Genomic DNA, 40390 nt, shown 5'->3' with positions numbered 1-40390 from the left:
CCGGCCCCCGTCGGGTCGTGGCCCTGCGGACCACGTCCCGGCCGCAGCCGGTGGCGCCGGCGTGGGCGGGCCCGGGCGACGAGACCGGGTGGGACCCGGACCCCCCGCGCGGCGCCTCGGCGTCGGCGCTCGCGGAGTCCGTGTTCCCCCGCGAGGGCGACCTGCCCTTCGAGCCCGATGCCGAGGCGGCGGCCTTCCTCAACGCCCCGCGGCGTCCGCTCGGCTTCTACGTCGCGCCGTTCGGGACCCCGCCGTTCGGCAACCCGCCCTCCGGTGGTGCCCACTCGGTCTACGGTGGCCCGCCCGGCCCGGGTGCGGGCGACGAGCACGGCAGCGGTCGATCGGGCTGGGGCCCGGCCTACCCCGCGGGAGCCTGACGGCGGGTGCCGCCCCGCCGCGCGTGACAGGCTCGCCCCGTGGTGGGCGGCGCGGAGGACCAGTCGCTCGACGCCGTCGTGGACCGGCTCACGACCGCGCTGCTCGTCGACGGCCCGTACCGCCCCCCGACATCCGGTGAGGACGCGGCGGTCGACCGGTTCGTCGGCGCCGTGGTGGCCGCGTGCACGCACCGGACCGGGACGGAGCTGGCCGCGGCAGGCGCCGCCCTCGGGTTCGGCCTCTGCGCCGTGGGCGGGCGCACGCTGCTCGCCACCGACCCGCGCGACCCGCGCGCCTGGGGCGTCGTCGTGCTGCCCGCCGTCGTCGGGGACCCGGCACCGGAGGTCGTCGTCGAGATCCCGCACCCGCACTCCGACCTGCGGACCGAGCAGGTCGGTCTCGGCGTGCTGGACCGGCTCGACGGGGCTCTCCTGCTGCAGGCGGGGGCGCACCGGCACGCGGGGGCGCCCGCGTGGGCCCGGCGTCGGGCGGACTTCCCCGCCGACGTGTCGCACCGGCCGGACTCGGTGTTCGCCCGGCTCGCGGCGGGGATCGTCGCGGCGCGGGGGACACCCCAGGTGCAGGTGCACGGGTGTGCCGACCGGGAGGGCTTCGACGTCGTGGCGTCGTCCGGGGCGGCGGCGCCGTCGGCTCTGCTCGAGGACGTGGCGCGCGGGCTGCACGCCGCGGGGGAGCGGGTGCGCGGGGGCGGGGAGCCCGGCTGCGAGAAGCTCTCGGGCATCCGCAACGTCCAGGGCCGCCTGGCCGCGCGCCTCGGCACCCCCTTCGTGCACCTGGAGCTCTCCCGCTCGCTGCGCCGCGATCCCGCCCGCCGTGCCGCCGTCGCGCAGGTGGTCGCCGACGCCGTCGTCGCCTCCCGTGCCCGGGACGGGGACGTGGCCACGGGGACCTGACGGCGGATCCCTACCATCGGCGGACATGAGCAACCGGCTCCTCGTGCTCGGCTGGCACAACATCGACCCGACGCCGGGGTTCCCGGACCCGCCGGGGGTCGGTCGGCTCGGCTTCGCGAAGCAGTTGCGGACGCTCGAGCGCTTCGCGAACGTGCTGCCGCTGCAGCGGGCCCTGACGTTGATGGAGCTGGGCGAGCCGCTGCCGCCGCGCGCGGTCGCGCTGACCTTCGACGACGGGTACCGGGACAACCTCGACCTCGGCGTGCCGATGCTCGCCGAGCACGGGTTCCCCGCGACGTTCTTCCTCGTGCCGGGGTTCCTGTCCGGGACCGTCGGCGCCTGGTGGGAGGACCTCTCCGCGGCGTTCGAGCGGGCCCGGGCCCCGCGGCTGACCGTCGGTGGGCTGACGCACGACCTCACAACCCCGGCGGCCCGCCAGACCGCGCACGACGCGGTGCGCGTCTCGGTGAAGGCCCTCGACCACGCGGACCGGGTCGCCGAGGTCGCGCGGGTCTCGGAGGAGCTGAACCCGGCGCCGACCTCGGTGGGCGAGGGGCTCTTCATGGACTGGGCCGGCGCGAAGTCGCTGCTCGCGGGCGGGCACGAGATCGGGTCGCACACGGTGTCGCACGCGATCCTGGAGCGGGAGACCGAGGCGGCGCAGCTCACCGAGCTCGCGGAGTCCCGCACCGCGCTGGAGTCGGGGCTCGGGATCTCGGTCGACACGCTGGCGTTCCCGAACGGTGCGGCGTCGGACTACTCGGAGACGACGACGCGGCTGGTGTCCGAGCTGGGCTACCGGTGCGCGGTGACGACGCGGGCCGGGCTCGCGGGACGGTCGGACTCCCCGTACGAGATGCGGCGGGTGGTGCTCACGCCGACGACCGATCTGTCGAGCGTGGCGTCGAAGGGCTGGCGGAAGGCCCGCAAGGTCGTCGGGGGCCGGTTGTCGTCCCTGGCTCGCGGTTGATCTTTCCCCGCTGCCGGCCCGGGTTGTCAGCGATGCGGCATCGCTGACGCCCGACGTCAGCAACTCCACTTCCTCGATCCGCCGTCACGCGCGGCGCGGAAGATCCGGGAGCCACTGGGCTGTGGACAGACGACGACGGCAGACGTACCAACCTGCGGTACGCCTGCCGTCGTAGTCGTCTCGGTGCGGGGCCGGTCACGAGGATGCGGAGTTGCTGACGTCCAACGTCAGCCACGCCGCATCGCTGACAGAGCCCGGGCGGGTCACCTCACCGCTTGATGCGGAAGATGCCCCACGAGAGCTGACCGGACTTGCCACCGTTGACCCAGTTGCGCAGGCCGGTCTTCATGTTGGAGATGTACTCCTCGGAGATCTTGCCGGAGAAGGCCTTCTCCGCCTTCTCGAGCTCCGAGAGCACCCGACCGTAGTGGGTCGTGAGCTGGTCCGTGTGGTCCTCGAACGCGTAGTCGGTGAACCCGTGCTTCGCGAACTCGGACTTGTAGAACCCGGGCGAGCCCAGGGTGTCCAGGGACAGGCGCGCCAGGATCGGCGACAGCTGGGCGGTGTCGGCACCGTCGGCCGCCATCGGGTCGGTGAACACGACCTGGCCGCCCGGCACGAGCACGCGGGTGATCTCCTCGACCACCGTCGAGCGCTCACCGGAGTGCAGGAACGCGTCCTGCGACCACACGAGGTCGTAGGCGTTGTCCTGGATCGGCATGGCCTCGAAGGAGCCGTCGACGACGTCGACGAGGTCGTCGAGACCCTGCTCCCGGGTCTTCTCCCGGTTCCGCTCGTTCTCGACCTCGGAGAGGTTCAGGCAGGTCACCTTGCAGCCGTACTTCTTGGCGAGGTGACGCGCCGCGCCGCCGTAGCCGGCGCCCATGTCGAGGATCCGGGTGTCCGCGGTGATGCCCGCGGTCTCGGCCATCCGCTCGACGGTGCGCGCCGAGGCGGGCGCGATCGGCTCGTCGGGCGAGTTGTAGAGGCCGACGTGGATGTCCTCGCCGCCCCACACCTCGTGGTAGAAGGTGTCGGCGTCGGTCGAGTTGTAGTAGTCGCGGGCGGTGTGGACCGCGGTGGAGTAGGAGTCGGTGAGCTCCTCGTCGGTGCGGTAGGTCTTCTCAGCCACGTGGATCCAGTAGTCGGGGGTGTCGTTGCCGTAGGTTTCCTGGAAGTCGCCGTAGGTGTCGATCTTCTGGAACCCGACCTCACGCATGAGGCGCCGCACGTAGTCCTTGCGCAGCGGGAACATGTTGAGGTGGTACACGGACCCGTCGTCGTGGAACGTGTACCGGAACCGGGCCAGACCGTCGTCGAGGTACTCCGGCTCAGCGGTGACGGTGTCGCCGCTGTAGTAGTACTTGTGCTTCGACGAGAACTCGCCGTCGAGGATCTGGTCGTAGTTGCGCTGGTCCAGGATCAGCACGCCGTCGTGCGAGAGCATCGCGTAGAACTCGGCGAGGGCCTTGCGGCGGTCGCGCTCGGCGAACAGGTGCGTGAACGAGTTGCCGAGGCAGATGATCGCGTCGTACTCGCCGTGGACGTCCCGGTTGAGCCAGCGCCAGTCCGCCTGCACCACGCGGAGCACGTGTCCGTGCTCCCGGCCGTTCGCGAAGGCGCGGGCCAGCATCTCGGCACTGCCGTCGGCCGATACCGTCTCGAAGCCCGCCTTGAGCAGCTGGACCGAGTTGTAACCGGTGCCGGTGGCGACGTCGAGGACCTTCTCGACACCACGGCTGCGCAACTGGTCGATGAAGAACGAGCCCTCGCTGGCGGCGCGTCCCTCCCACCCGATGTAGTCGTCCCACTTGTCGACGAATCCCTTGATGTACTCGTCTTTGTAGTGGTTCGTGTCGCGCACCTCGTTGGGGTTCTCGCCGAACTCCTGGTGCACGTCGGCCTCGGTGTAATCCTCGAGGCCAGCCGCGGTGTCGGGGCTCCGGTCTGCGGCTGTCGTCATCTGGTGTTTCCCTCCGGACGTCGGGTGGTGACGCTTCCGGAGAGAAGACGTTAGGGGGCTGAGCCCGGACTGAACACCGCCGCCCGTGACGCAGCGTGTCTCGATCGGTTCAGACCTGCCGCCCGCAACCCCCCGCGATCCCCCGGTCGGCCCTGATAGGAGGGGTCGTCGGCCGGGCTACGGGAAGGTTGCCGAAACGTGAAGAGATACCGGTCACGTTACCGGGAGGGACGGTTCGGGCATACGGCGGGGTCCGGTGCCCGGTCAGGCGCTCGGTATGACGATCACCGTCCGATTCGTCGACGCCGGCCCGGGTAGCTGCTTGCCGTCGGGCCCCACGTCGTTCACGTAGCCCGGGAACTGGCTGCCGACGCCCTTCGTGGCGATCTGGTCGGGGGAGGCCCCCAGTTCGACGAGCAGCGCCTTCACGGCCTCCGCGCGCTGTGTGGACAGCGCGACTTGGCCGGCGAGGGTTCCGGCGCGCGCGCTCGTCCCGGTCAGCGCGATCCGCCGGGTCGGTCCCTGCTTCAGGAAGGCCGCGAACGGGGTGAGCACCCCGCGTGCCGCGGCGCGGTCCCGGAACTCGGCGGTGTCGGGCTGGAACCCGACCGACCCGTCGTCGGGGAGGGTCGTCGCCGTGCCGGGGGTGATCGTGGGCGGCGGCGGGACCGGCACCGCACTCACCGGCGGGACGTCGGTGGGCGCGTCGCCGGAGCGTGGTTCGTCGACGACCGCGACGCAGCCCGCCCCGGAGGCCTGCGCGATCCCCTTCCACAAGGCCACCAGCCCGCTGCGCTGCGCGGTGTCCAGGGGAGTCTGCGGCGCGGCGGTGTCGCCGAGCCCGGCGAGGACGACGGTGGCCCCGTTCAGCGCGGGGAGCGCCTGGTGGGAGCGCAGGAACTCCACGGTGTCCTGCGCGGGGGCGTCGAGCAGGCCCTTCTGACGGAAGTCCAGGGGCGCGACCGTCGACAGACCGGAGTCGACGAGGACGACGGTGCCCGGGCGGCCGCCCTGCACCGAGCGCCCGGCAAGGCTCATCGCCCCCAGCACGTCGGCCTCGGGTGACTGCGCCCGGACCTGCGAGATCGCCTTGCCGAGCCCGGACAGGAAGGCGTTCTGGTCATCCTGCGCGGCGATCCCGTTCCCGGCGTCGGTCCGGTAGGTGTCGCTGCCGGCCACCGTCGGGCGCCCGTCGAGGTTCACGACGGTGAACTTCGGCTGCGCCTTCTGGTCCGCCGCCCCGGCGACGACCGAGATCGCGGCCTGTTGCACCGAGCTCGGCAGGCCCGGCTCCGGGCTGGCGGCGCGCCCGGAGACCGCGATCGCCATCGGGCCCACCGGGACCGGGCAGCTCAGCGGTGCGCCGCCGCCCGCGGCGAAGCCCCCGGCCGCGTCGTCGCCGGAGGAGCACGCGCCGAGCGCGAGCAGGGCGGCCGCCGCGACGGCGAGGCGTGAGCTCGCCCGCCCGGTCCGGGTACCGGACGGGCGCGCCGCCGCGTCCCGGGGAGCGGCGGTTCGGGTCGTCACGGACGGTCTCCGTTCGGGGTGATCGGGGGACGGGAACCGGTGCCGTTCGGCGTGCCCGGGTGGGGCGGGGCGTCGTGCTCCGGCCGGACGGGCGGGGTGGTCTCGCGGCCCGGCTCGGCCGACCGTGCCGGGGTGAACAGCGGGTAGGGCGCGGAGCTCGCGAGCCCGTCGGTCACCGAGGGGTTCTGCTTGCGCGAGGCCATCAGGCTGCGGGCGTAGTTCTGCAGCTCGAGCATCTCGGCCGCGATCTGCTGGCGCGCCGCGACCCAGCGCTGCTCCTCGCGGTCACGCTCGTTCTCCTGCTGGCGCAGCGCCTCGCGGGAGCGCTCCAGCTCGGCGCGGCTGAGCCGTTCCGCGGCGCCTGCCCGGCCGAGCCTGCGCTCGGCCCGCCGCAGGGCGCCCGCCACCGGGTTGAACGAGACGAAGGTGGCGACCATCGCGGCCACGCCACTGGCGAGGAAGAGCGCACCGAACAGCACGGCGGGCAGCGCCGCCGAGAGCTCCACGCCGCCCGACGACCCGAAGCCCCCGCCGCCGCCCGAGCCGAAGCCGCCCGACGACCCCCCGAAGCCTCCGCCGCCACCGGACCCGAAGCCCCCGGACGACGACCCGAACGGATCCGACGACGTCGTCGACGGAGTGAGCAGCCGCGTGACGAAGGCCGCGACGCCCAGCACCAACCACACCGCGAGGGCGACGACGGTCAGGGTGACGCTCGAGCGGGGGTCCCCGCAGCGGCGCCGGGCGAGGCCCTGGCCCACGAGATGGGCGAGCCCGACGGCGGCGGCCGCGAACCCGACGGTGCCGATGACGATGAGGAACGGGGAGCCGCGGAACACCCGCGCGAGCACCACGTAGAACGCCGCGATGTCACCGCCGATGGCCAGGAGGATGATGCCGAGCGCGAGGTAGTCCTCCCGCGAGCGGCCGAGCAGCAGCGTCGGGTCCCGGTACGAGCGCGGCGACCGACCCGGGCTCATCGCGACTCACCGGTCCGCTCGCTGAGGGGCACGCCGGGCCCGGTCCGCCCCGGGAGCGGACGGTCGGCACCCGGCCCGCGCTCGAGGGGCCGGTCGGGCTGCGTGGTGCCGTACGAGCCGGGCGGGATCCGCACCGGGCCGGTGGTGGGCTCGGGTGACGGGTCGGCGGCGCGCGCCTCCCGGCCCCGTCGGCGGAGCAGCCCGCGCCGCCCGGTCCCGGCGTCCGACCCGGCCCCGGCGTCCGACCCGGACCCGGGCCGGGCCGGATCGGGAGCGGTCTCGGTGAGGCGGTCCCGCGCGTCGGCGTAGTCGCGGCGGGCGATCTCCAGGGCGCGGCGATCGCGCTCGTGCGTGGCCTCCGCGTCCGCGAGCTGCCGGCGGGCTCCGCCGATGAGCCGGTCGATGACGGCGTGGTGGTCGGCGTGCTCGGAGTCGGTGCGGGCGAGCCAGCCCGAGGCCCAGGAAGCGATCAGCGGGTCGAGCGCGCCGCCGGTGCCCTCGTCGACCCCGCCCGGCAGGAGGTCGTTGACCAGCGCGCGCACGCGCCCGCGAGCCAGGGCGACGTCGGGGCTGGCCTGGTTGGGATAGGGCATCGGGCCGACGCGGTCCTCGGCGTAGACCTGCGAGAACCGTCGCTCCTCGGGCGTGCCGGGTGCGCGCGGGCCCCCAGCGGTCGGGGTCTCGGTCGTCCCGCCCGCGCGGGAGCCCCGGGCGCCGGGCTCGGGCGGGGCGCCGCCGACGGCCCCGAACCCGGAGCCACCCGTACCGCCCGGGGTCGGCGGGACGGCCGGGTCCCGCCGGGAGCGGGAGCCGACCGTTCGGCGCCACCGGGCGCGCAGGGACATCAGGCCTCCTCGGCGGGGCCGGCGTGCCGGCCGGCGGGCCCGGACGGCACGTCGGGCGACGGTGCCGGCGATCCGGACGGCGGGGTCGGCGGTGCGCCGCCCGGAGCCACCCCCGGGTTCTCGGCGGCGAACACCCACCTCGGGACGCGCGGGTGCTGCGCGGCGAGCATCGGTCCGACGCGGTCCCCCGCATGGTGGCGGCGCACCAGGTGGCGCTCGTAGGCCGAGATGCGACGCATCGCCTGGGCGTGCAGTCGCCGCACCCGGGTGGCTCCGACGACCTCGCGGGCGCGCAGCGCGGCGCGGACCCGGGCCAGGTCCTCGTGCGCGGTCGCCACCGCGCGGCGCAGCCCGTCGACCTCCTCGACCATCGGCCTGCGCAGGGCGTCGTACTCGCGGGCCCGCCGCGCGCGCACCACGTCGTCGGCCGTCCGGGACTCGCCGCCGCGGCGCAGGCCGAGCTGGTCGTCCTCGAGCAGCATCGGCCACGGGTCCAGACGTTCCCCCGCCCGGACGGCGGCCTGGTCGGTCTGCTCGATCCGCACGACCAGGGCTGCCTCCGCCTCGATCAACGGAGCCAGTTCGACGTCGAGCCGTAGCCGCTCCCGGTGGCTGCGGGCGAGGAAGTCCTGGGCGAACTCCTCCAGCGCGGGCGTGCCCTGCGGGCGCCCCGGCTCGACGCCCGGGAGCCCCGCGCGGCCGTCGGCGCGGCCCCGGCGCCAGTCGGTGAGCCTGCGGCCCAGCGAGTACGGCGGCAGCCCGCCCCCGGTGCCTGCGACCGGCGGGATCGGGGTCGGCCCCGCCGCTCCCGGGTCCGATCCGCGGCGACGCGACCGACCGCGCGACGACCGTGCCCCGGACGACCGAGCCCCGGACGACCGAGCCCCGGACGACGGGCCGTGCGACGAGGAGTCGCCCGACCCTGCGCCCGCGAGCGGGGCCTCGGGAGACGGCGACGGGGCCGGGATGCCGGTCATGGGGGTGGTCGGCCCGAGTGCGGGCGTGGTCGCGCCGCCCGGTGGCGCGCTTCGGCGTGCGTCGGCGGGCCGGCTCATGGGACCTCCCGCTCGTGGTCCTCCGGGACGGGCACCGAGGTGCGTCGTCGTCGTGCGCCGGCCGCCCCTGCGCCCGCGCCGGGACCCCCTCCGGCGCCCCCGCGCGCGAGTCTAGGACCACCGCGGCCCCGTCGGCGCCGGTCGTGGCACCCCGGAAGAAGACCTTCTTCGACACGTGCGCACCCCGACGCGCCGGGCGACCGTGTCACCCGACGGCATGAAGTTGGCCGGCGAATGCAGGGACTCGATCAGAGCAGCGACACGCCTCCACCAGGTACGACGGCCGCAGCTAGTCCAGATGGTCGCGAAGCAAAGGGGTTAGTTACTGGGCTGAACGTTCGATGCTGACGGGCGGGCGCCCGGTGTCGTCGACCCCGGTTACGCCGCCGTGCTGCGCGCGAGCGTCACCCGCTGCCACGACGCCGGGGTGCGCGTCGTGCCGGGCTCCGGGCTGCAGTACCCGCCGGCGTGCGGATCGGCACGTCGACCGCCGGCGAGCTCGGCTACCCCGGCCCCGAGGCGTCCGGCGCCGCCTTCGACAGCTGGTGGGCCTTCGGCGACGCCCCCCAGCGCGGGACCGGGCTCGCGCCCGGGCAGACCCGCTCCCCGCTGCCGGGGTGGGTGCCCGGCGCGCGGACCTGGCAGGGCCGGGACGTCTCCGCCGCGCTGACAAGGGCGGGCAGCGCTCGACTCCTGGCCGAACCAGCGCGTGGCCGCGGCCGCGGCGGCACGCGCCGGGCTGCCGACGGTGGGGGAGAACCCGGGCCCGCCCGCCCCGGAGACCGGCGGGACCGCCCGACAGCGAGCGCGACCAACTGCGGTACGCGCCGGGCTATGCCCGCGCCTGCGGGCTCACGGCGTTCCTGGTCGCGTTCGAGGACGACCTCTACACCTCGCGCAGCGGCCTGCACCCCGGCGACTACACCGCGGCGATCGCCCGCTGATCCGGCGCTCCTGCCGGGACGAGGGGCACGTGGGGCAGGTCGGCGAGGTTCTCGGGATGCCTGGTGTGCTGCTGATCTTCCCGACGGCGGGGTGGCGCGGCGGGGTGGGCTGACCCGGCAGGACTACGCGAACGCGGTGACCGGGGCCTCCGGCTGACGGACACGGTGAGTGGGACCCGCTGTCCTCCGCTCACCGAGCGTGATCTGGCAGCGTGGGTGCGTCGGACGGGACGGCCCGTGACCGGAGGCGGCTTCCCGCGAGCGGCGGGGCCGGACGAAGAGGGGAGTCCGACGTGTTCGCACGGCGGGTCATGGTGGTGGGCACGGGCTACGTCGGGTTGACGACGGGGGCGTGTCTGGCCTCGTTGGGCCACGAGGTGGTGTGCGCGGACATCGACACCGCGAAGGTGGAGCGGTTGCGCCGCGGGGTGGTCGACATCGTGGAGCCGGGCCTGGCGGAGCTGGTCTCGGAGCAGACCTCGGCGGGCCGGTTGACGTTCGTGGTGGGCAACTCGGTGGCGTTGGAGTCGTTCGAGGACGGCCGCTCACCGGAGGTCGTGTTCCTGTGTGTGCCGACCCCGATGGGTGCGGGTGGGGTGGCTGATCTGCGTGCGGTGGAGTCGGTGATGGAGGAGGTCGGCTCCTCGTTGGCGTCGGGCACGGTGGTGGTGAACAAGTCGACGGTGCCGGTGGGGACCGCGGAGCGCACCGCGGAGATGCTGGAGCGCACCGACATCGGGGTGGTGTCGAACCCGGAGTTCCTCCGCGAGGGGTCGGCGGTGAAGGACTTCCTGGGCCCGGACCGGATCGTGGTGGGCTCGGACAACCAGGACGCCGCGGAGCGGGTGGCGGCGCTGTACGCCCGGCTGGGTGCGCCGACGGTGCTGACCGATGCGGCGTCGGCGGAGTTGATGAAGTACGCGGCGAACTGTTTCCTGGCGATGAAGCTGTCGTATGTGAACGCGATGGCCGAGTTGTGTGAGCGGGTCGGCGCGGACATCGCGGATGTGACCGAGGGGATCGGGTACGACCGGCGGATCGGGCAGGCGTTCCTGTCGCCGGGGCCGGGGTGGGGAGGGTCGTGTCTGCCCAAGGACACCCACGCGTTGTTGCAGGTCGCCGATGCGGCGGACTTCGAGTTCCGGTTGTTGCGGGCGACGATCGACACGAACACCCGGCAGCGGCAGCGGATCGTGGACAAGGTGCGCCTGGCGGTGACCGGGAAGCGGACGGGGTCGCTGTCGCGGGTGCGGCTGTGTCTGCTGGGGCTGACGTTCAAGGCCGGTACCGATGATCTGCGGGATTCGCCTGCGTTGGCGATCGCGGCGTTGCTGCGTCAGGCCGGGGCGGATCTGGTGGGGTTCGATCCGGCGTTCGTGGAGGGTCCGGAGGCGTTGAAGTTCCGGGACGGGGTGCCCGCGCCGAGCGAGGTCGAGGGGGTGCCGTTGGCGTCGGACGCGGCGTCGGCGGCCCAGGGCGCGGAGGCGGTGCTGGTGCTGACCGAGTGGCCGCAGTTCCGGTCGTTGGACTGGTCGGTGATGGCGTCGGCGATGAAGCGCCCGATCGTGGTGGACACCCGCAACATCGTCGACCCCGCGACGTTGCGCCGCGCCGGCCTGACCGCCGTCGGACTCGGCCGCCGGACCGACCACGCCGACTAGGACCCGCCGTTCGCTCTCGGCCCGGCCGCCAGTTCGCCCTCACCCGGCCGGAACGAACGACTCGTTCGTGCACCTAGAAGCCACGAACGAGTCGTTCGTTCCGCCGGGGACCGGCCCGATCAGCGGGTCGGGCTGAGCGCCGCTCCGAGGACCTCGCGGACCGATGTCGCGGGCCGGCCCAGCAGGTCGGCCAGCATCGGGCCGGACGGCGCGAAGTCGCCCCGCCTGCTCGCGGCGAACATCCCGACGAGCATGTCCGCGGCCTCGGCGGGCACGCCGTGACCGGTCAGGGTCGTCCGGTACTCGTCGTCGTCGACGACGATCCGGCGGATCGGCCGGCCGGTGACCTCGCCGGCGATCTCCGCCACGGTGGCCATGTCCACGGCCGCCGGGCCGGTGAGCGGGCCGGTGGGTCCGTCCGGAGGACCGTCGACGAGCAGGCGCGCGATGGCACCCGCGAGATCCTCGCGGGTGGTCCAGGCGACCGGCCCGTCGGCGGGCAGCCGCAGGTCGCCGCTGCTCGCGGCGTCGCCGAGCAGCATCGGGACCGTCGAGGCGTAGAAGCCGTTGCGCAGCGAGGTCCACGGCACGCCGGTCGACGCGAGGACCTCCTCGGCGGCCGCGTGGTCCGGCGCCGCGGCGAAGGGCGAGTCCGGCCGGGCGCCCTGGTGGGACGTGTAGACGATGCGCCCCGCACCGGCCGCGGCGGCGCCCTCGATCGCGGTGCGGTGCTGGGCGCGGGCCGCCTCGCCGAGGGCGTTCGCGCTGACGACGAGCACCTGCTCGGCCCCGGCGAACGCCTCGACGAGGGTGGCGGGCTCGGTGAAGTCCCCGCGGCGCACGCGGACGCCGCGCTCGGCGAGGTCCGCGGCGGCGTCCGGGTCGCGCACGCTCACCCCGATCCGGTCGGCGGGGACGAGGCCGAGCAGGTGCTCCACCACGCCCCGGCCCAGCACACCGTTGGCCCCGGTCACGACGATCATCGGTACCTCCTATCGCTGCTACTGGCCCGACGCTAACACCGGAAACGCCATCGCGCTAACACTGAACTGTTATCGTCGCTACCGTGAAAGACGTCGACGGACCGCGGGGGCGCATCGTCGACGCCGCCGCGCACCTGCTCGAGGACGGCGGCGAGGACGCGGTCTCGACGCGGGCGGTGAGCGCCGCGGCCGGGGTGCAGGCGCCGACGATCTACCGGCTCTTCGGGGACAAGCAGGGGCTGCTCGACGCCGTCGTCGCCCACGGCTTCGAGACCTACCTCGCCGAGAAGACGGTCCGCGAGGCCGGGGACGACCCGGTCGCCGACCTGCGCACCGGGTGGGACCTCCACGTCGGACTCGCCCTCGAGCGGCCCGCGCTCTACACGCTGATGTACGCGCGGCCGCGCCGGGACGGGCACTCCCCGGCGGCCCGGGCAGCGTTCGCGGTGCTCGCGGCCCTGGTCCGGCGGATCGCCGCGGCCGGCCGGTTGCGCGTGGGCGAGACGCGGGCGGTCGGGCTGGTGCACGCCGCGGGCAGCGGCGTCGCGCTCTCGCTCATCGCGGTACCGGCCGCCGAGCGCGATCCGGGCCTCTCCGAGGCGGCGCGCGAGGCGGTGATCGCGGCCATCACGACCGACGCTCCGCCCGCGCCGGAGCCCGGCCCCGTGACGGCGGCGGTGTCGCTGCGGGCCGCGCTCGACGACGTCGGGGTGCTGACCGAGGCCGAGCGGGCGCTGCTGGGGGAGTGGCTGGAGCGGATAGGTGCCTCCGGCTCGTGAGCACTTTCAGGGGCTATGACCCCCGAAAGTGCTCACGAGGGCTTCGCCCACCTACACCGGCTCCACCGCGTACACCTCGAGGTCGTCCGGGGCACCCTTGAGGCGGAGCCTGCGCCTGCGCCGCGCAGTCACCGTCGTCGCGTCGAGCCGGCGCAACAGATCCCCGCTGACCAGGATCTCGTCGGCCTTCCCCGCGTCGCCGAGGCGGGCGGCGGTGTTGACGGCGACGCCGAGGTAGTCGCCCCCGACCCGCCGCGGCCGCCCGGAGTGCAGGCCCGCGCGCATCCGCGGCTCCCAGCCTTCGACCTGCAGTTCCCCCAGCCGGCGGCGGGCCTCGACGACGGCGGCCAGTGCCGCGGCCGGGTCGGCGAAGGCCACCATCAGCCCGTCTCCGAGTCGCTTGACGACGGTGCCCGCGCGCCGGGTCATCGGGGTCTCCCAGGCGTCGGCGACCTGGCGCAGGACCCGCAGCACCGCGTCGTCCCCCGCCTCGAGGGCCCAGCGGGAGAACTCGACGAGGTCGGTGAACACGAGGACCACCTCGTGCTCGCCGCCGCCGCGCCCGAACCGCTCGAGCATCGACTGCCACACCTGCACGCCGCCCAGACCGACCTCGCGTGCGACCCCGGGGCGGTCGCCGGTCAGCCCGACGATGGCCCGCCCGACCGCCTCGGTGTGGCGGGCGCCGCCGAGCGAGAGCGGGTCGCCGAAGTGGGCGTCGCCGGGCAGGCCGCTCCGTACCCGCTTGACCGCGCGCTGGAGCGCGGGCGAACGGTCCACCTCGCGGGCCCGCTCCCCGGCGCGGGCCGCGCCCGTCCGGAGGCGCGCCGCGCGGGTGGACTCCTGCGTCGTCGCGGGAGGGGAGGCGTCGTTCTCGGGCGTCTCGTCCACGCGGCAGTTCTACCGGTGCCGATCAGGGCGCGCCGGAGGCACCCAGGAGACCGTCGAACACCTGCCGCTCGACGGCGTCCACGAGGTCCGGCACCGTCACGCGCCCCGGCCGGTACCACTCGATGAGCGAGTTCACCGTCCCGGAGAGCAGGCGGGCGGCGACGACCGGATCCACCTCCGGATGGGTGGCCCCCGCCTCGGTCGCCTCCCGGACCAGGGACGCGACGGCCTGGTCGAAATCGCGGCGACGCGCCATGGCCCACCGCTCGGTCTCGGTGTTTCCCCGTAGCCGCAGCAGCAGCGTCACGTACGGCAGTTCGGTGGCGAGCACCTCGACCTGCCGGCGCACGATGTGGCGCAGCCGCTCCACGGGCGGCCCCTGGAGCGCGCCGGGCTCCGCGAGGACGCCGAACAGACCGTCGAGGGCCCGGTCCAGCGCGCCGCGCAGCAGCGCCTCCTTGCCGGAGACGTGGTGGTAGAAGGACGACTTCGTGATCCCCGCCGCCCGGGAGAGGTCCTCCATGCTGGTGGCGTCGTACCCGCGCTCCAGGAACGCCGTCGCGGCCACCTCGACCAGCGACTCGAGGGTGTAGGGCTCCGCGTTCGTCGCGCGACGGCCGGGCCGCCGGGCGGCCATGTCCTCGCGCGAGGCGCTCATCGCCGAACTCCCGTCATGATCGTGAGGACGATAGTGGGGTCCGCATCCGGTCCCGCGCACGGCCGATCGGAGGAGTGTCGCCGATCACGCCTCCTGCTATCGTACCCACCGAACGATCGTTCGGCACGCGAACCGATTCCAGGAGGACGTCGATGACGACGCTGGAGGCGAACCCGGCCGGTGGGAGCCTCGCGCCGGCGGGCGATCCGCGCAATGCCACGCGGACCCTCGCCGCGCCGCTGCGCCGCGCCCTCGCCGTCGCTCCCGAGGCCACGGCGGTCGTCTGTCCCGAGGCGACCCTGACCTACCGCGAGCTCGGCGCCCGCGTCGGGCGCCTGATCGACGCGTGCGCATCGCTGGGGCTCCGCCGCGGCGACCGGGTCGCGGTGCTCAGCACGAACTGCCACCGCTACCTCGAGCTGCACCTCGCGCTGCCGATCGCGGGCCTGGTCATCGTCCCGCTCAACACCCGGCACTCCGACCACGAGCGCTGCTACGCGATCTCCGACTCCGGCGCGGGCGTGTTCCTCACCGACCGGGACGTCGCGGGTGTCGGGGAGCTCGGCGTCCGGGTGGTCGGGCTCGGCGACGAGTACGAGGCCCTGCTGGACGCCGCCGACGACGCGGCCCCCTGGCCCGACGGCCCGGACGCGCCGGGTGAGAACGACCTCGCCGGCATCTTCTACACCGGCGGCACGACCGGCGCGGCGAAGGGCGTGATGCTCACCCACGGCAACCTCGTCGCCAACGCCTTCCACTTCATGGCGTGCTGGCCGTTCACCGAGGACACCCGCTTCATGGTGGTCGCGCCGATGTTCCACGCCGCGGGGACCATCGGTGCCCTGGCCACCACCTGGGCGGCGGGCACCCAGGTCCTCGTGCCCACGTTCACCGGGGCGGGCGTGCTCGACGTGGTGGAGCGCGAGCGGATCACCGCCACGCTCGTGGTGCCGACGATGATGGACGCCCTCGCCGTCGAGCAGCGCGACCGTCCGCGCGACGTCTCGAGCCTGCGCTGGCTCTCCCACGGCAGCAGCCCGGCCGCCCGGGAGCTGCTCAAGCGCACCCACGAGACGTTCCCGCAGGCCTCGATGCTGCACATCTACGGGCTGACCGAGACCGCGCCGATCGTCACGCTGCACCCCGACGAGCAGTTGCGGCTCGACCACCCCCGCGCGATGTCGTGCGGACGCCCGGCCGTCGGGGTGGAGGTGGCCATCGTCGAGGTCGGTGGGGAGCCCGGGGAGCGCATGCCGCGCGAGCCCGGGGAGGTCGGGGAGGTCGCGATCCGCGGGGCCAACGTGACCGCGGGCTACTGGCACAAGCCGGACGAGACGGCCAAGGTCCTGCGCGGGGGCTGGTTCACCTCGGGCGACCTGGGCTACCTCGACGACGCCGGGTACCTGTTCCTCGTCGACCGGGCCAAGGACATGATCGTCTCCGGCGGGGAGAACGTGTACTCCGCCGAGGTGGAGAACGCCCTCTACTCGCACCCCGCGGTCGTGGAGGCGGCCGTGTTCGGGATTCCCGACGAGCGCTACGGCGAGGCGGTGCACGCCGTCGTCCAGACCCGGGCCGAGGTCACCGTCGACGACCTCGTCGCCCACTGCCGGCTCACGATCGCGGGCTACAAGGTCCCGCGCGCGGTGGAGCTGCGCGGCGAGCCGCTGCCGAAGTCGGGCGCCGGCAAGATCCTCAAGCGGGAGCTGCGCGACGAGCACTGGCACGACCGCGAGACGCGCATCTGACCCGGGCCACAGAGATCGACACGATCGTGTGGCGGGCGGGCGGGCCGGGCGGCGCGGGCCGTGCTCCGGCTCGTTCACTGGGCCCGTGGACCCCGCCCCGCGCCTCCGGCTCCCGGCGATCGTCGCGGTCCTGTGCGCGCTCGCCCTGCTCGCCGGGTGCTCGCCGGGCGGGGACGACGCCGCCGACCCGGCCGACCCCGCGAACGCGGCGCGCGCGGTCCGGGACGCCGCAACGGCCGCGGCGGGCGGGGCGACCGTCACGACGGCGTCGACGGGACCCGCCCGCGGCCGCAGCGCCACCACGACCGGGAGCGGCACCGTCGACTTCCGCGACGGCACGGCCGCGCTGTCGCTGCGCATCTCCCGGATCGGTGCCGATCTGCCCGCCCTGCTCGCGGGGCTGCGTGACGACGTGGCGCTGGTCGGCCCCGAGCCGATCGACGGGACGCCCGCGACCCACTACCGCGGCACCGTCGACCTGGCGGCGGTCGCCGGGGCCGCCCCCGCACTCGCCCCCCTCGTCGCGCGCCTGCGCACCGAGCTCTCGACCAGCCTGCTCCCGGTCGAGGTGTGGGTCGACCGGACGGGCCGGCTGCGTCGTGTCGTCGAGGTGCTCCGACCGGCCGATCTGCCCGGGGGCGGCGCGACGGCCACGATGACGCTCGCCGACCCCGGGCCCCGGGCCGCCGCGACCGCACCGGCCGCCGTCGGGGACCGGGACCTGCTCGCCGACCTCGAGCAGCGGGCCGGCTGAACGCCCTCACCCCCGCGCGAGCCGGGGCAGGAGGGCCGAGGCGACCGAGATCATGACCACGGCCGCGACGACGAGCACCACCGCGTCCAGCCCGAGCCGCGCCGGCGTGCCGATCAGGAGCCCGCGCAGCGCGTCGACCTCGTAGGACAGCGGGTTGACGCGGTTGATCCACTGCAACCAGGCGGGCATGACCTGCACCGGGTAGAGCGCGTTCGAGGCGAAGAACAGCGGCATGGTGATCGCCTGGCCGATACCCATCAGCCGGTCCCGGGAGAGCACCACCCCCGCCAGCGTGATCGACAGGCAGCAGAAGAACGCCGACCCGAGCACCACGACGACGGCCGCCGCCAGCAACCGCAGGGGGTTCGCGGTGAAGCCCACCCCGAGCAGCAGCGCGATCACCACGACGACCAGCGCCTGCACCAGCGCCCGGATGCCCGCCGCGAACGCCTTCGAGGTCACCAGCGCGGCCCGCGGTGTGGGCGTCACCAGGAGCTTCGCCAGCACCCCGGCGTCGCGTTCCCAGATGACCTGGATGCCGTAGAAGATCGCGATGAACAGCGCGGACTGCGCGAGGATCCCGGGGGCGAGGAAGTCCAGGTAGGGCGTCGAGCCGGTCGGGATCGCGTGGATGCGGCTGAACGTCGTCCCGAACACCACCAGCCACAGCGCGGGCTGGATGGTGCGGGTGACCAGCTCGGTGCGGTCGTGGCGCAGCTTCTGGAGCTCGACCAGGCACATGGCGCCGACGCGGCGGACCAGCAGCGCCACCTCGCCGACGGGCGAGAGGCGTTCAGCCGACGCGGCGGGCGGTGCGGCGGGCAGTACGGACATCGCGCAGACTCCCTTCTCCACCGGACTGGGTGAGGGTGTTGCCGGTGTGGTGGCGGAAGACGTCGTCGAGGGTCGCGTCCGCCCCCAGGGCGTCCATGAGCTCGGTCGGCGTGCCCTCGGCGCGCTTGTGGCCGCGGTGCAGCAGGGCGACCCGGTCGCAGTGCAGCTCGGCCTCCTCCATGGCGTGGGTGGTGACGAGCACCGTCATGCCGGTCTCGCGGCGCACTTCGTGGATGCGGTCCCAGACCCCGGAGCGGGCGACCGGGTCGAGCCCGACCGTGGGCTCGTCCAGCACGAGTACCTGCGGGGCGCTGACCAGGGCCTGGGCCAGTTCGAGGCGGCGGACCATGCCGCCGGAGTAGGTCGACACGGTGCGGTCGGCCGACTCTCTCAGGCCCATCGCGTCGAGCACGCCGTCGATCGCCTCCGGGCGTCCCCGTCGCGGCAGGTCGAACAGCCGCGCGAAGAGGGCGACGTTCTCCCGGCCGGTGAGCGAGGCGTCGGCGGAGAGCTGCTGGGGCACGTACCCGAGCAGGCGCCGCACCTGGCGGCGGTGGCGGGCGACGTCGAGGCCGGCGACGGTCACCGTCCCCGGCGGGGCGGGGAGCAGCGTCGTGATGACGCGGATCGTGGTGGTCTTGCCCGCGCCGTTGGGACCCAGCAGGCCGAAGACCTCGCCCCGCTCCAGCGCGAGGTCGAGCCCGTCCACGGCGACGTGCTCACCGAAGGCGTAGTGCAGTCCCTGGGTGCGGACCGGGTCGGTCACGGTCGTCCTCCGTCCTGGTCGTCGGGACCGGTCGACTCGACGGCGTCGAGGAGCCGGGTGAGTGCGGGCACGGCCGCGACGAGCGCGTCGTGGTCGGCGGGGTCGAGCTGGGCGAGCGCCGCGTCGACGACGTCGGCCCGCACGCCGCGCCAGCGGCGCAACCGCTCGTGCGCCGTGTCGGTGAGCTCGAGGCGCGCGGCCCGGCGGTCGGCCGGGTCCGGGGTGCGCCGCAGGTGACCGTCGGCGACCGCGGTGCGCACCAGCGTGCTCACCGAGTTCTCCGCGAGCCGCAGCCGCCGGGCCGCCCCGGCCACCCCGATCCCCGGCTCGTCCTGGACCGCGCGCAGCAGCTCCACCTGCGCGGCGGGCAGCGCGGGAACGCCCATCCGCTCGCGGGTGCGGCGCCGCACCGCCCGGCGCAGGGCGATGACCGCGGGCATGAGGCCCTCGGCGAGTCCGACGGTGACGGTCACGAGAAGAAGATTAGCTCTGACACAGAGATGTTGTCGACCGGGACGGTTCCCGACCCCGCCCCGGCCCTACCGTCGGCGGGCCCACGGTCTCTACGCTCGACGTCGACGGTGACGTCACGCGGCGAGGAGGCCCCGGAGTGCACCAGCACCACGAGGTGCGGATCGCCGCCTGCCCGGACTACGTCTGGGCCGTGCTCACCGACGTCTCGCGCTGGCCGGAGTGGGCGACGGACCTGCGGGAGGTCATCCCCTACGACGGCGGGCCCCTGGTCGTCGGCGGACGGGTGCGGGTGCGTTCCCGCAACCTGCCGGTGCGGGAGTGGTGCGTCCGCGAGGTCCGGGCCCACCGGGGCTTCACCTGGGCGCAGGTGGGAGTCGGCTCGGCGGCCACCCTCGCCGTGCGGATCGCCCCCGCCCCGCCTGGCGGCACCACCCTCGAGCTCACGGCACGCCGCTCCGGCTGGGTCGCCTCGGTCGTCGACCGGATGACCGGCGCCACCGCGACGGCACAGCTCGAGGAACTGGCCGAGGGGCTCCGCCGCCGCTGCGAGGCCGGGCAGTGCGCTCCGGTGACGCCGGACTCGCCCGCCCGGGGTGTCGTCTAGAACGACGACGGGGCGGGGTACCCGGTCCACGTGCAGATCGTCCCCGGCCCCCGTCAGGTGGTACGCGAAGCCCTGATGCTCACCGGCCTCCCCCGTGGCCTCGTCGCGCTCGGCCGGATCTGGGCGCTGCCCGGGACCCGGGTGACCCACCACCGGGTCGAGGGGGACCCGGCGGGCGACGCGCCGCCGCCGCTGACGGACCTCCTCGGGCACGACCAGCCCGCGGACGCCGGACACGGCCCCCTGCTGCACCGGAGGTTCGCCGTCCGGGTCGCGGAACCCCGCCTCGGACCGCGCGCCCTCCTCGCGGTGCTCGCCGCCGACATGAACCAGGCCATGGTGCCCGGAGTCGCCCGCTTCGACCCGGTCACCAGCACCGGCCGGGCCCTCGCCGTCGGCGACGAGCTCGTGGTCCGGATGCCGGGGCCGTGGGACGGTCCGGTCCGCGTCGTCGACCGCACCGACGGCGCCGAGCGCTCGTCGTTCCGGCTGGCCACCCTCGCCGGGCACCTCGAGGCCGGCCAGATCGAGTTCGCCGCCACCACGTGCCCGGACGGGCTGGTCTTCACCGTCACGACGTGGGCGCGGGCGGGCGACCTGCTCGCCGACCTCATGTACAACCGGCTCGGCGTCGCCCGCGAGATCCAGTTCCAGCTCTGGGTCCACTGCTGCGTGGCCGCGGCGGGTCTCGCCGGGGGCTCGGTCCCCGACGGAGTCGAGGTCACCACCCGGTCGCTCACCTGGTCCGACGCGCTCGTCCGGCAGACCCTCGGGACGTCGTCCGCGGACGTGTAACGCCGACGGGCCGGGGGACGACACCCCCTGCGAGCCCCGATGGGCCGCGGGACCCCCGACCTCGCGGCCCACCGGGGCCGTCATCGTTTCCGGGCCCGTGCCGCTGATCGGGATCAGGGGTGCGGCGCGTCGCGACGAGCCATCCCCGCCGCAGCGCCTAACCTCGATCGGGTGTCACCCCGTCCACTGCGCGTCCCCGTACCGAGCGCCCTCGTGGGCATCGTCATCGCGCTGTGTGCGGTCCTGCTCCTCAAATGGCTGGCGGTCGTCGCCCTGATCGCGTGGGGGGTGACGGTGCTCGCCCGCTGGCTCTGGCGGCGCCACCGCCGGCCCCTGACGCTCGACGACGAGACCGCCGCGGCGCCCGACCACGGACTCGACGTGCTGCTCCCCGCGCCGCGCCCGGACGCGGCCGGGAACCCGGCGGCCGGGCCCGACGGCGAGGACTGCTCCTGGTGCGGGCTCGGGGGCGGGCACCGTGACCTCCGGGGGCGGCCCGTCCGCCCGCGCCTCGCGCACGCGGTCAGGGCGGGGAGCGCACCGGCCCGCTGACGGCTCACGCCCGGGGCCGCGGCCCCAGCGCCGGCGCGACGCGGGACAGCACCATGCACAACGGGCACAGCACCCGTTGCCGCTGTGCACCGTGCCCCGCGCGCCACGCGAGCGCGCAGATCAACGGGATCGACCAGCCGCTCTTCGGCCCGTCGTGGTCCCGGTGGGCGTGCAGCGACCCGTCCCGGCAGGCCGTCAGGACGCTGCCCGTCGTCCGCCGGACGATCCCGGCGGTCGCCACGTCCCCGTACAGCTCCGCCGCGTCCGCCGCGCCGGCGACATCGGACCTCACCGTCATGCTCACGCAACGACGCGCAGCGCACCTACGTGACGTCGTCGTAGCCCTGCGGCGCCGATCCGTTGGCCGACGAGCCCTCGAGCGCCGAGGGGGTCACCGGGTCCGAGGGCCGGACCGGTCCCGCGGCCTCGGTGGCGGAGGCCACCGGCGAGGGCCCCGCCTCGTCGTCGGCGAGACCCGCCCACGGAGCCTCCCGCGCCACCCTCCGGTCGTGGACCCGGCACACCTGCGCGGCGATCTCGAACAGCACCGTGAGCGACACCCCGAGTGCCAGCATCGAGAACGGATCCTGGCCCGGGGTCGCGACCGCGGCGAACACGAAGATCGCGAAGATCAGCCCGCGCCGCCAGGCCTTGATCTTCGCGTACGGGAAGATGCCGACCCGGTTGAGCATGATCATCAGCAGCGGCAGCTCGAAGCTGACGCCGAAGATCACCAGCAGTGTGATGAGCAGGCTGAAGTAGTCCTCGCCGCGCAGCGCGGTGATCTGGATGCCGCCGCCGACCGTCACCAGGAAGTACAGCGCCTGCGTCAGCACGAGGTACGCGAGGAACGCGCCCGCGAGGAAGAGCACCGTCCCGGTCCCGATGAACACGCGGGCGAACTTGCGCTCGTGGGTGTGCAGGCCGGGGGTGATGAACCCCCACAGCTGCGAGAGCCACACCGGGCTCGCGAGCACGACGCCCGCCGCCACACCCACCTTGATCAGGAGCGCGAGCTGTTCGAACGGGGCGAACGCGACGAGCTGGCACTGGTTCGGGTTGCCCAGCGTGAGCCGGGCCCCGGGAGGCAGCCGGCAGTACGGCTCGGTGAGCAGCTGACCCAGGGACGGCAGGCCGAAGATCCGGTACTGGTACCAGACGAGGCCGATGATCGTCCCGAGGACGATCGCGATGACCCCGATCATGAGGCGTCGGCGCAGCTCGTGGATGTGCTCGAGCAGCGTCATCGTCCCGTCGGGATTGCCCGGACGGGGGCGCAGCCAGCGGGGGACCCGCATCCACGTCGGACGTGCCACGGGCCGAGCCTACGGGCGGTGCGTGTATCGCCGGTGACCTGGCCGTGATGACGCCGCTCTAGAGCCGCACCCGCGTGAGCAGGGCGCGGTGGTCGCTGCCGGGCACGTCGAGGACCTGCGTCGAGCGGGCCCGCGGCCCGGAGCCGTCGGCGCCGGGCCGGGTGAGCACGTGGTCGATCTGGGTGCCGAGCCAGCGGGGCAGGCTCGAGCGCCACGTGGCCACGAGGGAATCACCGGTGGCGGTCGCGGCGTCGGTGCATCCCGCGGTGCCGGCGCGGAACGCGGAATGGTCCGGGGTGGCGTTGAGGTCCCCGACGATCATCGCGGGCGTCGGGTCGCCGCCCGGCGCACACCACTGCGCCAGCATCTCCAGCTCGCCCGGCCAGTAGGCGATCCAGCTCGGCACCACCGACACCAGGTGCACCGCCACGAGCCGCGTCGGGCCGAGGATGCCGCCGGTGAGCTCCGCCCACGGATAGCGGGTGTCGCCGTCGAGGCGCCGCGCCGTGACGTCGCCGGCCCGCGGCGAGGCGGCGACGACGATCCCGCGCACGTCGGCCGCGGACGGCGGCACGTTCGTCCAGGTCCGGTACTCCGGGAGCAGGGCGGCGAGCCGGGAGCGCATCCGCTCGCCGGACTCCGGCAGCACGACCAGGTCCGCGTGCTCACTGCGGGCGAGGTCCGCGATCGTGCGGGCGTCGGCGTGCCCCTCGAACGCGTTCAGCTCCAGCACGGTCAGCTCGGTCCCGCCCGGCGGCGGGGCCGGCTGGGCGATCGCCCGCGGCACCACCAGCGCGCCGGCCACGACCGCCACCACGAGCGCGGGCACGAGCACCGGCCACCACCGCCCGCGCAGTCCCAGCAGGATCAGGGCGACGACGGCGACCGCCACCGACAGCGACGGCCGCAGGGCCGCGGTCACGGCGAACGGCAGGTACCGGTCGAGGCCGAACACGTCGGGCAGCAGCACGACGACGGCGAGAACGGCCGCGACGGCGAGCGTGACCGCCCGGCGCGCGGGGTGGGCCGTGCCGGGCGGGCGGCCGCCGTCCCCGGCGGACCGGGCGCGCGACGGGCGCCCGGTCGTGGTCATCGATCCAGCGTAGGTCGGGGTCGTCAGGTCACCGTGGGAAACGGGGCCACGTGATCGGACTCTCCCGCCCGGGTCCGGGGTCGGGGACCGCGCGGGAGGGGCCCCGCTCCGACACGCCGGGGGTGGACCGCTCGGCGCCGACGCGTGGGCGCTCACGGAGCCGTTCGTGGCCAGCTGAGAGCCCTCGGTGACCATTCCGGCCGCGATCGCTCCTCCCGGCGCCCTGCGCTGGTCCGGACGGACGAGACCCGCGACCGGTGGGCGCGCCATGGTCGCCCGTGGTCGCGCGGGCACCGGGGGACTCTCAGGTTGGGGTCGCGCGGAACGCCGCGGCCCTAACTTCCTCGCCGATGAACACGACGGACGTCTCCACGGGCACGGCCCCGGTGAGCCGGGAGGGCCTCCTCCGGGTCGGCCTGCACCTGCTCCTCGCGGCGCTCCCCCTGCTCGCCATCTCGGCGCACGTCTTCGGCCTGATCACGATGAACTGGTCCGCGGCGTTGCTGGTCGTCCCCCTCGCCACCGCGATCGTGGCGCTGTCGATCTTCGCCCCGCACCCGGAGGAGCGCGTGATCCTCCACGGGTTCGTGTGGGGCATCGTGGCCTGCGTCCTCTACGACGTGTTCCGGCTCGACACCGTGTACATGCTCGGGTGGTGGGCGGACTTCATCCCCACGATGGGCACCTGGATCGTCGGGGACGGTGCGTCGAAGACCGCGGGCGCCTGGGTCGGCTACCTCTGGCGCTACCTCGGTGACGGCGGCGGCATCGGTGTCACCTTCTTCGTCGGCGCGGCCTTCCTGGGCCTGCACCGCCGTTCGCCGAAACAGGTCGTGGGCGCCGCGGTGGCGTTCGCGGTGTTCCCGGTCTGGGCCGGCCTGATCGCGACGGTGTGGCTGGCGCCCCGCGGCCAGTCGATGATGTTCCCGCTGACCCCGGTGACGATCACGCTCTCCCTGATCGGCCACCTGATCTTCGGCCTGATCATGGGGCTGGGCTTCGTCCGGACCCGCTCGGCGGAGCGGTTCTGGCCGTGGGCGCCGATCCTCGGCGGGACGGCCCGGGCGCGCATCGAGTTCTCCGTCGCGGACTCCCGGCCGGCGCTCCCCCCGGCCGAGCACGCCCAGCCGACGATCTGGTCGCCCACCGCGTCAGGTCCCGTGCCGGTGGCGGCGACCGCGCGCCGTCCCGCGCCCCCGACGACCGGCGAGCGGCCCGTGGTCGTCCCGCCGCCCCCGCTGCCGATCGGTCATCCCTCCGGGCCCCTGCCGGCGTCGTACCCCTCGGGCCCGATGCCCGCGTCGTACCCCTCGGGCCCGATGCCCGCGTCGAGCCCCTCGGGCCCGATGCCGCGTCAGGAGCGTCCGGCCCACCCGTCCGGACCGCTGCCCCACCAGGCGCAGCCCGCGGCGGGCCACCCCTCCGGTCCGCTGCCCGCGCCCCGGACGGGCCCGGTGCCCGCGCTGGCGCGGTCCGGCGCGGGATCGTCGGAGGCGTCCGAGCGCCCCGAGGGCCCGGACACCGGCCGGACCCGCACCGCCACACCGCCCGCCGGGCAGACGCTCGACCCGGAGACCTGGGCCCTCTGGCAGCGCCAGCTAGCGACGACGATCAAGGGCAGGCGGACGCACCGCTGGCGCTGACCGGCCCCGGCACACGTGGCTCACCGGTGGGACGCCACCATGGCCCGGTGACCCTCCGCCCCGGTGCCCCGGCCCGGACCCGCACCCCGCGGGCCGCCGCGGTCGCCGTCCTCGGCCTCGTCGCGGCGCTCGCCGGATGCGCGGGCACCGGACCCACCCTGGGCCGCGGGCCCGCGGAGATCGTGCGCGAGGCGGTCGTCTCCACCGCCGCGGCCGGGCCTTCGCACGCCACCGTGACGGGGCGGACCGCGGTCATGGGCCAGGAGATCCCGCTCGACGGCGGCGGCGTGGTCGATCCGCTGCACCAGGCGGCCGACCTGACGCTCCAGGTGCCCTCGCTCGGTGCCGTCCGCGTCGTGTTCACCGGCGGCACCCTCGACGCCCAGCTCCCGCCGGCGGCGTCGGGGCTGATCGGCATGTTCTCCGGCGGGAAGAGCTGGGTCTCGGTGGACGTGAACCGGCTCGCGCAGTCCGGGTACGGCGCACCGCTGGGCGCGCTCGGGGTGGGCACCACCGACAACCCGGCCCAGCAGCTCGGCTACCTGAAGGCGATCAGCGACACGACCCGCCTCGTCGGTCCCGAACAGATCGACGGCGTGGACACCACGCACTACGCGGGGGCCGTCGACCTGGACAAGGTCCCGGCCGCCGACGACCCGTCGACGAAGCCCGGGGTCGACCGGCTGAAGGCGCAGCTCGGCTCGTCGCTGCTCCCGGTCGACGTGTGGGTCGACGGCGGAGGGAAGCTGCGGCGCGTCGGCCAGACGGTGAGCGTGCCTGCCACCCCCGGGGCCCCGGCCGGAGCCCCGACGACGAGCACCACCACGACGATCACCTTCTCCGACGTCGGGAACGCACCGGAGGTCGTCCCGCCGCCCGCCGACCAGGTCAGCGACATCTCGTCCCTGCTGCCCGGCTGAGCACCACCCGTCAGCCGACGGTGTGCACCGTGGCCAGCACCCCGCGGTGGTCGGTGCCCGGCACCTCGATGACGTCGAATCCGTCCACGCCGACCCCGCCCCCGGCGAGCAGGTGGTCCAGCTGCGCGCCGAGCCACCGCGGTGTCGCGGTCGGCCAGGTCGCGAGCAGGCCCTTCCCGGCCGCGTCGCCGGCGTCGGTGCAGCCCGCGGTGCCCGAGCGGTAGGCCGCGATGTCCGCCGTGGCGTTGAAGTCACCGACGACGGCGGCCGGGCCGGCACCGGGCGCGCACCACCGGTGCAGCTCGCCGAGCTCGGCGGGCCAGGCGTCGATGAGCGTCGGGACCGGCGAGGCGAGATGCACCCCGACCAGCCGGGTCGGCCCGAGCGCCCCGCCCGAGATCTGCAGCCAGGGAAAGCTGACGCCACGGACGACGTCGGGCCGGACCGGGCCCAGCGACGGACCGGCGAGGATGGTCGTGCCCACGGCGTCCGGCTCCGCGGTGGGGGTCGACGACCACGACCGGTATCCCAGGTCGGCGACCTGCGGCGCCAGGCGCGTGCGGAACGGCTCGCCCGCCTCGGGCAGGACGACCACGTCGGGCCTGCGCTGGTGCAGCAGCCGGGAGAGGGCGCCCACGTCGGCGCTGCCGCGGTCCACGTTGAGGGTCATGACGACGAGGTCCGGCCCGGGATCGGGGCCGGGACGGTCGGGGAGCACCCGCGGCAGCAGCGTGGTGACCGAGAGCGCCGCCACCAGCAGGACCGGCACGACGGTCGGCCACCACCGGGCGCGCACGGCGAGGGCGAGCAGCGCCAGGACCACCACGAGGATCGTCGCCGGCGCGCGGACCAGCACGAACGCGACGAACGGCAGGACACCGTCGAGACCGAGCCGGTCGGGGACGAGCAGGAGTGCGGTGGCCGCGACGACGAGGATTCCGACCAGCACCCGCCACGGACGCGGTCCCCGGCGGCGGACGCGGACCGGACCGGTGGGGGGATCCGCCGCGTCGCGGGTCCACGTCACGACCGGGTCACCGTGAGCGTCGCGGCTCCGGAGTTGCCGCGGTAGCCGAGCCACGAGTCGTTCGCGAACGCGTAGAGGTAGCCGGACCGGCCGAGCACCAGCGTCGTCGCGCCCTCCGGACCCACGGCGGCGACGGTGCCGCCCTCGACGGTGCCGTCGGGGTGCCTGCGGTCGTTCCCGACGGCGACGACGAGGGCCATCCGGCGGGCGTCGCCGTCACGCGGTGCGGCGAGGGTGTCGGCGCTGCTGGTGGTGAGGGCGCGGACCACCCGACGGTAGGCGTCGAGGGCCGCCCCGAGGGCGTAGTCCGGCCAGGCGCGCCAGGGCCACCGGGCGAAGCCCACCGGGGTGGTGTCCGCGCCGTGGTCGTTCCAGCGGCCCGACACCGCGAGGACGTACCGGCCCTCGGGCAGGTAGAGCCCCGTCTCGACCCACGGGTCGTCCGCGGGCACGGCGGCCGGGGCGGGTCCGCCGGGCTCCGGGACGCGGCCGGGCCGGTAGGGCGGGACGAGTGGGGCGGCCCGGCGCGCGACGGCGGAGGGGTGGACGTCCGGGGCGCCCTCCACGACGCGGGGGACGGAGCGCGGCCTCGGCCCCAGGTAGCGCCAGACCCCGCCCGGCCCGGGATCGAACGGCCCGAGGGGATCCCCCTCGCCGCCGGGCGACCCGGCGCGCCAGGTGAGCCCGACCGCCGCGGTCGCCTCCTCGGTCATCCAGCGCAGCGTGATGTCCGAGAGCGCCCGCGGGCGGTCGTGCGAGCCGCCGACGTCGCCGTGGACCCCGGTGAACCACAGCTGCACGAAGGACGCGTGGGTCCCGGGGGCGGGGGTCGCCCAGACCGCGGGCTGGAACGGGCCGCGGCGCTCGTCGAGGGCGAGGGCCTGCCGGGCATGACGGACGTCGGGCGCGAGCGAGAGGTCGTGGAACCCCTGCAGGCGCCGGGAGACCAGGGTGGAGAGCAGACCGAAGGTCCGCGGGATGCCCAGGGCGCCGACGGTGTCCCAGACCCCGAGGAAGGCGATGGGCGCGGTGTCGTCGGGGCCGAACCCCGGTGCGAACGCGACGTCCCCGAGGGGGAGGCGGCGCTGGTAGCCGTCGAGGAACACCCGCCGCACGAGGCGGTTCCGCCGCAGGCGCGAGTCGCCGGGTGCGAACGCGACGAGCCCGCACGCCGCGAGCATCCCGGCCAGGCTGCGCACCGTGAAGGCGCCCCGGCTGAAGCCGAGCAGGACGATCTCGTCGCCGGGACGCCAGGTCTCGGCGAGCCACGTGTACGCCTCGCGGATGCGGGTGTTGAGCCCGAGCCCGAGCGCGCCCTCCAGCAGGCGGGTGACCGGGTCGGCGTCGGTCCCGACGCCGCTGAAGTAGCGGACGACCTGGTCGGGGCCCTCGGCGAGGGCGCCGGCCACGAGCGAGACGTTCGTCCGGTCGGTCGGGGTGTCCCACGTGCCGTCGCAGCAGACCACCAGACGTCGCACGGCGGAGCAGGCTAGCGGGCGGGCGGGACCGCCGGTCCGGGGCGGCCGTCGCGCGGGCCCGGGGGCGCCGGGTCAGCCCTGCAGCGGGGAACGTCGCGGCAGGTCAGCGAGGCCCGGGCCGGTCCGCGACGCGGGGACGGCCGCCATCGCGGCCCGCACCTGCGCCTCGCGCACCCGGGCGCGCCGCAGGGCGTCGCGGTGCAGGGCGTCGCCGGACGGCGCGGCGGTGGGCGACCCGGCCGTGGGCGGGGATGGTCGTAGGGTCGCCGCATGGACGACGAGGTCGCGGACGAGCTGGCGAAGTGCGCGATGTCGGTCGACGCCCTCGGCCTGTCGCCGTGGCGCCCCGCCCTGGCGGGCGTGCGTGTGCTCGGGGTCGGCGCCGCCGCGCACGGCGCGCGCGAGCTGCTCGCGATGGGCCGCCATCTGGTCGAGTACGCGGTCGAGGACCTGGGTGCGCGGGTCGTCGTCCTGGGGGCGAGCGAGGCCGGGGCGACCGTCGTCGACGAGGCCGTCCGGGGGATCGGGGCGCCCGGCGAGGCCGTCGCCTCGCTCGGCGGCTGGGAGTACGACACCCGCGAGGTGGTCGACCTCGTCTCGTGGCTGCGCGACCACAACGAGATGCGTCCCCCGGCGGACCGGGTCCGTGTCGTCGGTGCCGATCCGGTGCGGGGTGCGGCGTCGGTGAAGGCCCTCGCGGCGTACCTGCGGGCCACGGCCCCGGAGCTGCTGCCCGACGCCCGCGAGAGCCTCGCCGAGCTCCTCGATCGCGACCCCGACGCCCGCGCGGTGCCCGCCCGGGTACGCGACGACGTCGTCGGCCTCCACGGGCGGATGGTCGCCGACGAGACCGGGCTCGTCGCGCAGAGCTCCCCGGACCGGTACGCCGAGGCGTGCCGCCACGCGCGGATCCTCGCGCGCATCGCGGAAGTGGCGTGCGCGCCGCGCGTGCCCGCCCCGGACGGCGAGGCGCAGGCGGAGGCGCTGCCGTCCGGGAGCGCGTCGGTCCTGCGGGCGCGCCTCGTCGCGGAGGCCGTCGAGCGGGCGGCCGACGGGGTCGAGGGCACGCCCGCGGTGGTGTTCTGGGGCCACGACGACCAGATCCGCGTCGGCGACCCGACGACGGCCGGACGGTACCTGCGCGCGGACCTCGGCGAGGCCTACTACGCGGTCGCCGGGCTGTTCGGGGAGGGCAGCGCCTCGGCGGTACGCCGCCGGTTGCTCGGAGCGGTACGCCCCCGGCCGACCACGAACCGGCTGCCGCGCCTGCCCGACTCCCTCGAGTCGGACCTCGGTACGGCGCTCGGCGACGACGGCGAGCGGCTGGTCGACCTGCGGGGCGCCCAGGACGACGGCGGCCCGGTGGCGCGCTGGGCCGGCGCCCCGACCACGACCCGTCGCCTGCGGTCGGTGGTCGACTCCCGGCAGCTGCGCGGGCGCACACCGGTGGTACCGGACCAGGAGTTCGACGCGCTCGCGCTCGTCCCCCGCGTCCACCCCGCCTGGATCCGGTGAGGCCCGGGGATCCACTCCTCGACACACGCCGGCCACACGCCGGGGCTACGGTCGCTCCAGCGTCCTACGGACCCCGTGCGAGGAGCTCCTGATGTCCGACCCGGCCCGGCACGACAATCCCGACATCGCCTACCCCGGACCCGGCTCGCGCCCGTACCGCCGGGATCTCGACCCCATCGCCCCGCACGTCATCGTGCTGTTCGGCTGCACGGGTGACCTGGCGAAGCGCAAACTGCTCCCCGGCCTCGCGTACCTCAGCGAGTCCGAGCTGGCCCCCGACATCCGCGTCGTCGGTTCCGCGATGGAGGACCTGTCGGCCGATGAGTTCCGCACCCTGGTGCACGACGCGGTGCAGAACTTCGGGATGCACCGGCTCGCCGAGTCCGACTGGGAGGACTTCGCCGCCAAGCTGAGCTACGTCGGTCAGGGCGAGGGCCCCGAGGCGCTCGCGTCGGCGGTGAAGGAGGCCGCGTCCCAGCTGGGCGAGGGCGCCCGCCTGCTGCACTACCTCTCGGTGCCGCCGAAGGCCGCGCAGGCGGTGGTCGAGATGCTGCGCGACGCCGACCTCGACACCGGCGCCCGGGTGATCATGGAGAAGCCGTTCGGCTACGACCTCGAGAGCGCGATCCAGCTCAACGACTTCGTGCACCGGGTCTTCGACGAGTCCCAGATCTTCCGCATCGACCACTTCCTGGGCAAGGAGGCGGCGCAGAACGTCCTCGCGTTCCGGTTCGCGAACGGGCTGTTCGAGCCGATCTGGAACCGCAACTTCATCGACCACATCCAGATCGACATCCCCGAGGAGCTCGGGCTCGACCAGCGGGCGAGCTTCTACGAGGCGACCGGGGCCTACAAGGACATGGTCGTCACCCATCTCATGCAGGTCATGGCGTTCGTCGCCATGGAACCGCCGACGGCCCTCGAGCCCCGGTCGATCAGCGAGGAGAAGAACAAGGTCTTCCGCTCGCTGCTGCCGATCCACCCGAGCGACGTCGTCCGCGGCCAGTACGGCGGCTACCGCGACGAGCCGGGCGTGGCCCGCGACTCGGACACCGAGACCTTCATCGCGCTGCGGGCCGGACTGGACAACTGGCGCTGGGCCGGGGTGCCGTTCTACCTCCGGACCGGGAAGCGGTTGGCGGAGGGCCAGCGGATCATCTCGATCGCCTTCAAGGAGGCGCCGCGCACGATGTTCCCGCAGGGCTCGGGCGTCGGCACCCAGGGCCCGGACCATCTGACGTTCGACCTCGCCGACTCCTCGCGGGTGTCGCTGTCGTTCTACGGCAAGCGCCCCGGGCCGGGGATGCGGCTGCAGAAGCTCTCGATGCAGTTCTCCACCCAGGAGATCGGCGAGGCGTCGGACGTCCTCGAGGCCTACGAGCGGCTGATCCTCGACGCCATGCGCGGGGACCACACACTGTTCACCACGGCCGAGGGCATCGAGTCGCTCTGGGACCGTTCGCAGCCGCTGCTCGCCGACCCGCCGCCGGTCAAGCCCTACCCGCAGGGCTCCTGGGGCCCGAACGCGATCCACCAGCTGGTGGCGCCGAACGCGTGGCGGCTGCCCTTCGAGCGGGCGTGGCGGGAGAAGAAGTAGGGGATCAGCCCGTCGCCTCCTCGGCGGCCTCGGCCGAACCCTGGTCCTCGGGCTCCAGGTCGATGTCGAAGGCGGGGGCCTCATCGCTCTCGTCGTCGGGACGGGGGTCTTCCGGATCGGTCACGAAACCCGGGTGCCCGGCCCGGCGCCCGAGGATGCGGACCGGGTCCCGGACCGCCACGGATCACACGGGCGGCCCAGGGCCCGCGGCCGGGCTCAGGACCGGGCTTCGGCTCTCGATCGTCCGCCGGCGCCGACCGGGACCTGCAGCGGGCGGTCGGAGGCGCGTCGCGCCCCGGGGAGGCGCGGAGCCGACGGGAACGGTCGGGTGAGCGGGTCGCGGCGGGCGGCGACGTTGTCGATCCGCGACGGCGCGGCAGGCTCGACCCGGGTCGGGGTGCTGCGCCGGGCCGGAACCGCGGTCGGGATCGGGCCGGAGACGGCCTCGTAGGCGCCGACCTGACTGGTGCGACGACGGGCCCGCTCGACGGCATCCTGACGCGCGCGGTCCTCGCGGTCCCGGACGGCGCGGTGGTGCCTGCCGCGCGGCGTCGCGCGGTCGTCGGCGTGGGTCGGCTGCGGGGTCGCGCGGTGCGCGGTGCTCCGGAACATCGCAGATCACGTCCTGGGCTGGGCGGGCGATTGCCTTCACCCCGTCCATCGCCCGTTGCGGGCCCGAACTGGTTCCGCCGATCGGTGACGGTCGGTCGAGTGCCGACCCCCACCCGGGGCGATCCGACCGGGTGGTCGGCCCCGGCCGGACGACCCGGCGGATCAGGCGTGCCGTGCGGGGGCGGCGTACCCGTCGTCGTCGTACCCGTCGAGGCGCGGGAGCGGGATGGGCCCCGTCTCGTCCTTCCACGCGGCGAGGGTGCGCTGGTCGGTCGTGCCGCGCATCGCGGCGCTGACCAGCGGGGCGGCGAGCCAGGCCGCCGCGGACGAGCCGGCGGCGAAGACGACGTTCCCGGTGAACGACATGCGGACTCCTCCAAGCGGGGTGGGCGGGAGGCGAAGAGATCCCCCCGGCCGATCGCGTCCACGCGGCTCGGCCGGCACCGGTGCTTCTCCCGGGCCGACATGGCCCGTCGCTCGCGGTGCGCACTCAAGATAGGGGAGGAACTCGCTCCGTAGCCACCTCGAACGGGTGACAGACGCGCGGGTTGCGGTCGATGACATCCCGATCCGTCACGACACCTGGCCGCGACACCCAGTGGGGTGATCAGCCTGCTCGACTAGTCCGTCCGGGTGTCGAAACCGAGGACTCGTAACGGTGAGGTCTCGATCGACGAGAGTCAGGTCACAGGGAGTGGCGGCCATCCGGGTCGTCTCCAGGCGCGGGCCGGGAGGCCGATGCCTGCGCTCCCGGAGGACGTTCAGGGGAGCCCGCCATGGGGATCGTCGTCACCACCGTCGTACTGGCCGCACTCGCGGTCGTCGCCCTCGGAGCCGTGCTGCGGACCGGGTCGGCGTCGCCGTCCACCGCGCCGCGTCTCTCCCCGGGGTTCGCGCCGATGATGCTCGCCCGGGCCGGGTTCCCGGCCACCGCGCACAACGTGGCGGTCCTGCACGACCACCTCGGGTCGGCGTTCCTCGACGCCGCCCGTGGGGCGGTCCCCGCCGGTGCGCTCGCCGACCTCGGAGCCCGGTGTGCCGCCGCGCGCGGCGGGGTGCCCGTGGCCGGCGGCTCGTCGCGGTCGTGGCCGCAGCGGATCCTCGACGAGCTCGCCGCCGTCGGGGCGCCCGACGTCGCCGCGCTCCCGCTCCGTGCCCGGGACGCGCTGCTCGCGACCGCGGGCACCGGCCGGGGCCTGCTGGGCGGGTCGGTCTTCGTGCCGCTGCCGGTGTCGGCGCTGTTGCCCGCCCCGCGGCGCGCGGCCGACGCGGTGCGGCAGGCGAACGTCTGATCCGGTCTCAGAGCGAGGCGCGGGGGCCGTCCGGCCGCGAGGGCTCCGCCTCGTCCTGGCGCTGCTCGGGGACGGCCTCGGGCACGAACCCGCCGGGGATCTCCCGGTCGGGGTCCCGCTCGTCGGGGGTCCCCGCGTCGCCGTCGTTCTCGTCCGCGTCCAGCTCCACGACGGCGCGCGACGCGGCCGTCGCCGTCGGGGTGTCCGCGTCGACCAGCTCGAGGACCCGCGTGTAGCCGGTCCGCGCCTCGTCGGTGCGTCCGCTGTTCCGGTCGAGGTGGGCGAGGTCGAGGGAGGCCTCGGCCTCCCGGGTGGAGTCGCCCGCCCGGCGGGCCGAGGAGACCGCCGCGCGCAGGCAGCCGCGCTGGGCGTCGAACCGTCCCGCGTCGCGCTCGAGGCCGGCGAGCAGCAGGGCGGCGTCGGAGGCGTCGCGCGGCGGGCCGTCGCGGACCACCAGTTCGAGGTGCTGCCTGCGCTGCGCCGGGTCGGCGTCGCGGTCCAGCCCGAGCCAGAAGGCCGCCCGGGCCCGGAACGCCCGCGCCGATCCGTCGTCGGGGGTGCCCTCGAGGACGGCCGCGAACCAGCGGCGTGCCTCGGCGGCCCGCCCCGCCTGCAACGACGCGATGCCCAGTCGGTAGAGCTCGGCCGACGCCGTCGACCGCGGCGCGGCGCGGTCCGGTGGTGGCCGCAGCAGCACGGCCGCGAGGTCGTCGAACCCGCGCGCGAGGGCGAGCCTCCCGACGCTGCGGCGCCGCCCGCGCGCCTCCGGGGCGTCGAGCACGTCGCCGACGATCTCCCCGAACCGCGCGGGCGGGGTCCAGCCGTCGACTCCCAGGTCGTCGGCGGCGGCCGTGAGCAGGCCGGCGGGGACGTGGTGCACGCCGTCGGCCAGTCGCAGGCGGCGCAGCACCGGGGCCCCCGAGCGCCGCGACCGCTCCGCCACCAGGGCCTCGACGGCGCGACCGAGGTCGTCGACGCCCGGCAGCGCGTCGGGGTCGTCCTCACTCCCGACGCCGTCCCGGGCGTAGGCGAGGGCGAGCCGGGCGAGCAGCGGCGTGGGCAGGGCGTGCGGCACCCCGAGGCGCTCCCAGTCGACCGCGGCGCGCAGGACGGCGGCGCGGGCGGACGCGCCGGTCCGGGCGTCGCCGAGTCGGGCGGGGCGCCACATCCGACCGGGTTCGTCGGCCCCCGGCACGAGCATCGCGCGGGCCGGTGCCCGGTCGACGAGCAGGTCGCCGACCCGCGCGCCGAGGGCGGCGGTCGCCACCGTGGGCCGGGCCCGGGTGACCTCGGTCGGGGAGAGCCCGTCGGGCAGGCGCACGAGGGTCACCCCGGGCCCCGCCTCGCCCGGCGTGATGTCGGGGTCCAGCAGCGCCGCGTCCGCGGTGGCGAGGACGCGAACGCCCTCCGGTGGGCGGGCGCGGTGCAACGCCGCCAGCAGCGCGGGCCCGACGGCGTCCAGCCAGACGACGACCCCGGCCCCGTCGGCCCCGTCGGCGGGGTCCGCGAGGGCGGCGACCAGGGCGGGGTCGGCCGGGCCGGTCAGCGGGGCGGACCCCGCGAGGGCGGCAGGATCGGGGCGGACCACACGGTGGTCGCCGAGCAGCAGCCGTGCGGCGCGCGCCAGGGCGTGGGTGCTGCCCCCGAGGCGCGGACCCACGACGATCACCACGGCGGCGTCACCGCCCACGGCGGCCTCGATCCGGTGGTCGGCGTCGCGCTCGAACGCGGGGGACGGGAGCGGGGGGTGGACACCCAGGTCGGCGAGGTCGACGTCGTGCAGCCGAGGCAGGCCCGCGGCGTCGGGCGCTGCGGGATCGTCCGTGTGGCCGCGCCGCCGTGACGTGGTGCTCCACCGGGCACCGTCGAGATGCGCGCGCCACCGCCCCGTCGCGGTCATCGCGTCCCTCCGCCCCTACTGCCTCCGTTGTTGCGCGGACCGGTCGCGGCGCAGGCCACAGGGGTCACTGCGATCACTCCGGTACCGACGACCAGCCGTTCTACCCGGCGGCGGGGCGCCGGGGAAGGCTCCGCGCCGCTGCAGGGCCGGATGCCGCCCGTCCGGTGCACATCGTGGTGGGCCACGTCACGATCGAGCCGGGGATCGGGCCGCGTCGGGGCTCAGCGGGGGCGGGGCAGCACGGTGGGGGCGCAGCGCTGGACCGGCACGAGGCCGGCGACGAGGTGCCGCGTCCGCGCGGCCGCCTCGAGGCGCTGCTCGCTCGCGGCGTCGCGGCCGCCCTGCGCGGGCAGGTGGTGTCGTGCGTGGTCACCCATGCCCGGGACGTCGTCCCCCGGGGCCGGAACGTTTCGCCTTCCCGGTGCGGTGCGCCTCGCCGGGGGAGACGGTTGGGCCGTTCGGGTCTCAGGCGGCGCGGGACGGCAGGTGCAGTCGGACGATGCGCACCAGGACGTCGTCGAGCCCCTCGGAGTCCAGCGAGCTCCGGAGCGACTCCGCCGCCACCGCCGCGTCGGGCCCCCCGTAGGGACCGTTGGCGTCCACCTCCGCGGTCTGCGGGTCGATCATGAGGACGACGTAGCCGTCGCAGTCGTCCAGGGCCGCGACCACGTCGATCCAGTCGTGCTCCACGACGTCGGGGCCGGGTGCGTGCGGCCCGACCCACGCCTCGTGCTCGGGTCCGACCACGGCGTGGCAGGCGAACCGATCACCCATGACGGCTCCTCTCCTCGCGGTATCACACCGAGTGATCCAGAGATCTACTCTCTGTGCTCGGGAGAGGTGGTCCCTCCCGCTACCGTCACCTGGAGTGACTCGGAGGCGCGGGACTCCTGACATGCCTCGTTGAATGTTCACTCGATCGCGCGAGTACTCCCACCGCACGGGTGGTCGGGCGAGGCGCCGCTACGCTGCCGCCCGTGGAGCTGACCAGGGGTCCCGGGCCCCGGGGTCACGACGCGGCGCGCGACCCGACGGACGGCGCCGCGGCCGCGGTGGTGATGCCCGACCGGCGCATCGGGCCGCTCGTGGCGCTGGCTCGGCGCGCGGCGATCGCCGTCGGGGCGCTCGTCGCGGCGGGCCTGCTCGTCTACGTGCAGCGCGATGCGTACGGGGACTCCAACGGGACCCCGATCGGCTTCATCGACGCCCTCTACTACGCGACCGTGTCCCTCTCGACCACCGGCTACGGCGATATCGTGCCGGTGACCGAGACCGCGCGACTGTGGACGATCCTCGCGATCACGCCACTACGCGTGCTGTTCCTCATCGTCCTGGTCGGCACCACCGTCGAGCTGCTCACCGAGCGCTCCCGCCAGGCGTTCCGCATCCGACGTTGGAGGTCCCGCGTGCGAGACCACATCGTGGTGGTCGGTTTCGGCACCAAGGGCAAGGCCGCCGTCGACACACTCCTGAGCGACGACGCGATGCCGGAGCGCATCGTCGTCGTCGACACCGACCGCGGCAGGCTGGACGCGGCCTCGGCCATGGGGCTCGTGACGGTGCGGGGGGACGGGACGCAGTCCTCGGTGCTGCGCACGGCCGGGCTCGTCCACGCGGCGTCGCTCGTCGTGGCCGTGAACCGGGACGACACCGCGGTGCTTGTCACTCTCACCGCCCGCGAGCTCGCCCCCGGCATCACGATCACCGCCGCCGTGCGCGAGACCGAGAACGTCCACCTGCTGCGCCAGTCCGGGGCCGACTCGGTGGTGGTGTCCGCGGAGACCGCCGGACGGCTGCTCGGGATGGCCACGACGACCCCGAACGTGGTCGCCGTCGTCGAGGACCTCCTCACGCCCGACGCGGGCATGAGCCTCTCCGAGCGCGACGTGACCGAGTCCGAGGTGGGCGGCTCGCCCCGGCACCTGCGCGAGATCGTGCTCGGCGTCGTCCGCGCCGGGCAGGTGCACCAGATCGACGCGCCCGCCGTGGACGCCCTCGAGCGCGGGGACCGGCTGCTGTTCGTCAAGCGGGTCGGCAGCCCGACCCCGGGCTGAGGGGCCTGGAGCGCCCGGGGTCAGGGGTGCCGAGCCTCGAAGAAGACCGACCGGGCGAAGGCAGCCTCCGCGGGACCCTCGAGCGGGCGGCCGTAGCTCCGGGCCGCGTCCGCGGAGGACTGCTCGTCCACGGTCCATCCCCGGGCGCGCAGCCGCTCCCGCGGGTCCGGGCGCTCGTCGGAGAAGAAGAGCTCGCGGACGTCCACGCCGAAGTTCCGCGACGAGGTGGCCATGAGCTCGTCGTCGTCGAGGTTCTTCACGGCGTCGCCGAAGTGCTCCACGGCGATCCGGCTCCCGGGTGCGGAGAGCTCGACGACGCGGTCGAACAGGTCGACCTCGGCCTGCGCGGGGAGGTAGGGCAACAGACCCTCGGCGAGCCACGCCGTCGGGCGGGCCGGGTCGAGGCCTGCTTCGTGCAGGGCCGCGGGCCAGTCGTCACGCAGATCCACGCGGAGCGCGACGCGCCGCACCCCGCCTGCCGGCTCCGGCGAACCCTCGGTCTCGGTCAGGATCCGGTCCTTGAAGTCCACGACGTCGGCCTGATCGATCTCGAAGACCGTGGTCCCGGACGGCCAGTCGAGTCGCTGGGGCCGGGTATCGAGCCCGGAGGCGAGGATGACGACCTGGTCGGTGCCGTCACGCGCGGCGTCGAGCAGGTGCTCGTCGAACCAGCGCGAGCGCACCCCGACGTAGGTCGACATCACGCCGGACGCGACGTCGGAGGGGTCCGCGCGGGGGTCGACCTCGGTGGGCAGGTCGACTTCGTCCCGCACCGCGTCGACGAACGAAGCCGCGTGCGGGTCCTCGACGAGCCCGTCGGGCCTGCGGGTCTCCATCGCCCGGGCGCTGGCCACGCCGAGCGCGGTCACCCCCACGCTCTCGGTGATCGTCCACTGGTCGTCGTCGCTGCGCATGCCTCCGACGTACCCGGATGGTTAGGCAGGCGAACGAGATGTGGCGGATCTCTACGTCCGGCACCCGGGGCAGTCCGCCTGCTCCGCGCGCAGGCCCGGCACGATCCCCTCGACGGCGGCACCGCAGCGCGCGCGCAGCCCCGTCGGATCGCCGAACTCGCCCCAGGCGACGTCGACGACGTGGCGCCGCTGATCGTCGCGGCCGGTCGCGACGACGACGGTGCGCCCCGGCGTCGGGACCTCCGGGTCCCGGGTGGGGACGCCGGGCGCGGTCGGGTCCGGGACGTCGTCGGGCAGCTCGAGGGGCGGCACGTCGTCGGGCGGGCTGCCCAGGGACGGTTGCCGCGGCCGGTGGCCGGGCATCGGGTCGAGCCCGGAGCTCGGGCGACGGCCCGGGTCGGACGGCGGGATCGTCACGGCGTCCTCCTCACGGGTGGGGTCGGGCGGGTGGGGCCCTGGAACCACTGTCCCCGTGGGGCGCGCCCGGTGCCAGCCCGCCGGTCGGTGCCGGCGGTCGTGCCCGGTCGTTCTGACGGTGGGCGCCTTCGGCCGGTCTACTCGACCGAAGGGGCCCCTCGCTCAGAACGAGTCGACCGAAGGGGCCCTTCGCTCGGAACGGCGGCGGGCAGCGGGACGCCCGGAGCGGCGTCCGCGGAGCCGGCCGGACCGGCCGTCGCGGGCGCGGCGGGCTGCTCCGGCAGATCGAGATCGCGCAGGCCGTCGAGGACGCGGGCGAGGGTCCCGCCGTCCGGGGCGTCGACCCGCCCGGGAACCAGGGGACCGGGGACCTCGTGCGCCGGGTGGGACGTCGTCACCCGGACGACTGTAGGAGCAGCCCGGATCGTGTGGACTTCGGGGTCCGCGCAGCGGTCGCCGCGGCACGATGAGCGGATCACCCGCTGCCGTCCGGCCGCCGTCGGACGTCCCCAATTCGACTGAACGGGTCACTTCCGGTAACGACGGACCTGTCGTGTACGACAGGCTGTCACGACTCGGCTGTTGCCGGGGAGCCGGGGGACGAGAACGGGCGGGAACGACCACGATGAGCGTCGAGAATCTGCTGCACACCGACGACCAGCCGCCGGAGCCGAGCTCCGCCCGGAGGCGCCGGGGGATGCGTGGGCTGCTCTACGTGCTCATCGGGGTGCTCATCCTCGTCCTGCTCGCCGCGGCCGGGGTGGTGCTGCTGACCAACCAGCTCGGCGACCAGGTCGGCCGGTACCCGGCGGTGTTCGCCGGCATCGACCCCTCCAGCCGACCGGCGGCCAAGGCCGGGCAGACCTTCCTGCTCGTCGGCACCGACTCCCGGTCGACCGACGCGACCACCGGGCGCGACGCGACGGCGCCGGACTTCGTGTTCGGTGCCCAGCGCAGCGACGTCATCATGGTCGCGACGATCGCCGACGACGGGAAGAGCGCGAGCGTCATCTCGATCCCGCGGGACTCCTGGGTGAACATCCCCGGGCACGGCATGAACAAGATCAACGCGGCGTTCTCGTTCGGCGGCCCGCCACTGGCCATCCAGACGATCGAGCAGCTGACGCACGTACGCATCGACCACTTCGCGGTCATCGACTTCGCGGGCTTCCAGCAGATGACCGACGCCGCGGGCGGCATCGACGTCAACGTCGGGACCCAGACCGAGCGCGACGGCGTCGTGGTCCCCGCGGGTCCGCAGCACCTCGACGGCGCCCAGGCGCTGGTCTACGTCCGCGAGCGCAAGAGCCTGCCGGGCGGGGACTTCGACCGGGTGCGCCGTGAGCAGAACGCGCTCCGCGCCCTGGTGAGCTCCGCGCTGTCCTCGGGCACCCTGTCCAGTCCCACCAAGGCCTACGACCTCGTGAACTCGGTGACCCAGCACGTCGGCGTCGACGACTCGCTGACCAACACCGGGCTGGCGGAGCTGGTCTACGGGCTGCGTGACCTGCGGGGCTCGAACATCGCGTACCTCACC

Annotated in this window: 40 protein-coding genes and 1 pseudogene; 18 read left to right on the top strand and 23 right to left on the bottom strand. The window is 75.0% G+C overall.

The genetic code is table 11. The annotated features are described in order from the left end of the window. The 3 genes and pseudogenes from VGI02_RS19450 to VGI02_RS19440 all read left to right on the top strand — a co-directional run. A pseudogene (locus tag VGI02_RS19450) lies at window positions 1-377 on the top strand (hypothetical protein); the annotation flags it as partial. A gap of 39 nt (window positions 378-416) precedes the next feature. Then, window positions 417-1292, top strand: a complete 876-nt coding sequence (locus VGI02_RS19445) for a hypothetical protein (protein ID WP_331629877.1) — start codon at window positions 417-419, stop codon at window positions 1290-1292. A gap of 25 nt (window positions 1293-1317) precedes the next feature. Further along, complete coding sequence (locus tag VGI02_RS19440) at window positions 1318-2262, top strand: polysaccharide deacetylase family protein (protein ID WP_331629875.1); 945 nt, start codon at window positions 1318-1320, stop codon at window positions 2260-2262. A gap of 268 nt (window positions 2263-2530) precedes the next feature. On the opposite strand, the gene VGI02_RS19435 is transcribed toward VGI02_RS19440, so the two are convergent. The 5 genes from VGI02_RS19435 to VGI02_RS19415 form a co-directional block, all read right to left on the bottom strand. Then, a complete protein-coding gene (locus VGI02_RS19435) occupies window positions 2531-4225 on the bottom strand; it encodes a glycine/sarcosine N-methyltransferase (protein WP_331629873.1) in 1695 nt (564 codons plus the stop codon). Between the two features lie 264 nt (window positions 4226-4489). After that, window positions 4490-5752: an OmpA family protein gene (locus VGI02_RS19430; protein ID WP_331629871.1), complete on the bottom strand. Its 1263-nt coding sequence runs from the start codon at window positions 5750-5752 to the stop codon at window positions 4490-4492. Continuing rightward, on the bottom strand, window positions 5749-6732 hold the full coding sequence (locus VGI02_RS19425) for a hypothetical protein (RefSeq protein WP_331629869.1): 984 nt from the start codon (window positions 6730-6732) through the stop codon (window positions 5749-5751). Before VGI02_RS19425 ends, VGI02_RS19430 begins: the two co-directional genes overlap by 4 nt. Further along, window positions 6729-7577, bottom strand: coding sequence for a hypothetical protein (locus VGI02_RS19420; RefSeq protein ID WP_331629868.1), 849 nt, complete (start codon window positions 7575-7577; stop codon window positions 6729-6731). The genes VGI02_RS19425 and VGI02_RS19420 overlap by 4 nt, the downstream gene beginning before the upstream one ends. Next, window positions 7577-8632, bottom strand: coding sequence for a hypothetical protein (locus tag VGI02_RS19415; RefSeq protein ID WP_331629866.1), 1056 nt, complete (start codon window positions 8630-8632; stop codon window positions 7577-7579). Before VGI02_RS19415 ends, VGI02_RS19420 begins: the two co-directional genes overlap by 1 nt. Before the next feature lie 617 nt (window positions 8633-9249). On the opposite strand from VGI02_RS19415, the gene VGI02_RS19410 reads away from it, so the two are divergent. Further along, the gene (locus VGI02_RS19410) at window positions 9250-9576 is read left to right on the top strand and encodes a hypothetical protein (protein ID WP_331629864.1); all 327 of its coding nucleotides are present in this window, start codon (window positions 9250-9252) and stop codon (window positions 9574-9576) included. Between the two features lie 293 nt (window positions 9577-9869). Next, complete coding sequence (locus VGI02_RS19405; protein WP_331629862.1) at window positions 9870-11237, top strand: UDP-glucose dehydrogenase family protein; 1368 nt, start codon at window positions 9870-9872, stop codon at window positions 11235-11237. A gap of 119 nt (window positions 11238-11356) precedes the next feature. Here the strand turns inward: VGI02_RS19405 and VGI02_RS19400 are convergent, their stop codons facing one another. Next, window positions 11357-12220, bottom strand: a complete 864-nt coding sequence (locus tag VGI02_RS19400) for an NAD(P)H-binding protein (protein ID WP_331629860.1) — start codon at window positions 12218-12220, stop codon at window positions 11357-11359. 83 nt (window positions 12221-12303) lie between these two features. On the opposite strand from VGI02_RS19400, the gene VGI02_RS19395 reads away from it, so the two are divergent. Beyond that, window positions 12304-12999 carry a TetR/AcrR family transcriptional regulator gene (locus VGI02_RS19395; protein WP_331629858.1) on the top strand — a complete coding sequence of 232 codons (696 nt, stop codon included), beginning with the start codon at window positions 12304-12306 and terminating at the stop codon, window positions 12997-12999. 51 nt (window positions 13000-13050) lie between these two features. Here the strand turns inward: VGI02_RS19395 and VGI02_RS19390 are convergent, their stop codons facing one another. Further along, window positions 13051-13890, bottom strand: coding sequence for an adenylate/guanylate cyclase domain-containing protein (locus tag VGI02_RS19390; protein ID WP_331629856.1), 840 nt, complete (start codon window positions 13888-13890; stop codon window positions 13051-13053). Window positions 13891-13912: 22 nt separating this feature from the next. Continuing rightward, window positions 13913-14548, bottom strand: a complete 636-nt coding sequence (locus tag VGI02_RS19385; RefSeq protein ID WP_414638318.1) for a TetR/AcrR family transcriptional regulator — start codon at window positions 14546-14548, stop codon at window positions 13913-13915. 152 nt (window positions 14549-14700) lie between these two features. On the opposite strand from VGI02_RS19385, the gene VGI02_RS19380 reads away from it, so the two are divergent. Both VGI02_RS19380 and VGI02_RS19375 read left to right on the top strand, forming a co-directional pair. Beyond that, window positions 14701-16296 (top strand): class I adenylate-forming enzyme family protein, encoded by a 1596-nt coding sequence (locus VGI02_RS19380; RefSeq protein ID WP_331629854.1) that lies wholly within the window; start codon window positions 14701-14703, stop codon window positions 16294-16296. Window positions 16297-16381: 85 nt separating this feature from the next. Further along, complete coding sequence (locus VGI02_RS19375; protein ID WP_331629852.1) at window positions 16382-17050, top strand: hypothetical protein; 669 nt, start codon at window positions 16382-16384, stop codon at window positions 17048-17050. Window positions 17051-17056: 6 nt separating this feature from the next. On the opposite strand, the gene VGI02_RS19370 is transcribed toward VGI02_RS19375, so the two are convergent. The 3 genes from VGI02_RS19370 to VGI02_RS19360 are packed head-to-tail and all read right to left on the bottom strand — an operon-like array spanning window position 17057 to window position 19123. After that, complete coding sequence (locus VGI02_RS19370; protein ID WP_331629850.1) at window positions 17057-17884, bottom strand: ABC transporter permease; 828 nt, start codon at window positions 17882-17884, stop codon at window positions 17057-17059. Beyond that, window positions 17844-18650: an ABC transporter ATP-binding protein gene (locus VGI02_RS19365; RefSeq protein WP_331629848.1), complete on the bottom strand. Its 807-nt coding sequence runs from the start codon at window positions 18648-18650 to the stop codon at window positions 17844-17846. Before VGI02_RS19365 ends, VGI02_RS19370 begins: the two co-directional genes overlap by 41 nt. Next, complete coding sequence (locus VGI02_RS19360; protein ID WP_331629846.1) at window positions 18647-19123, bottom strand: MarR family winged helix-turn-helix transcriptional regulator; 477 nt, start codon at window positions 19121-19123, stop codon at window positions 18647-18649. Before VGI02_RS19360 ends, VGI02_RS19365 begins: the two co-directional genes overlap by 4 nt. A 137-nt stretch (window positions 19124-19260) precedes the next feature. Between VGI02_RS19360 and VGI02_RS19355 the strand changes: the two genes are divergently transcribed. From VGI02_RS19355 to VGI02_RS19345, 3 genes are all read left to right on the top strand, one after another. Further along, on the top strand, window positions 19261-19728 hold the full coding sequence (locus tag VGI02_RS19355; protein ID WP_331629844.1) for an SRPBCC family protein: 468 nt from the start codon (window positions 19261-19263) through the stop codon (window positions 19726-19728). 30 nt (window positions 19729-19758) lie between these two features. Then, window positions 19759-20523 carry a DUF1990 family protein gene (locus tag VGI02_RS19350; protein ID WP_331629842.1) on the top strand — a complete coding sequence of 255 codons (765 nt, stop codon included), beginning with the start codon at window positions 19759-19761 and terminating at the stop codon, window positions 20521-20523. A 171-nt stretch (window positions 20524-20694) separates the two neighbouring features. Next, entirely contained in the window at window positions 20695-21075 is a 381-nt protein-coding gene (locus VGI02_RS19345) for a hypothetical protein (protein WP_331629840.1), read from the top strand. Window positions 21076-21079: 4 nt separating this feature from the next. Here the strand turns inward: VGI02_RS19345 and VGI02_RS19340 are convergent, their stop codons facing one another. From VGI02_RS19340 to VGI02_RS19330, 3 genes are all read right to left on the bottom strand, one after another. Then, a complete protein-coding gene (locus VGI02_RS19340) occupies window positions 21080-21379 on the bottom strand; it encodes a hypothetical protein (RefSeq protein ID WP_331629838.1) in 300 nt (99 codons plus the stop codon). 19 nt (window positions 21380-21398) lie between these two features. After that, entirely contained in the window at window positions 21399-22373 is a 975-nt protein-coding gene (gene tatC / locus VGI02_RS19335) for a twin-arginine translocase subunit TatC (RefSeq protein WP_414638319.1), read from the bottom strand. A 76-nt stretch (window positions 22374-22449) separates the two neighbouring features. Beyond that, entirely contained in the window at window positions 22450-23484 is a 1035-nt protein-coding gene (locus VGI02_RS19330; RefSeq protein WP_331629834.1) for an endonuclease/exonuclease/phosphatase family protein, read from the bottom strand. A 350-nt stretch (window positions 23485-23834) separates the two neighbouring features. On the opposite strand from VGI02_RS19330, the gene VGI02_RS19325 reads away from it, so the two are divergent. Further along, window positions 23835-25127 carry a hypothetical protein gene (locus VGI02_RS19325; RefSeq protein WP_331629832.1) on the top strand — a complete coding sequence of 431 codons (1293 nt, stop codon included), beginning with the start codon at window positions 23835-23837 and terminating at the stop codon, window positions 25125-25127. Window positions 25128-25174: 47 nt separating this feature from the next. Further along, on the top strand, window positions 25175-26047 hold the full coding sequence (locus VGI02_RS19320; protein ID WP_331629830.1) for an SCO4651 family lipoprotein: 873 nt from the start codon (window positions 25175-25177) through the stop codon (window positions 26045-26047). A 10-nt stretch (window positions 26048-26057) separates the two neighbouring features. On the opposite strand, the gene VGI02_RS19315 is transcribed toward VGI02_RS19320, so the two are convergent. Both VGI02_RS19315 and VGI02_RS19310 read right to left on the bottom strand, forming a co-directional pair. Next, window positions 26058-27074, bottom strand: coding sequence for an endonuclease/exonuclease/phosphatase family protein (locus VGI02_RS19315; protein ID WP_331629828.1), 1017 nt, complete (start codon window positions 27072-27074; stop codon window positions 26058-26060). Next, window positions 27071-28552, bottom strand: a complete 1482-nt coding sequence (locus tag VGI02_RS19310; RefSeq protein ID WP_331629826.1) for a T6SS phospholipase effector Tle1-like catalytic domain-containing protein — start codon at window positions 28550-28552, stop codon at window positions 27071-27073. Before VGI02_RS19310 ends, VGI02_RS19315 begins: the two co-directional genes overlap by 4 nt. Window positions 28553-28822: 270 nt before the next feature. On the opposite strand from VGI02_RS19310, the gene VGI02_RS19305 reads away from it, so the two are divergent. Next, window positions 28823-30067: an erythromycin esterase family protein gene (locus VGI02_RS19305; protein ID WP_331629824.1), complete on the top strand. Its 1245-nt coding sequence runs from the start codon at window positions 28823-28825 to the stop codon at window positions 30065-30067. 91 nt (window positions 30068-30158) lie between these two features. Beyond that, window positions 30159-31664 carry a glucose-6-phosphate dehydrogenase gene (gene zwf, locus VGI02_RS19300; protein ID WP_331629822.1) on the top strand — a complete coding sequence of 502 codons (1506 nt, stop codon included), beginning with the start codon at window positions 30159-30161 and terminating at the stop codon, window positions 31662-31664. Window positions 31665-31880: 216 nt separating this feature from the next. Here zwf and VGI02_RS19295 read toward each other — a convergent pair whose 3' ends face one another. Both VGI02_RS19295 and VGI02_RS19290 read right to left on the bottom strand, forming a co-directional pair. Further along, on the bottom strand, window positions 31881-32276 hold the full coding sequence (locus VGI02_RS19295) for a hypothetical protein (protein WP_331629820.1): 396 nt from the start codon (window positions 32274-32276) through the stop codon (window positions 31881-31883). 162 nt (window positions 32277-32438) lie between these two features. Next, window positions 32439-32642: a hypothetical protein gene (locus VGI02_RS19290; protein ID WP_331629818.1), complete on the bottom strand. Its 204-nt coding sequence runs from the start codon at window positions 32640-32642 to the stop codon at window positions 32439-32441. A gap of 410 nt (window positions 32643-33052) precedes the next feature. Between VGI02_RS19290 and VGI02_RS19285 the strand changes: the two genes are divergently transcribed. Then, window positions 33053-33568 (top strand): hypothetical protein, encoded by a 516-nt coding sequence (locus VGI02_RS19285; RefSeq protein ID WP_331629816.1) that lies wholly within the window; start codon window positions 33053-33055, stop codon window positions 33566-33568. 7 nt (window positions 33569-33575) lie between these two features. Here VGI02_RS19285 and VGI02_RS19280 read toward each other — a convergent pair whose 3' ends face one another. From VGI02_RS19280 to VGI02_RS19270, 3 genes are all read right to left on the bottom strand, one after another. Next, window positions 33576-35468, bottom strand: a complete 1893-nt coding sequence (locus tag VGI02_RS19280; protein ID WP_331629814.1) for a tetratricopeptide repeat protein — start codon at window positions 35466-35468, stop codon at window positions 33576-33578. Window positions 35469-35689: 221 nt separating this feature from the next. Beyond that, the gene (locus VGI02_RS19275; protein ID WP_331629812.1) at window positions 35690-35845 is read right to left on the bottom strand and encodes a hypothetical protein; all 156 of its coding nucleotides are present in this window, start codon (window positions 35843-35845) and stop codon (window positions 35690-35692) included. A gap of 88 nt (window positions 35846-35933) precedes the next feature. Next, complete coding sequence (locus VGI02_RS19270) at window positions 35934-36242, bottom strand: hypothetical protein (protein ID WP_331629810.1); 309 nt, start codon at window positions 36240-36242, stop codon at window positions 35934-35936. A gap of 284 nt (window positions 36243-36526) precedes the next feature. Here VGI02_RS19270 and VGI02_RS19265 point away from each other — a divergent pair, with 284 nt between their 5' ends. Further along, window positions 36527-37522, top strand: coding sequence for a potassium channel family protein (locus VGI02_RS19265; protein WP_331629879.1), 996 nt, complete (start codon window positions 36527-36529; stop codon window positions 37520-37522). Window positions 37523-37542: 20 nt separating this feature from the next. Here the strand turns inward: VGI02_RS19265 and VGI02_RS19260 are convergent, their stop codons facing one another. Continuing rightward, window positions 37543-38436, bottom strand: coding sequence for an SAM-dependent methyltransferase (locus VGI02_RS19260; protein ID WP_331629808.1), 894 nt, complete (start codon window positions 38434-38436; stop codon window positions 37543-37545). Window positions 38437-38487: 51 nt separating this feature from the next. Beyond that, window positions 38488-38853: a hypothetical protein gene (locus VGI02_RS19255; RefSeq protein ID WP_331629806.1), complete on the bottom strand. Its 366-nt coding sequence runs from the start codon at window positions 38851-38853 to the stop codon at window positions 38488-38490. A gap of 625 nt (window positions 38854-39478) precedes the next feature. On the opposite strand from VGI02_RS19255, the gene VGI02_RS19250 reads away from it, so the two are divergent. Next, the coding region (locus VGI02_RS19250; RefSeq protein WP_331629804.1) for an LCP family protein at window positions 39479-40390 on the top strand (912 nt) is incomplete at its 3' end.

This window comes from Actinomycetospora sp., assembly GCF_036497245.1.
Taxonomy (GTDB): Bacteria; Actinomycetota; Actinomycetes; order Mycobacteriales; family Pseudonocardiaceae; genus Actinomycetospora.
The sequence above is the reverse complement of the archived record's forward strand: the minus strand, read 5'-3'. Positions and strand labels throughout refer to the sequence as shown.

What these genes read in the sequence shown, in the direction of transcription:
- VGI02_RS19370 (WP_331629850.1), bottom strand. Translation starts at nt 17,884, where the DNA reads ATGTCCGTACTGCCCGCCGCACCGCCCGCCGCGTCGGCTGAACGCCTC.
- zwf (WP_331629822.1), top strand. Translation starts at nt 30,159, where the DNA reads ATGTCCGACCCGGCCCGGCACGACAATCCCGACATCGCCTACCCCGGA.
- VGI02_RS19400 (WP_331629860.1), bottom strand. Translation starts at nt 12,220, where the DNA reads ATGATCGTCGTGACCGGGGCCAACGGTGTGCTGGGCCGGGGCGTGGTG.
- VGI02_RS19295 (WP_331629820.1), bottom strand. Translation starts at nt 32,276, where the DNA reads ATGTTCCGGAGCACCGCGCACCGCGCGACCCCGCAGCCGACCCACGCC.
- VGI02_RS19325 (WP_331629832.1), top strand. Translation starts at nt 23,835, where the DNA reads ATGAACACGACGGACGTCTCCACGGGCACGGCCCCGGTGAGCCGGGAG.
- VGI02_RS19280 (WP_331629814.1), bottom strand. Translation starts at nt 35,468, where the DNA reads ATGACCGCGACGGGGCGGTGGCGCGCGCATCTCGACGGTGCCCGGTGG.
- VGI02_RS19305 (WP_331629824.1), top strand. Translation starts at nt 28,823, where the DNA reads ATGGACGACGAGGTCGCGGACGAGCTGGCGAAGTGCGCGATGTCGGTC.
- VGI02_RS19290 (WP_331629818.1), bottom strand. Translation starts at nt 32,642, where the DNA reads ATGTCGTTCACCGGGAACGTCGTCTTCGCCGCCGGCTCGTCCGCGGCG.
- VGI02_RS19385 (WP_414638318.1), bottom strand. Translation starts at nt 14,548, where the DNA reads ATGAGCGCCTCGCGCGAGGACATGGCCGCCCGGCGGCCCGGCCGTCGC.
- VGI02_RS19330 (WP_331629834.1), bottom strand. Translation starts at nt 23,484, where the DNA reads ATGACCACGACCGGGCGCCCGTCGCGCGCCCGGTCCGCCGGGGACGGC.
- VGI02_RS19265 (WP_331629879.1), top strand. Translation starts at nt 36,527, where the DNA reads ATGCCCGACCGGCGCATCGGGCCGCTCGTGGCGCTGGCTCGGCGCGCG.
- VGI02_RS19270 (WP_331629810.1), bottom strand. Translation starts at nt 36,242, where the DNA reads ATGGGTGATCGGTTCGCCTGCCACGCCGTGGTCGGACCCGAGCACGAG.
- VGI02_RS19415 (WP_331629866.1), bottom strand. Translation starts at nt 8,632, where the DNA reads ATGAGCCGGCCCGCCGACGCACGCCGAAGCGCGCCACCGGGCGGCGCG.
- VGI02_RS19380 (WP_331629854.1), top strand. Translation starts at nt 14,701, where the DNA reads ATGACGACGCTGGAGGCGAACCCGGCCGGTGGGAGCCTCGCGCCGGCG.
- VGI02_RS19420 (WP_331629868.1), bottom strand. Translation starts at nt 7,577, where the DNA reads ATGTCCCTGCGCGCCCGGTGGCGCCGAACGGTCGGCTCCCGCTCCCGG.
- tatC (WP_414638319.1), bottom strand. Translation starts at nt 22,373, where the DNA reads ATGCGGGTCCCCCGCTGGCTGCGCCCCCGTCCGGGCAATCCCGACGGG.
- VGI02_RS19275 (WP_331629812.1), bottom strand. Translation starts at nt 35,845, where the DNA reads ATGGGTGACCACGCACGACACCACCTGCCCGCGCAGGGCGGCCGCGAC.
- VGI02_RS19435 (WP_331629873.1), bottom strand. Translation starts at nt 4,225, where the DNA reads ATGACGACAGCCGCAGACCGGAGCCCCGACACCGCGGCTGGCCTCGAG.
- VGI02_RS19425 (WP_331629869.1), bottom strand. Translation starts at nt 6,732, where the DNA reads ATGAGCCCGGGTCGGTCGCCGCGCTCGTACCGGGACCCGACGCTGCTG.
- VGI02_RS19260 (WP_331629808.1), bottom strand. Translation starts at nt 38,436, where the DNA reads ATGCGCAGCGACGACGACCAGTGGACGATCACCGAGAGCGTGGGGGTG.
- VGI02_RS19440 (WP_331629875.1), top strand. Translation starts at nt 1,318, where the DNA reads ATGAGCAACCGGCTCCTCGTGCTCGGCTGGCACAACATCGACCCGACG.
- VGI02_RS19285 (WP_331629816.1), top strand. Translation starts at nt 33,053, where the DNA reads ATGGGGATCGTCGTCACCACCGTCGTACTGGCCGCACTCGCGGTCGTC.